Raw genomic sequence first — 56,631 nt, 5'->3', positions numbered from 1 at the left:
AATCACAAGGCCGGTGCCCGGCATGCCACCCGAACCCCCACGCGGACGGCATGCCGGGCACCTTTGTGCTCAATGACCCGAGCAGGGCGCCCTCACCGGAAGTACAAGGGTGCAGTAAGTAGTTGCCACATACGGTGGCGCTGCGCAGTGCTTCGTCGGTGCAGGGAAATTTGCATCCCTTTGCTCCTGCGCCCCTCCCGCAAGGCACCAGGTCGGCAGGAGTAATTCCACGCAGAAAGCATTCACGAAGGTCTCAGGTCAGCAACCCATCCGTCCCGGCGGCTCAGGGGTGACACTAACGCTCCCAGGGGTCAGGGCAGCCCGACTTCCGCCACAAGGACAAAGGAGCTTTGATCAACAGGGCGCCTCCTATGGTTGTACTGACCAGCTACCGTCACCGCGCGAAGACGGGCAGCCCGACTACTTCGGCAGCACTGTGGCCTCTCTCGGGTAACGGCCGTTCTGCCTGCGCCCACTGAAACAAGCTTGTCCTCAGCCTCGGTGGTCGGGCGCTCACCACACGGTGCGGCCAGGTTCGCGGCGGCGGGAATGCGCGCACAACCGGTTATGCCTGTCGTGGCCCTCACTGTGCAGTCTCTTGTTTAGGGTTCGTGTCCGCGGTCCGGTAGTCATCTTGTTGCTGAACGACAAAAGGAAGGCCCCGGCGTGAGCCAGAGCCTTCCCTTTTGTGGTGTGACGGTTAGCCGCGGCCGCCCCCGAGTACCCCGAGCTCGACTGCCTTGGCTGCACCATCGGCTTCCGCCTGGGTGAGGGATCCGTCTGCCACTGCCGCATCGAGCTTCTCCTGCACAGCAGCGGTCCGTTCAGTCTGCTCCTCGGCTTCGAGCTCATCGACAGCGGTCTGTACGGCCGCTTCCTCCACACCCAGGGTTGCGGCTAATGAGGCGACGACGGCGTTCTGCAACGCCTCCCGGTCGGGCCGCTCTCCCTCGGCGGTCTCGAGGCTGGCCTTGGCTGTGTCCCTGGCCGTTTCCAGTGCATCGGTCACCGTTGCCTCGTCGAGGCCGAGCTTTGTCGCGAGATCCGCGGAACTGATGCCCCCGCGGTTTCCGTGTCCGCCCTTGCCCGTGCTGGTCGCATCCCCGCTTTCGACTTCGGCGGTGGCCGAGGACGTGGCGGTCGGGGCGGGCGTGGTGGTGGCTGCGGAAGCCATTCCGGTGGCACCGAGGCTCAGGCCGAGAGCGACGGCCGCTGCGCTGGCGCCGAGTGCGATCTTCTTTGAGTTGAACATGATGTGTGGTCCTCGCTCTGCCGCTGGGCGGCGGTAGTTGTCATTCTTGGGTGGTTGTGTTTGGTGGTTGTTGTCCTGGTTGGTGGACTGCTCTAACTCTGGGGCTGCAATGTAAGTGGGTGCTGTCGGGCACCTGTCACGAAGCTGTGAGGCGTCACCTCGATGGACCGTCGATGTAAGCGCCAAAAGACAGAGGGCGGCAAGGAAGACTAGAGGGTCACCAGAGGAGAGTTTCTACGGATCCTCATGCGGCCTTGTTAGGAGCTTCGCCAGACGCGTGCCTATGCGCATCGCTACAGGCTTCTCCTCAACAAAGGACGGTGTCAGGGGGGGGTGAGCTGCTCCGGTGCGGGTGGCCCTGAGGCTGGGCGCTCACAGTGCCCGGACTCGTATGGTTTGTTCCATGGCCGGGAGGTTCACAGGTTGGTGCTAAGAGCGGCGAAGACCATTCATAGGGTCGGTTCGTAGAACTGATGTATGGCTACCCAAGAGTCCCCCACCCAACCCCTCACCATTCATGGTTCGCGCCAAAACGACACCTCGACACAGACTGCGTCGCCTCTACAGGGTCTGCCTGCCGGCGTGTACCGGAATAGATCACGTAAGCGTCTTTGGGCAGCCGACGCGCTGACGATGCTTCTGATCACCTCAGTCGCACTTGCCGTCGCCCTGTTCCTCAGCGACGGCGGCGCCGCCGGGTTCGGTACGTTCGCGGGAATCTTGACGTCACTGGGGGTAATCGCCGGCTTGGCCGCCATGGACCTGGTGCTCGTGATGTTCCTGCTCTCAGCCCGGGTGCCGGTGATCGACAAGACGATCGGGCAGGACAAAGCTCTTCTGGTCCATGGGTCCTTGGGTGAGTCCATCCTGTACCTGCTCCTCGCGCATGGCGCGCTACTGCTGCTGGGGTACGCGGCCACTGAAGGAATCACCCCCATCGCTGAAGCCCTGTCCCTGTGGGCCAGCGGCCTGGACCTGAGGTGGGCGGTCCTGTCCCTGGTGCTCTTCATCGTGGTCGCAGGAACGTCCGTGATCGCCGTCAAACGCCGGCTGCCACAGGAAATCTGGCATGGCATCCACCTGCTCACCTACGCGGCGGTGGCCCTGTCCATCCCGCACCAGTTCAGCCTCAGCGGCCTCTTCGCCCCGGGCACCATCCAACGCTGGTACTGGATCGCCCTGATGGTCCTCACCGGTGCAGCGGTCCTCACCTACCGGGTGATAGTGCCGGTCAGCCGCTCCCTGCACCATCAAGTCCGCATCAGCCGAGTGACCGAGGTAGCTCCGGGCGTCGCGACAATCGAAATGACGGGCAGGAACCTGGAACACCTGAACACCCGGGCCGGCCAGTACTTCATTTGGCGCTTCCTGACTCCTAACCTGTGGTGGCAACCGCACCCGTTTTCCATCTCGGCCAAGCCCACACCTACCTCTCTACGCATCACCATCCGAAACCTTGGTGGAGGAACAGCGAAGCTGATGAAGATCCGTCCTGGAACGAAGGTCGCCATCGAAGGCCCCTACGGCATCTTCACCGAAGCAGCCCGAGCCTCGGCACAGGTACTACTGATCGGCTCAGGCATCGGAAACTCGCCCATCCGCGGCCTCCTCGAGGACCTGACCTTTCCTTACGGAGGCGCCACCGTGATCCTGCGGGCATCACGCCCGGACGAGGTCTATCTCCTCGACGAGATCAGCGACCTGTGCCAGCGCCGAGGAGCACGCCTGTTCGTCCTGACCGGCCCCCGAGCAACCGGCCAACCGTCCTGGCTACCTCAATCAGCTGTCGCCTCCGGCTACACCATGACCTCTTACCTGCCACCCGGGCAGGTCCCGGACGTATACGTGTGCGGCCCCCTGCCATGGACGGACCTCGTCCTGCAGGACGCCCACAACGCCAGCTTCCCCGCCGAAAACCTCCACTCGGAAAGGTTCGCACTATGAAACCCAGAGCCATCTTCGGATCAGCCGTCGCCTCACTGTCCATCCTCGTCGTCGGCTGGCAGCTCGGCGTACAACCTTCAACCGTGACCGCCAGCGACACCACCGCGACCACGAGCACCAGCACCACCAGCAATGGCAGCAGCAGCACTACCACCGATGCGGCGACCGACCCGACGACGACCGGGACAGAAACAACGAGCAGCTCAGCTGTGGCCTACACGGGCTCCACCGTCAGCCACGAATACGGGACGGTGACCGTCACCATCACAGTCGCTGACGGCACTCTCACGGAAGCAACAGCCGACATAAGCACCACCCACGACCGTTCCGAAAACATCAACGCACGCGCCCTCCCTCTCCTATCTGATGAGGTGCTGGCCAGCCAGTCGGCAAATGTAAGCATGGTCAGCGGAGCCACCTACACCTCCGAGGCCTACCTCACCTCCCTCCAGTCCGCCCTAGACCAAGCGGGCCTGTGATGAACGCACAGCACACCCGACACAACGTGCAGGGAAGGTTGGTCAAACCCTCTTCCACCACGTCGCGCCGCCTCCAATGAGGCAACACCAGCGCCGCCACTCCCCCACCAAATGCCAAACCTCGTGTCCTGTTTCATCGCATACCGACCACTGGTGCTTCCCGGAAGGATGACCCATGAGAACACGAACCGCCGTATCGGCCGCAGCTGCTACCGCATGCATACTGATGATCGGCTGGCAGGTCGGCGTTCAGAGCAGTGGTGCTGCCGCAACGACCACCAGCGTCACTGGTGACGATGATAGTGACGATCGTGGTGACCGCATGTCGGCTGCGTTTGTCGATTTCTCGGACGGACCGGGTCGTGGCCGGGGCGGACCAGGGCGGGACGGACCAGAGGCGGCAGCTACCCTTACGCCGGCCCAAACCCCGCTCACTGCTGCGGCCGCCACGGATGGAACTTACGCTGGCCCACCCGTCCCATATCCCAGGGGATCTGTCAGTGTGGCGATCACGGTCGCAGACGGTGTCATCACCGACGTCAATACTGTCATCACCGCCGCGAATCCCGTCTCGCAGAACATCAACGAGCGAGTCGAATCCCTGCTCGACAACGCTGTCCTCACGGAACAAAGCAGCGACATCACGATGATCAGCGGATCCACCTACACCTCGCAGGCCTACGCTGCGTCCCTTCAAGCCGCTCTAAATGAGGCGACACCATGACTGCAACAACACCACCCACACCACCCAGCACGCCCAGGACGCTCAGCACGGCTACCGGGTTACTTCCCACGCCTACACCTCGAGATTCCGTCCAGGGCATTCGAACAGCTGATGAGAGCCTGACCGGGGGTCCCGCCACGGTCTTTCACACCATGGGTACCGCCGTCAGCTTCCGGGCTCCATCTGATGTGAGGGACGCTCTTACGCCTCGTCTCCAGGAAATTTTTTGGGATCACGACAAGCGGTTCAGCCTCTACAGGCCCGACTCCGAGCTCAGCCAGGTAGCTTCCGGCACCTTGAAGTTGTCACGCAGCTCGAAACAGCTTCGGGAGATGTACGCCCTGGCCGTCCACTGGCGCAACGCCACCGATGGGCTGTTCAACCCCTACGATCTCGACGGCCGGCTGGATCTTAACGGGGTGGTCAAAGCCCATGCGATCGGTGAGGCGGGGCGATACCTGCGCGAGCAAGGTGCCAACGACTGGTCGCTGAACTGCGGAGGAGACATCCTGTGCAGCGGCACCCAGGCACCTAACACCCCGTGGATTATCGGCATCGGCGATCCTGTCGACAGGACCGCGATGATCACTAGCGTCACGACATCGCCTGGACGGATGGCGATCGCGACGTCGGGGTTCAGCGAGAGAGGACGACATATCTGGGCACCTCCCCGCCCAGGCTCACCCCGCCCCCTGATTCAGGTAAGCGTCCTTGCACCCGATATCGTCACCGCCGACGTCCTCGCCACAGCTGTCTGCGCCGGCGGATACTCCAGCATTGAAGACTTAGGGCATCGTTTCGGGGTGGAGATCTTCACGATCGACGGCGACGGGAAGCCTGCATGGACGTCCGCGAAACACGCAGTCGCCCTCACCAATACGGGTGTTGACCCAGCATCAGTCTGAATCTCATGCGCTTCGACAACACAGTTGAGGTTGAGTCGTCGACTGTGGGCCAAAACCCCCACCGGCGGCCTTGCGTCACTCCACCGCGGGAGCGTACATCTCGCGCAACTTTGCGCAGTCTCTCGTGAGAGCAGGAGCCGGCCGGCGACGATGTGACGAAGCTTGGAGCTCGGCGTCGGGCCTGTAGAGGCCGAATCGGTCGTTATGGGCCCGGAAAATGTCCGGCAGCTGCGTTGTGAGAGCGGTTCGTACTGGAAATGGTGCAGGACATGACTCAGCGCTTCACGGTCGACGTCCTGGCTGTCGAACAGAACGGAGCAACGGATTGGGTTTCTGGACGAGATCCGGTCAGCCTCACCGCTACCGAGGCCAGTAATGCTCTTCCGGCCTTCTGATCTACCTTCATCTCGACTCGCCCGACAAGTGCAGAATAAGCAAAAGGACCGCCCGGGTCTGTGGTCCGTCGGTCCTTCTGCTTGAGTAGCATCACTGTCTGGGCCAGTGGCTGCCGTGTTCTTCCATCCGATCCGATCTCCTTCCATCGACCGTGCTGATACTTCAAGCATCGGATCCATACCTGTGTCAGGGCTGTCCCTGGGCCCTGCAAAAACTGAGCGTTCCCTGCACAGAGACCGCACAGGTTCCGAAAAGCCGATCACTAAGTCAGAGCGGGAAAGTAGAGGAACAACGACGCTTCCACAGGAGGACACCATGATCACCTACCGACCCATCCCCGAGCTCACTGCCGGACGCAAAGGCTTCCGCGCCGCTATCGGTGCCATGGCACTGGCCGCGGTACTTGGCACCACTGCCTTCGCCCCGATCGGTGCACAATTGGCCACCCCAGTCGCTGACGCCCACGCAACCGTCCTCGTCGGAACCGCCGTCCCCGCCGAGCAGTCCCTCGTCCGCCGTCAAGACACCAGCGGTTCACTGGACCAGGGCGCTGCGGCTGGGCCCCTGACCGTCTAGGACCACGGCGCCCGCCCAGGTTCCCCGATGCGGCGAACTCGTGCGGAATACTGGACCGAATCACCGAATCACCGAATCACCGAATCACCGAATCACCGAATCACCGAATCACCGAAGCACCGAACAGCACCGAACAGCACCGCACAGCACCGCACAGCACAGCACAGCACAGCACAGCACCATGGGCGACCCGCCGCCCCAACACATCCAAGTAAGACCCCGAATAGCATCCTCAGTAGCACCCGGGGTAAGACCCCTAGGAAGACATGATGGCTGATGGCTCGCACCATTCAATGACCGACAATCTGCCGCGCCTCGCGCACCCGGACGGCAGCCCCATTCGGGCGCTGGTGGTCGACGATGAGACGAGCCTCGCAGAGCTCGTAAGCATGGGACTCAGGATGGCGGGCTGGAGCGTGACGACGGCGAACGATGGTCTTAGCGCGGTCGCTGCCGCCCGCGACTTCCGCCCCGACGTGCTGATTCTTGACGTCATGATGCCCGGGGTCGATGGCATCGACGCCCTGAAGAAGATCCGCACATTCGCCCCTACCGTTCCAGCTTTGTTCCTCACAGCCAAAGACGCTGTCCAGGACCGTATCTCCGGCCTCTCAGCCGGTGGGGACGACTACGTCACCAAACCCTTCAGCATGGAGGAGCTCATGCTCCGCCTGCACCGGCTCGTGCAGCGCTCCGGCGTCGCAGCATCGGACTCCGCCGAACTCGTCGTCGGGGACCTCGTCATGAACATCGACACTCGTGAAGTCACCCGAGGCGGCGACGACATTGCCCTGACCTCCACCCAGTGGGAGCTGCTGCGCTACCTCATGGAGAACCCGCGCCGCGTGCTCAGCAAATCCCAGATCCTCGACAACGTCTGGAAGTACGACTTCGGCGGCCAAGCCAACATCGTCGAGCTCTACATCTCCTACCTGCGTAAAAAGATCGACGTCGGACGCCCCGCGATGATTCACACCATCCGCGGCGCCGGTTACGTCATCAAACCCGCAGCCCCGTGAGCCGAGTCGCACTCACGGCGCCGGTTTCTGGGCGCCCCTTGCACCTGCGTACCCGGCTGATCCTCGCGACGCTCGCGCTGCTGACGGCGATCTGCGTTTCGATCGGTGTGTTCAGCCACGTCGCCATGAGCAACTACCTCACCGGTCAGCTCGATAAGGCCCTCACACCCGCCGCCGGCCGTGCCGGCGGTGGTGCTGGCGGATTTGGTGATGCCGGCCCTGACGAAGACGCCGATGATGACGACGGTCGACCGTTCCGAGACCTCGACCCCGGAAACGCTGCAGGGCAACGCCCCGGCACACTGAATGTGGTCTATGGAAGCGACGGTCAGGCATTAACTTCCGCCCTGGTGCAGGACGATGGCACGACCGAATCTCTCACCGCAGCCGACCTCAGCCTGCTGGCCGCCATCGATCCCTCCGATCAACCGAAAGAACTCATACTCTCAAGCGGACGTTACCGGGTCGACGCCGCGGCTTTGCCTGAGCAGCTCACATCCGAGGGCTCCGTTCTCGTTACAGGCCTGCCTACAAATGAACGCGACAGCACACTCCTGTCCCTGGACCTGACGGTTGCCGGGCTGTCTATGGCAGGCTTAATACTGACAGGTGTCGCCGGCACCGTCATCATCCGCCGGTCCCTTCGTCCCCTGGAGGAACTGTCCGCCGTGGCGACCTCCGTCTCGCAACTACCGTTGTCCTCAGGGGAAGTAACCATCCCTGTCCGCGTTCCCCCCAGTGCAGCGCAGCCCGGCACGGAGGTCGGCACCGTCGGGTTAGCTTTGAACGACATGATCGACCACGTCACCAGCGCTTTGCGCGACCGGCAAGCGAGCGAGATGAAAGTGCGCCAGTTCGTCGCTGACGCCAGTCATGAGCTCCGGACTCCCCTGACCTCAATCCGCGGGTACACAGAACTGATCCTCATGAGCGAGAACGTCAGCCCGTCGGGACGCTCTGCCCTCGAACGCGTCGACAGCGAGTCCAAACGCATGTCCTCCCTCGTGGAAGACCTCCTGCTGCTTGCCCGCCTCGACGAGGGCCAACGCGGGGAGGTGTCCGACGTCGACCTCACCGAACTGGTCATCGAGACCACCAGTGACGCCCGAGTGTCCGCGCCGCACCACTTGTGGAGCCTGGACCTGCCTGACGAACCCGTCGAGGTGCGCGCTGTCGAGGCAGAAGTCAGACAAGTACTGATCAACCTGCTCTCCAACGCCCACAAACACACCCCACCAGGAACCGCCATCGCCACGGCCCTGACACTTCACGAGGGGCATGCTTACATCACCATCACCGACAGTGGGCCCGGCATCGACCCCTCGTTCCTCGGCACCATCTTCACGCGCTTCAGTCGAGGCGACAGCGCACGATCAGCGAACACCGGCAGTACGGGCCTCGGCCTCGCAATCGTCCAAGCCCTCGTTGAAGCCAACGACGGCATGATCAACGTGACCAGCGAACCCGGCAGAACACAATTCCACGTGCAGCTGCCACTCGCTATGGCTGCCACATAGGAACAACACCTACCCGACCAACAGCTCCCATAGGATCGGGCACTACAACAGAGGTATGACCCAAATAGCCGCCCGACCGACATCCCTCCGTCACGCAGACCAGCAGCTCGTGATCGTGCTGGTAGGCATCGACGGCGCAGGTAAAACCACCGCGGCACACGCACTCAAGGAACGCCTCGAGTCATTCATGCCCACGCGCGTCATGGCCAATTACTCGGGACGACGCACCATGACGCGCTGGACGAATTCACTCGGGATCGCCGTGCCACCGCGGCTCCTGGACCTCGCCGAGTCAGCCGTCCGCTCCGTCAACGTCGGAATGAACCTCGTCCGTACACGCAACTTTGACGGCGTTGTCATCATGGACAGACACCTCCACTGCCAGCAGGCGCTGCGCCGCACACGAGGCTTGCGCCGCGGGCGGCTCCTCGCCGCCTTGATAACACTGCTTCCTGCGCTGGATGCCGTCGTATTCCTAGACGTCACCCCGGAAGAAGCACACAGCCGCATCGCGCTGCGCGGCACCGACACCGAAAAACTCGAAGACCTTCACGCATATGGGGCGGGTTATCTGGGACTGTCTGAACTGGACAGCTTCCACCAAATCGCTGCGGGCAGGCTGTTGGCGAACATTCTCGATGACCTCGAGAACCTGATTAGGCAGCTCCAGCAAGGGAAACCAACCGACATCGATGTTCCGCTTCGGACACCATCGGCGCTACCGCCTACCCGCTTTCGATACCACCCGGCCAGACAGTACCGAGCAGGCAACAGGCCCGTAGACCTTTCGGGCTCTAGCCACCGCATTCCGGTTGTCTCGGAAACCTAGGTTGATGAGGCACTCGAGCGGTGCCCTACGGGCGTTGGAAATTCCGCGGAACCGGCGGGTGCGCACTGTCTCGGTATGTCGTCTCACCAGAAGCTGTATCAGGGATCGTGTTGTGAGGACTTACGAGACAGACGTTGAGCAAGTTCTGATTGGGTGTCGAAGCGTCCTGGTCCCAGCATTGAACCACGTCTGCGCGATAGGCTTCAGCGGGGCATTCAATTGTGGGTGAACCGCCTGCCGGACAGCCATCCCGCCACCCTTGGACATAACGCGAACTTATCGGCGATTAGGGCTCAAACATGAACCACGAACGGTGGCCTCGTCAGTCCTCTGATCTCTCGATGAGGTCACCACTCCCAACCGGGAGGTGGCTGCTCTGTAACTAGGATGCGACGGGCGGTCTTGCCTACATGGGTCGTCCCGCACTCTCCAAAGGGACCCCGCTTGGCGAAGAGGGTGGTTGAGTGGCGGTCGAAGTGGTCGATCCACCACGACGACATTCCCCCATTCGCTTGCGCTTCCAACCACTGCTCATACAGCCCCCTGAACCGGTCGACGGCTTCGGGGTGGTTCCACCACTGCGAGCACCAGTACTGGCTTTGTGACCGGTCCACTGATTCGAGCAACGCGGCCAGGCCCTCTACCCAGTCGACGAGATCCTCGGGCGTGAACGTGAAGTCCTCCGCCTCGTCGCCGTAACCGTTAGGTTCCGTAGTTCTTACGGCGTCTTTCTGGGACTCAGTCATGAGACCTGCCCTGCTTTGGATGACTTGATGCGTTTGACCGTGGGACCGATGCGGGCGTGGATTGCCTTATCGCGGAACCAGGGCACGGTGCGGACGATGGTCCCGCCGCCGTTGGAGGTCTTCACCCATGCACGGTTGGCCGGAAGTTCGGAGAGCTGGGAGACGGACATGATGTCGCGGCGCTGGGTCTGCACGGACCGCGAGGACCCGTTCCTCGACGTCGAGCTGCTGCGGACTTTCGCGTCATACTGGCCGATCGTCTTGGCTAAGGATTCGAGGAACTGGGTGTCATCGGATCCACCGCCATAGACCTTGATCGCGGCCGCCGACCACAGGGTGTCCCAGCCGGTCCGCTCGAGCATGGCCATCCCCTGGCCGCGTGTCTGGAAGTACGCGCTGACGACGATACCCATGGACCCGAAGAACGAATACCACTCGGGGAGTTGCCTGAGCTTGACGACATTCCCGACCTCGTCCAGGTCAGCGACCAGTGGTACCGGCAGGCGACCACCGGTGCGACGGGCGGCCTGCTGCGCGGCGGTGAACACTGCGTAGACCAGCGTGGACACGAACGCGGCACCGGACCCGGCGGCGTCCTGCGAGAGCAAGATCAGGGTGTCCCTGCTCGTCACGAAGCGGGCCGGGTCGAACACCGGGACGCCCGAGGTGGGCGTCGACCATGCCATGAGCTCGTCATGCACGAGGGCGGAGGCCATGCGCTGGGCACTTGCTGCTACGGATCCGCGGGTGTCGTCCGGCTGGGCGCTCATCCCTTTCAACGCGGACGCCGGGCCCGTATGGCCTGCCCGTTCCAGCAACTCGGCCGGTTCCATGAAGTCGGCCGAGGACACCCACCGCAGAACCTCCCGCATCGTTCCGTCGTTCTTGGCGGCGGCGAGGAGGCACCAGGCGAGGAAGTCGCGTCCCTGCGAGTCGAACTGCGCGTCCCCCTTGCCCTGACCCGCGCTCGGGGCGGACGAGGTTTCGAAGATCGACGCAACCTCGCCGGCGCTCACCGTATCCGTGACCACGGAGAGCGGGTTGAAGATCATGGCCGGACGATGACTGTCGCGCCAGATCCGCTGCGGGTCGAACAGCCACACCGTTCCGGTCTCTGACCGTGCGGCCAGGACCTCAGCCACTCCGTCGACCTTGTTGCTGGTCATCATGTACGCGCCGGGTGCTTCGGTAGAGTGCCGGACGACCTGCGTTGTCGTCTTACCCCGCCCTGTCCCCCATACATGGGTCGAGCACTCACGCCAGCCCTGAATAACTGCCTTGGTGCCGGTGTCACCGGCATACCCGATCGTCAGGCCCGGGCCGATACCTTCGGCGGTCGGGTGGAGGCGGGCGGCTTCGGTGAGGCGGGCATCGAGCATCGCCGGGCGCATCTTCCCGCCAGGGCTCATCTGACGGGACGCCTCGGCGGTCCTGGATACAGGGCGGGTGCTCCACCACGCAAAGGCAGCAATGACCACGACCGCTTCCGCGCCGAGCAACCAGCTCGCGGCCGCCGGCCACGGATCCCCGGTGGCAAGACCGATCGCCAATGTAATCGGGTTCCACGACAGGTCGGTGGGGACCGGCGTGAACGCGTCGGCAAGGTGGATCAGGGCGACGGCGGCGAACGCAGCGAGGGCCACGAACGAAAAGGCGATGACCGGGCCGTTCTCCTCGGTCTTCATCGGTTCACCTTTGCCTGCGCAGCAGCCCACGCCTGGTTGGTGTTGTGGGCCCTGAGTTCGCCGGCGGTGAGGTTCACCCGGAACGGCACACCAGGTTCGGACCCGGTTTTCAGCATGAACCGCCCCCGCCCGGGGGGCGGTGACACCTGATTGGTGTTGGGGTTCATGGACCCTTCGGCCGACCAGCCGATCAGCATCGCTTTCTCTCGCTCGGAGACGGGGAACACTGTTTCCAGCAGGTCCATCTCGTTCTGCGCGAGTCCGCCGAGGATTTTCACGGAAGAGCGTTCCACGAAGCCGGTGGCGATTTTCGTCAGCTCGTCCGTGGACAGCTGCAGGTCCTTCATGGAGTGCGTGATCATCAGCTGGCCCAGGCCCTTGGTCCGGTTCAGGCGGGTGATGGAGTCGATCTGGTGCACCAGCAGCTCACTGGCGCGCAGGGACTGCCACAGCTCGTCCATGATCATCAGGTGATGGCGTTCCTCCATCAGCCCGGCGTCGGCGAGGGTCTTCGCGGCCGAGATGCCGGCCTGGCCGTAGGACCAGCACACGGTCTGCACCGCGGCGCGGAGCGTCAGCTGGGATTCGTCGATGAGGGAAATGTCGAAGTCGACGGAGGTGTCGATCTTCATTTCCTTGGTGGTCTGCTGGCAGAACACGTCCCCGAACGGTCCGTGCTCGCCGAGGGCGTTCAGGCCCGCCAGGAGGTTCTTGACCTGCGGCAGGTACTCCTTCTTGTCCTCGATGAGCAGAGCCGACTGGATCTGCGGTGGCGCGGACTTGATGGCGGCGACGACGTCGCCGACCAGCGGTTGCCGGGCCTCGGCTTCTGCTTTCTCGGCCGCCATGGCGATCGCCATGGACAGCACCGTCTGTTCCTGCTTCTTCGCGTCCAGCGGTTCCTTGAAGACCAGTTCGATGAGCCCGGTGAGGGTCATCAGGCGCCGGGCGTGGATCTCGGCGCGCATCTGGCGCTGCATCGGGGCCGGGAGCCGTTCGAGTTCCCGCCAGAGCGGGCCGGCGTCGAGAGGGTTGATCGCCCCGACGCCCGGGGCGACCTGCACGACCTGCCCGTTGGTTTCCAGGACCACGCCGGCGAAGTCGGGTTTGAGGTCCCCTGCCACGAGGATCAGGAACCCCTGGTCGATCAGCGCCAGCGCCATGCGGACGGCGACCGAGGACTTCCCCCGACCGTTCAGGCCCAGGATGAACCCGGACGGCGAGGAGATGATGCCGTGCAGGAACAGGCTGATCGGATCCCCGCACACCACCGAACTGTTCAGCAGGTTCCGGCCCAGGACCGCACCGACCAGCGGCGAGGACGTACCGACGCAGAACGGCCACAGGCCAGCGGTCTGGTTCGAGGTGGCGGTGAACTCCGGCGGCGGTTCCACCCACGTCACCATGCCGCCCTCACGGACCCGCATGCCCTTGTCCGTGAGCTGCGGGAACGATGCAGCACTGACGGCGGCCGCCGCTTCGGAGCGGCCCAGGAACCGGTCCATGACCTTGTCGACGAGCTGGTCAAAGGCGGACATTAGAGGGCCTTCCTGACGTCGGAGGAGATGGTGGCCAGGTGCTCTGGCACGAGCCCGAGCCCGAGGTTGAAGGAGAACGCGGCGTCGTCGTTGTAATCGCACGACCGCATGCGGATTTGAATACCGGTGGCGGCGTTCCGCATGATCTTTGCCTCGACAGCCTGCAGCTGCTCAGGGCTCTCGACGGTCGCGGTGACGCCGATGGCGAAGCGCACCAGCGCGGCCCCTTCTGCTTGCTCCCGCTCGGCCTTACGTGCCTTCTCTAGGGCGATGATCTGCGAGCTGGTCGGACGGCGACCCTTCTGGTTCGTGGCGAACTGCGCATTGGTGAGCGCCTGCGCGACCTGCTGCGCCGACTTCTCCGGCGGCTGCGGGCGGTAGAACACGGTGACGCGCTTCTGCAGCATGCTCGCATCAGGGCCCAGCAGGGCCACCAGGGCGTTCTCGCGGAACGTCCCGGCCGGCGGCCGGAACATCTGCCACGACTTGCTCGTCACCCCGGCATGGTCGTACCGGCCCGGGTATCCGATCGTCCGGGCGGCCGAAGGACCGACTTCGTGCCAGGTAAGGCCCGTCCCGTCGCCGGAGAGGCGGGCGCGTTCGACCGCGGCCGCGGCGCGCGGGTTGAACGCGACGTAGGTCTGGTCGGTGAGGTCAGCGGCTCGCATGAGTGACACGCTGCCCGCGCCGACGTCCTCGAGTTCTTCCTTGAATCCCTGCAGGAGCGACTTCACATCGGCCACCAGCTCCCCGGCTGAGCGTTCCGGTGCCCTGTCCCCGTCATTGGCCTTGCCGCTGAACGTCAGCGCCACCCACTGCTCGAGCTTGGGCACGTCGAGGTTGAGGTTGTTCACCACGTCATCCATCACCTGACGGGCAAACGCAGGCACCTCGTGGGATCCGGCCTGCTGCCGGGCCACCGCGATAGCGTCCGGCAGGCGTTCGCCCGGATCGGTCGTCGACTGCGTCGTCACCGAAATCTGCTCGACCCGTGCGTTGGAACCGGCGTCGCGCTGGAACGCGGCCCAAGACCCGACGAGCCGATTCACGCGGTCCTGATCTAGCAGGCCCAGGCCCGAGGAGTCGGTGGAGAAGAAGACGGTTCCTGTCCTCAGTTTCGGGTGCCACAGCATGACACCCTCGTTGCCGAAAAGGTCCTGAAAGTCGATCAGCTCGGTTGCGGCGAGTAGGCCAGGAGCACGGAACGAACCGTCCGGGATCTGCGAGACGGGCCCAGACTTGTAGACGGTCTTCCCAGCCTTTTTGGCTTTGGAGTGCATGCTGCGGGCCAACCACCGCTCAGGCTTGGACCGACCATGACGGTCCTTCGAGCCAAGGATCGTGGCGGCGATGAACGCGACCAGGGCGATGCCGACGGCCACCCAAATCTGCGAGGCCATGATCGCGATGAACACCCCGACTGCTCCCGCGCCCAGCACGACGGTCGAAGCCATTGAGAAGCCCATCAGACCCGCCGTCCGGTCCTCTGCGATGTTGCCGTACTGCCTGACGATTGTCTGTTCCGTACTCAACTGTCATCCCCACTTTCCACTGCGCGTTCCATGTCCCTGACTGCGTTCTGCACCGCGTACTCGATGCGTTGCTGGTTCTGGGCCGATTTGTCCGCCCCGGACGGCGCACCGGCCCGGAACCCCTCAGCCGTCGGGGACTTCGCGGGTGCTGCCCCAGGAGCTTCCGTCGGAGGCCTGTCACCTGCTGCTGCGGGCTCGGCCCCGTTCGGTCCTCCAGCTGACGAGCCGCCATCACCGGCGCCGGACGGTCCCCCCGTCGGTGATTCCGTAGGTGCGCCGGTGCGCTCCGCCTGAGGCTGTGCACCCGTTGGGCTGTTCGAACCACCGGGCGCGCTGTTTCCGCCTGCACCGCTGCCGGCACTGCCTGCACCAGTACCGGCATCACCGGCCGGTGACGTCTCTGCCCCGGATCGTTCCGGGCGTTGCTCTGCGCCCGAAGGACCACCGGAACCTCCACCGGGACCACCAGCACTTCCTCCAGATGCTCCGGCACCTGAGTCCGACGCGGATGCGACGGGCTGTTCTGGCCTCTGCTCTGCCCCGGAAGGGCCGGTACCACTGGTGTTACCTGCACCACCAGGCGTCGCGGCACCGGTGGCGCCGCTTCCGTCTCCACTTGCTGGGATGGCACTGCTGCTGGATCCTCCTACTGCCCCAGTGCCGGCGGTCGCAGACGTTTCCGCGGCAGTGGCAGCGCCAGTCGCTGCAGCGCCTCCACCCATTGCGGCCGCTTTCCCGGCCGTTGCTGCGGCTCCGCCACCGGTGATTGCTGCGGTGCTTCCGCCGCCGCCGGCAGCTGCGGCCCCGGCTGCAGCGCCGAGGCCGCCGGTCACTGCTCCAAGCGCTACCGCACCGCCAACCATCGCCAGGCCGGAGGCTCCCATGCCCTGTGGGCCTGCGCTAACGGCAGGTACGAGGACCTTCGCCAGCGCCGGCATCGCAATGCAGGCGCTGCTGATAATGACGAGGCCGGTAATGAGGCCAATCGCTGTGTTCCCGAGCTCGTTGTCTGCGCTGCCGTTGATGCCTTTCAGGAGCGCGAGTCCTGCCCCGTACAGGATCGCGGCAGCTGGCTTGAAGAGGACGACGGCCGCCAACCAGCCCACGGCCTTGTCGAAGGACTTCCGGCCACGCTCAGTCTGTGAAGCGGCAGCGAAGATCGGCAGAACCCCGCACAGTGCGATCGCCGCACCATAGGAGAAGATCACGATGACCGCGTTGATGATCGCGCCCAGCAGGGCCAGCGGTACGACGAACAGGATGATGCCAGCGAGCTGCATGGTCATCGTGGTTCCCGCAATGGCATCCAAGCCCATCGCAGATCCAAGCCCGTCTTCCTGCGCAGATCCGGAAATGGTGGTCACCAGCCACGGCGCGAGAACGTCGGTTACACCGAACAGAAGGCCCACCATCGGGACGGCCAGCGCCGTGGTGAGGATGGTCCGCACCATGCCCATGATCAGGTTCTCGGTCGAGGCCCGGTCCTGGTCCCGAGCGAGCTTGATGAGCGCGAACGCTGTCCCAATGACACCGGCCATGCCGACGAAAACCAGCGTCGACTGCTGGATACGATCGGTCGCGGACCCTGCACCCATATCCGGCGCGCCGATCTTCAACCACCAAGTACCGACGAAGTTGATCATCTCCGTCAGGACCTGCACCAGCCAGCTCGCAAGGAACTGGATCAGTTTCTGGATCGCACTGCCTGCAACGCCTTCGAGGAGGTGCCCTGCCAAATCTCCGATCACGACTTAGGTCCCCACTGCACGTATGGCTGTCCCTGGTAGCGCGCCCATGTGTTGAAGTCGTTGCCCGACGCCGGGTCAAGCTTCCAGTCCCCGTCCTGCCACACCAGATCAACCTGAGCGACGAGTGTCTGTTCCAGACCGGATGCATCGGGTGCTGAGTAGATCAGTCGGTAGGAGGCTGCGTCGTCGGTATAGCTGTTCTGGATGTAGCCCAGCAGGGTCAACCGGGCGATAACGGAGGTGTCTTCGCTCTGCTCCAGTCCGTCGCGGATGCGCTGTGCCCGCTCTCCCAGCAGCACTCGATTGGGTCCTTCCGCTACCGCCACTTCAAGGTCAGATGCCGCTTCCTCGCTGGCTGACGGGTCCAGAGCGACCGCGTACGTGGCCGCTGCCACCAGTGAACCTGCTTCACTCGGTGCGTAACCAACGCGCAAGGTGGAGGGCAGTTTCTCGCACCCGCCGAACTCCGAGAAGGGGATCACGTTGTAACCCCCGACTACCCACTCCTCAACCGCCGGAGCACTGTCAGCGACAGATACGTCATCGTTGTCGAGGTCCGCCTGGCAATCCCACGCGGCACTTGCGTCCGCGACAGGTCCTGCCGTCGCGGACGCGGACGCTGAGGCTGAGGCTGACGATGGTGCTGTCTGCGAGGCTACGGTGGTGGGCTCTGCCGCCGATTCCTCATTGCTGGGGAAGAGGAATACCCGCAAACCCCACGCGAGGAGGCCGACCAGCACCAGGGCCAGCAGCATCACGGCGGCGCCAAACCACTTCGGGCGGGTCTTCGGTCCCTGTGTAGTGTCCTGTGTGCTCATCCGCTGTCCTTCTCTCGATCAAATGCGTGGGCGTTCTCGCTCAGGTGATTGCAGTCCACACGGCCCCCGAAGCGCCCAGCAGGCAGGCAGCGACCATAGGCCAGATGGGAGCCTCGATCTCATTGCCCTGCCGGCGGTTCCTGCCCGCCGCGACAAGGCCGAAGATGAAGAACACGAACAGGACCAGGCCCGCGCCCCACAGGATCCAGCCGATGACGGTGGTCATGCCCTCCATGCCGGGGGGCTGCGTCGGGGTGAAGGTCTGTGCCGAGAGTGATCCTTCACGGACCGGAGTGAGCGCGTTGATGGTGGTCAGGGTGTGTGCTGCCAGAGTGTTTCCGAACATGGAAGTTTGCCTTTCTCAGTGCCCAGAACGGGCGATCTTTTCGATTTTCCGGAGCACGCTTTTCAGCCGTGTCCCGAAAGCTTGTGGGGTGACGCCAACCTCGCGCCACGAGGGTTCATACGGTGCCGTCATGGCCACCGGGAACATCCGCGCAACCCCGCGCGCGAAGTCCAGGGTCGGCTTCGTCAGCCGGTTCTTGGGCCGGTCATGGACGATCACCAGGCCGACCAGTTCATAAGGCAGCTGCCCGGACGCGGACCTACGCGCCAGCTGCTGCGCGGCCTCGAGCGAGGACGCACTACTCGAGCAGACCAACAGGGCCCGGCCCGCCCAAACAGGCCGCCGCTCAGATTCATCGACGACGTTCTCCGAGCACAGTCCCGCCAGGGTGCTGGTGCCGACGCCACCGGAGGCACCGACCAGCCACAGGGTCGCGCTGGTCACGGCAACGGGGGCTGCTGGTTCCTCCTCCTCGACAGGCTCGGCGGCGAGGGTCTGCTGAATGTTCCGCGGGCCTCTCAGTGATTCGCGTTGCCCGAGGATCGGGTCATCATCGATCGGGTCGTCCTGCGGCTCGACCTCCGGCTCGTTGACGAACGGATTGCGCTGCGGGGTCACGGTCACAGTCCCTCCGCGATCTGCGCGGCGGCCCGGAGCCAGGCGCGGCGGGTCTGCGGGAGCATCGAGGAGAACCGGATCCTGCCCTCGATCAGCGACGGATCGTAGGGTACCGTCACGACCGACTTCACGAACGGGCGGAAGGACTCAGCGAGCTCGTTCAACTTCGCCGGCCCGTGGGACGGGGTGCAGCCCAGGACGATCACCACGGCGCGCTCTGCCAGCGACTGCGCGTGCTCGTTGCCCGCCCGCAGGGCGCTGAGGACCCGGGACGCGCCTTCGGCTGCGTCGTCGACGGACTTGACCGGGATGACGACCTGGTCGGAGTGCCCGATCATTGCCTCCCAGTTGTCCCCGCGCTCGGTGTTACCCGAGTCCATGAGGATCAACCGGTAATACTTCGCGGCCACCGAGTAGAGGCGGTGGACCTCGTCGCCGGTGACCTCGTGCCGCTTCTTCGCGCCCGATCGGTCATCGCTTCTCAGTACGTCGTACTGGTCCGAGGGCTGGTGATGGACGTAGGAAGCCAGATCCCCGGCCCGGGCACCGGCGGTCATGAAGTAGTCCGTCTGCTCGAGCAGGTCGACCACTGTCGCCTCGTGGCCGGCGTCGAAGGTCCGCCAGCCCAGCGACCCGAGGGAGTTGTTGTTGTCCCACGCCAGGACACCGGAGCCGCCGAGGCGGGCGAATACGGCGGACAGGCAGATCACAGTTGGCGTCTTGCCCGCCCCACCCTTGGGGTTCAGGACCGTGATCGTGCGGGGACCTGCCCAGTGCTGAGAGACAGTTTTCTCGTCCCGGCGCCGTTCAAGCTCCGCGGGGGACGCTGCGAGCTTCAACCCGAACTGGTTCAGCACACCGCGAAAACCCACCTGTGCTGGTGCATCGGCGTCCGGCCCGTCGACGAACGACGGCATCGCCGTTCTACGGGTCGGCAGCGGCTCCACCGTTACTACCGGGACCACTGCCGGTACTACGGCTGATGGAGCGACGGTTTCCGGTGCCGTTGCTTCCGTTGTCACGGAAGCCGTCACGGAAGCCTCAACGGGAACAGGAGCAGGAGCAGGAGCAGGAGTGGCAACAGGTGCTGCTGCTTCCACCGTGGCCTCCGGCCGGGTCGGCTCTTTTGGCGTGAGCGGGGACGCCGCAGGTTTGGCTGCTTCGGCGGGCTGTACTGCCGCGTTTTCCGTCGGGTCACCGTCGGTGTCCTGCTCGATGATGGCCCCGTCGGTCTGGACGAGGATCGTGCGGGAGCCGGACGGGTCCTCGATGTGCAGTTCGGTGGCGGTGCTCGTCTCGGCCGCGAGGTCGGTTGCGGTGCTCATGACGGAGCGGCGGGCTTCCATAACCGAGAGGTAGGGGACGGTGGTTTGCTCGCCTCCCAGGTCGAGTTCGAGGGTGCCGGCCGGGTCGATGACAGCGGTCATTCTCATCAGGGGTTCTCCTTCGGGGAAACAGTCGAGGTGGGGCTCGGAGTAGAAGTTGGAGTAGAAGACGGGTCAGCGGTCGTGCTGGTTGTTGCTGTGGGTATTGCTGTGGGTCGGGGTGCGACCTGCGTCAGCGCATACAGCAGGCCGGTGGAGGATCCTTCAGCCCGGGTGATTGCCTTGCCGTCGTCGGTGATGACGTCGGGGATGGCCGCGCGGGCGGCGTCGGTTGTGGTCTCGGTGACGCCCTGCGCGTTGATCCGCAGCTGCTCGGTGTTGGTGGTGACCCAGGCGTAGCCGGCGGCGAGTTTCCCGGCCCCGGGCAGGCGGTGGGCCTGCTTTGCGTCGACGTCGACCAGGACGGTACCGGCCAAAAGCAGGCCGTTCTCCCGGTCCACCTGAATACCCGAGGTGGCGACGTCGGTTCCTTCGACGTCGATGATGCCGACCTGCGTCGCCTCCGTCGCATCGGTCGCATCCCCGAGGGCGTAGAAGCCGATGGTGGTGGTGTCGGCGGTCTTCCAGGCCGCGACGACTGTTCCGTTCACGGATCCGAGGACCGTGACCAGTTCCGCTCCGGCCACTGGTGCGGGCAGCTTCGCCGGTGCAGGCAGGGCCGCGGAGTCCTGCGTGACGCGCCAGATCCGCCCCGAACGGTTGTCGGCCGCTACAAGGTGATCGCCGAGGGCTTCGATGGGTTCCGCGGCCGCCGGGACCACCCGCGCCGCTGTACTGCCGTCGGCTGCGACGATCAGGGTCCGCTTGTTCGGCAGGTCCACCCGAGGAGCCGTACCGCCGTCCAGGACGATCGTTCCGTCCTTCGGGACGTCGACGCGGATGGGCTCTGCTCCATCGCCGAATAGCACCAGCTCGCGGGCGGCCGCGGCCGCGACCCTGGATTGTCCATCGAGGGTGAACAGGGCGAGCTGCGCGACCGTGAACGGCGCGGTGCGCGTCCACCGCTCCACGCCTGTCCGAGGGGCATGGCCGATCAGCGTGGAGCCGTCCACGCTCACCGGCTGCCCCGAGGGATCCAGGATCGCCCGAACACTCGAGCCGGTCATCGGTGTTGTCCAGTCACCGTAGGTGTCCCACCCGGCAGGAGCAGGGACCGGCAGTTGCGCGGGCGGCGGTGTGTAGACCGTCGCCACCGGCTCAGCCATGTTGTCCTGCACCGTGGAGAAGGCACTGAACCCGACCGTGGCCGCCAGGACGCCTGCGCTCCCCCACAGCACAGCCTTCCGGCGCGCAGGAGTACGACGGCGTGCAGACTTCGACCCAGTACGGGCAACACCAGCACCTGTGCCGCCGGCAGTGCCGGTGGCGGTGGTGTCTTCCCGTTCCTCGAGCGTGCCCAGCTCGGCGTCGACGACCATCTCGTAGACCTCGCCGTCCTCGGTGAGTCCCTGCACCCGGCACGCAGCCAGACCCAGACGGCGGCACGCTTCCGCTGCTGCGTCGGCGGCCACGTCGGCTGCGGACGCATCATCGAGCACCAGGTAGGTCAGGACGTCACCGTTCGCGTCCGCGACGATTTCGCCCTCCCCAATGGTGAGGCGGATGACGGGCCAGGAATGCACAGCCGGAGTCACTTCCCCTCCCCCGTGATCGAGCCGGGCATCGAGGCGGTCATGTCGCGGGTCTGATGTCCGACGACGTCCCATTGGTCCTCTGTCTTCTCGAGGTAGACGGTTACCTGCCGGTGACCGCCGCTCGTCAGCGGCGTCCCGTCACGGGCTACCCAGCGCCACGTCACGTCGAGGACCCGGATCGCCTTGTCCGGGGCGACGTCCTGCGCGGCGTCACCGATCGCTGGAACCGCCCGGGGCACGCTGTAGGCGCCGTGTTCGGCTGGTTCCAACCACTCGCCGTTACTCGCGTTGCGCTCAGGCTCGACCTGGTTCGCCGCCCACTCCGCACTCATCAGGGGTATGGCGCGCACCGCGGCCGCCGTCTCCGTGCGATCCACCGTCGTATCCCACGAGTGCAGCATCAGCGCCGCCACGCGGGCGGTCGAGTCGACGTCGGAACGGTCGGCATCCTCCGGGGAGGCGAACGTGTTGCCGCCCAGGATCTCCTCGGCAGGGAGCGATGTGTAGAAACCCTCGTAAACGGTGGTCGGCGCGGAAATCGGGGTCTCCGATCCCGGCGCGTCGGCCGCGCAGCTGGTCAGGGCGACCAGTGCCATCATTGAGACCGCCAGAGCGGTGAGCCGGTACAGGTGTGTGTGTGAGCGGCGGGTCATCGCACCCACGCTCCTTTCTCTTTCAGAATCGGCTCCGGGTCGAGGTTCCAGCCCTGGTACGGGTGGACGACCTCCGGTGCTTCCGGCTTGTAAATCTCGAAGTGCAGGTGCGTGGCGACCAGCCCGAGGCCGGCCTTGTTGCCCTCGGTTCCGACGACGTCGCCGCGCTTCAACCGGTCCCCCACAACCACGCTGTAGGCGTTGAGGTGGCAGAACGCGAACCCGAAATCGGGGTCGTCGCCGTCCTCCTTGGCGATCACGCACCCGTCCCTATCGTTGAACCCGGTAATCCGAATGCTGGTCGGTGCGATGACAGGTCCGCCGTTACCGGTGCCAGCACCCGGAGAGGACAGGTCCACCCCAACGTGGTCCTGCGCCCAAGCGGGCAGCGTCGGTATGTCCCGGTGGCCGTAGCCGGAGGTGAAGACGCCGCCCGGGAGCGGGTTGGTCCACTCGCCGTCGCCGAGGTCGCCGTCCCACGCGCCGATGCCCGCCGGTGCCGTGCAGTCGGCGGAAAACTCGCCCTGCCCGGAGGAAAGGATCTTCTCGACGTACTGCTGGGTCTCCGTGAAAGCCGGGATGCCCTTGGCTGCCTGCACAGCGCCGGGGCCGGCGTTGTAAGCGGCGAGGGTCAGGCGCACGAGCAGGTCGGCGTCATCACCGGCCAGCGGCTGCACCTGCTCTTTCAGGGCCGCCATGTAGCGGCCGTAGGCAGGGATGGCGTCCTCGGCCGAGAACGGGTCCCCGCCCTCCCCGTACAGGGCCCAGGTGCCGGGCATGAACTGAGCGACACCCTGAGCCCCTGCAGGGCTCCATGCGCCTTCGTTCCAGCCCGATTCCTGCTTGAGCTGCGCCGCCACCACACTCACCGGCAGGCCCGCTGTCTTCGCGGCGGCGTCGACCAGGTCGCCCCAGCCGTTCGGGATTGCCGGCGTCGAGGTGAGGTCACCGACGGTTTCGCCGACTGCCGAGACGACGCACGCAGCGGGCTTCTCCTCGGTCTGCGTGAGGATCGCAGCTCCCGCGATGCCCACGACGGGCAGGACCGCCAGCAGAGGTACAAGGATCGCCAGGGCCAGTAGCGGTGACGCTCCATGCTTGTCGTCTTCGTCCACTGCTACCTCCCAGCGGCGTGAAGGCACAGACTGGTTAGGGTCTGCCCGGTAAAATTTGAGACGTGAAGAAAGGGGGATGAAACCAATTCCTTAGTTCTTACGATAGCTTAAATTTTGACATCCTCGCTACATGGGCGTGCCGTGCCCATCTAGTGCTCTCTTGAAGGAGGTGCCGTGGCTGTTTCTGGTTCTGACTTCAAGCGTTGGCTCGAAGATCGCGGCATCACCACCTCGGCGAGTGAGCTGGGCCGCCTGACCGGATTGCATCGCGTCACGGTGGGCAACCAGATCCGGCGCGGTAACGTCCCCGAATCGACCGTGGTCGGCGTGGCCCGAGGCATCGGTATCGACCCAGTCACGGCATTGGCGGATTTCAAGGACTACGAAGACCTCGACAGCCGGCCCCGCACACCAACGGCCGCGGAAGTCCTCAGCCAGGTCCACCACGCCGACCTCATGGTCGAGCTGCAGCACCGCTTCCACGAAGACCTGTTCCCCCGGAACGACAAGGTCAAAATCGACTTCCCCCACGACGGTTCCCATCGAGCGTGGATCGACGCCATCGACACCGGCGACGTCCGGCACGACGTGGCCGAGAAGACAGGAACGGCGATCACCTACCTGTTCAACCAGCTCTCGGAAAACAAGCTCACCCCCATCCAGGCGGTCACTGCTGCCCGGGTCAGCGGGACGTCGATGGTCGCGGGGCTTGTCGTCGTCGGACTCATCACCATGGAAGAGGGCGACTGGCCCGAGGACATCCGGGAAACGGCCCTGATGGTGATGAAGAACGAGGACCTGGTCGAACTCATCCAACAACGACTGAACCTCCTCCAGCGCCGCCTCCGGCAGCGCAAGGAAGCTCTCGAATACGCGGAGAAACTCACGGACCTGATCGGATGAACGACAGCATCTACGTCATTTCAGTCAGCTTCATGCTGATCTTCCTCGGTGGACTGACGTTCCACCGCATGACCTCCAGGCGCACACCCGAAGGGGCGCGGGCACTGCTGCGACCCAGTGGCCGGCTGGCTCTCATGGGAGTGCTGCTGACCGCCGCCTACGTCTTCTCCCTGCCGGGCGTCTATCAGGTGCTGGAGGCCATCGTGCCTATCTCCAACGGCACCGACTTCATCGCCAAATGCTGCGCTATGACCGCTGTAGGGGTCCTCGGCGTGCACCTCGCCGTCGCCCACGGCTCAGAGACGGCTACCACCTGGATCGTTGGAAAGCGCGGCCTCCTGGTGGGCGTAATCGCGGCCTCAGGGGTGCTTTTCACGCTCCTCGTGGCGGATACCCCCGAGGCGTCACCCCGCTTGGAGATGTACCAAGAGCAGCGCGCGGTGGAACTGAACGAGTGGATTGTCCTCGCCTACACCGCCTACGTACTGGTGCCCCTCCTGCTGCCGGTCTTCCGCGACAGCCGCAGGAACCCTCTGCGCTTCGGCCGACTGGCCTCGAGGTTGATCTTCGTTGGCTTCATCCTCTCGATCGGACGCGCCCTGGCCTACCCGCTGGAACTACGGGCGGGGGCTGAAGCGTTCTACATCTTCGAGCTGGTCACGCACCTATCGACAGCCTGCGTCGTCCTCGGACTGTGGGCTTTCGCCTTCGCCAGGGCACGCCAGCTGGCACGCAAGACCTTCGACACCGGTCTGTCGATCAAGTGAGGAGTGGAACGTGAGTCAGACACCACCAGAGGCCAAGATCGCGGTAGAGCGGATCCTGACCAAGGCGAACCCGGAGAACGAGGCCGCCTACGCTGTCATCTTCCGTGCCGTGAAAATCTGCATCGAGGCCGGGATGAACCGCCGGCAGACTGCCCGGTACCTCGGCGTCTCCGCCCGCAGGATCGACAAGCACGGCCAATACTTCCGCACCGCGAAGTCGGTCAGGACCATGTTTGGAGAAGCCTTCCGATCCACCTCGATCGACGTCCCAGCAGAAGACGCTAAGGCGAAGCTGATCCAGTGGGCGTGGAAGAGCTAGCCGCGCACTAATTGCTATGGATTGAAGGACTGTGCCATATTGGTACAGTCCTTCAATCGTTAGGAGGCCAGATGCAGCCCACCGGCAGAGAGGGGAGCGTGTCCCAAGACACGGCCACTTACGACTCGCGCCCGCAGGGCGACCGCAAAACGACACAAAAACAGTTTTGCCGTAATGCTTCGTGGTCACTGACCGTGGTGTTAGGTTCGGAGTGTCCGGAAAGAAAACAGTTTTCGCTCACGCGAGAATTGAGACCGCAAGGTCGCTGGACATCTGGAACTGATCACGAAGCGAAGGCCCCTGGGGCCAGCAGATTCAAAGGACAGTGGTAATCATGGCTGTGACAGCAGACGGTCGAGTTGGACCTGGCCGCAGGCACAAGGGTGACCGCAAGCTCATTGGCTTTCGCTTGGCGACGGAGAAGGCCAACACGGTGCGGGAGATCGCATCCGCTGAGGGCTTTGAGCACGTCAGCGACTGGGTAGCCTCCGTTGTCGAAGATCGCATCCAGCACACCGACCTCACCAAGACCAACCAGCAGGGGGCTCTGCCTATCGGCCGCCTCGCCTCTTAACGAAGAGAAGGCCCGCCGTAGGCGGGCCTTCGAAGACTTCGACTCACAACCTGTGTTTGCTTGCCGGCTGATCAGGAAGTAAGTCCAACAAACGCCTTTTCCCTTGGGAGGAGCGGACCTCTGTCATTCCTTCAGGAGGAATACCATCACTTTACCCCAGCATGGCTGGGCCTTGCCAGACTTACAGAGTTCGGGCGTGTCGCTTGTCAAAGACGAGCCCTCGGTCGTATGGGCTGCACTAGCACCCCTCCTGGCAGGTCAGCCCCGTGTGAGGCTGTCGCGAGACGCCGGTAGAAGCTACCCGCAGAAGTTCGAGCGGGATCTGACCGATGCCCTGCCGACCGTGCCTGCAGCTGTCCGCGTCTTCGGCAAGGACGGCTCCTGCCGCGCGCTCTTCTTCGACTTCGACGCCTCCAAGGGAGGCCTGGCCCAGGTCACAGCTGACGTCCGGGCCCTGCAGGAATGGCTGCACCGCCTCGGCGCCCGCTGGATCGAGGACTTCTCCCCGAACGGCGGACGTCACGTCTACGTGCCGCTGGCCGACCCGGCGACCTTCGCCGATGCCCGGGAGCTCGTTGAGGCGCTGGGCAACAGGCTTCCGAGCCTCGACAGGACGCCCCACCAGAACCTCCTCCACGGGTGTATGCGCGTGCCCGGGAGTCGGCACAAGTCAGGCGGCCACCAGCAGCTCGCCATGAGCCTGTCGATGGCCTACGACGTCGCACGCCGGCCCAACGCCTCGACCGTCTGGGCGGCGATGCGCCGTGACCTCCGGGACGAGATCCAGGCTGCCCGGGCCCTCCGCCTCGAAGCGGTGGCCCCCGTACTCGAAACGTCCACAGCGGACACGATGGACGTCTCTTCGGCTCCCCGGATGTCCCAGGCCATGCAGAGCATCGCGCGCACAGGGCTGTACGACGCCAACCGCTACGGCAGCAACTCCGAGGCCCGCCAGGCAGTCATCACGGGAGCTGCTGCTGCCGGACTGGACGCCACCGACATCTACCGCCGCATGACCCAGGGGATCTGGCCCGGCCTCGCGTCCTTCTACGCCCGCTACAGCTCGGGCAACAGAGTCCAGGCACTTCAGCGCGACCTCGCTGCTTCACATCGGCACCTCAAATCAAAGGCCACAAACACCGCAAGGCAAAGCAGTGCCCATAAAAACCCCACTAGCCAGCCACATACACAGCCGCCCGTACTACACCGCGGTAATTCCACGCTCGCCGATTCTGCCGCCGAGCATCGATTCATCAGGACCTGGCGAAACGCCGCTTCGCTGGTTGAGCAGATAATGGGTTCCTCAAGGGCTGATCTCGCACGAAGGATGGTGCTCAGGGCACTGGGAGCCGCGGCACATATGACCGGGGGATCGGTCGTTGAGTTCGGGGTCCGATCATTGGCTGTCGCGACAGGGCTCGATCACACCACTGTGGCCGGTCATCTGCGCGCGCTTCGATCGGCGGCCAACCCCCTCATCGCCCTGCTCGAGAAGGCAAAGGGGACGCGCGGAGATCAGTATGAGCTCACCGTCCCGGATTCGCTCAAAGACAGTGCCGGAGATTTGGCTTGGAAGAAGGGCAAGCTGCACGCCCTCCGGCCTGCCTTCAGGGAGCTTGGCTTCCCTGCCGCGTTCGTGTACGAGGCGCTGGAGACATCGGTCACTTCCCTATCGACGACTGAGCTCGTCCGCATCACGAGGCTCTCCCGCACCACGGTCAGCGAGTCCCTCGAGATCCTCGCTGCGTGGAACCTTGCGACTCGCGGCCGTGCAGGATGGACCATGGAGGCTTCCACCAGCCTGTCCACGGTTGCCGAGTGCCTGGGCGTCCTGGAGGACGTCGCAGCACAGGTGAAGCTCTACAGGGCGCAGCGCGCAGTCTGGCGGGAATGGCTTGCTGGGCGTGCTCCGGATGTGCTGTTCCCCTCCCCCGATGACGACTACCCGTGGGAGACGTACGAGGGACCGCCCGACGACCTATCCCTCGCGGATTTGGCGTTCAGGCCGGCGGGCTGATACCCGAATTACAGAGTTCGGGAGATACGCGGTGCCAAGCGCGGGAGTGGTGTCCAAACTTCGGAAGTTCGGTACTCCGTAGTCCTGTAGGTCAATAGCGCGGGTCGAGGCCACAGGAAGCGCGGATCTCGTTCTCCGTCACTCCCCCGAGCTCGTCCTGGTGCTGCAACAGCAGGTCGATGGCGGTACGAATCAGGGTGTTGTCCGTGATGCGTTCCGGGCCCTTCTTCCCCTTGTTGATCTTCATGCGGAGCGTCGTCAGAGCCAGCACCTGATCTCCGTAGACACGGACCTCCTTGCGGTCCATTTCCTCCCACGACGGCTTCTTCGCGGCTTTGGGCTCCGCCGCTGTGGCGCGCTCCCCCGCGGGCTTCTCAGGCTGCGGAGCCGCTTGCTTGGGCGCCGCTGGAACAGGCTCCTGTTGAGTGCGAGGAGCTGGCTCCGGGGCGGGCTCAACAGGCTCGGGAACCGCCTGGGCCGCCGGCCGGGTTGCTGATGGCTCCTGGACCGCCGTAGCGACCGCTGACGATGGCCCGGCCGGCGCGGCTACGGGCAGAGTGGCTCCCACTCCCCTACCCGTGCTGCGATCTGCCTCGTCCTGCTGGTCGCGCTGCATGGCGGCAAGCATTTCCTGGCTGCCCTGGTTCAGCAGCCCCTTCAACCCCTTCTTGACCGCCATGATCTACCTCGTCTCCTGGTTGGCCCAGATGCTCAAGAGCTCCCGGGCAACGTCCTTGTAGTCCGCGCCGGCCTTTTCGGCCGCCCGCGTCTTGTCATAAGTGGTCACGACCTGACCGGTAAGCGGTGCACGCTCGTGCACCTTGTAGGACCGCACATACGACTTGCAGACCTTCAGGCCAGCGTCGCGTAGTTCGTCCTGGGCGTCCGTGGCATCGACTAGGGACCTCGAGTCGACCTTCGTGATGACGACCCGGTAGTCCACTCCCCCGGGCTCGACAATGCTCTTGAACGTGTTGACCAGAGGCAGCATGGCCAGTGCCGTTGGCTCGGTTGGCAGGATCACGAAGTCCGAATTGGCCACGACGGCCTTCAGGACCGCCATGTTCTCCAGGTTTCCGGGAGTATCGACGAAGATCGTGTCGTAATCCGCACCGCGTAGCTGAGCGAGGACCTGCACGTCCGTCTCCGCGACGACGTCGAAAGGCAGCCGGCGGTCATCAGGAAGCTCTTCCGCCGTCGTCGCCCACAAGGTGACGGACAGCTGCGGATCAACGTCCACGACTAGCACGCGTGAGTGCTCGGCGACCACCGACGCCAGGTTCATGACGGTCGTGGACTTACCGGCGCCGCCCTTTTGGTTGATGACAGAGACAACTCTCATGTCGCACGGATCCTTCGCTGCAATGACAATTGGTCCGGCTGCAGTAGGAATCTACGTGCATTAGATGGAGCGGCCACAGGGGCCACCCAAGGTACGGAACTTACAGAGTTCCAGCTGTCAGCCGGCAAGCTAACGGACCCAACCTACCAGTGGATCCCTCCCCCACCTCGGAGGAACCGCCGGTGAGTTCCGACGTACCGAAGTCTGTAGGTACGTACTTACGAAGTTCCGAGGTGCCGAACTCCGGAACTACGATAGTTTCGAGGGTTCCAGCTCGCCGCGAGATCCTACGCGCGCGCGAGGCTCAACCGTCAGCCCGAACTTCCAAAGTTTGGCAGATTGGAAGAACGGTACTCCGGAGCTGGACCAGGCGCTGACCACCAGACTCCCGAGGTTCGTAGGCTGGCGGCCAAGTGTTGCTGAGGGGGCGGGAGCACTGCCGAAACTCCGGAGTTGCTGAGTCCGTAACTTTGGAAGGACGGGGCCTAGTCAACTCGTCGGTGGCTGACTGGCGAGGTGCGGGGGATTGGACCGCTGAGCTGTGGGCGACCTCACCACTGCCAAACTTCCGAAGTCCGGAAGGACCAAACTCGGACGGGACGGGCCCCCATGGTCCCCTACTTCCGAGGTCTGGGGCTTTTCGCCAACGCGTGCTCGAGTGTCGCACTGCCGGACTCCGGAAGTTCGAAAGGTCCGAAGACCGGTCATGCCTGGCCTCGGTGGCTAGGATCTGCTGAGCGCTAGTGTTCCGCTCGATCGGGTCTTTTGCTACCCGTACTACCGAACTCCGAAAGTTCGGAAAACCAAAATCTGGAACTTCCCGATTCAGGTGTTCACTGACTGGCAAGTCGAGGTCTGGGGCGGTTGCAGGTGCACATAGCCGAACTTCCGAAGTCCGGAAGACACGGACCCCGGATATTTCTGGGTCTGGTGACTCCGAACTGCCGAGCTGCGGAAGGCTGCACGGACACAAGAGGGGGACGTCGGTACTGCCGAACTTCCGGAGTTCGGTAGGACCAAGCCCCGGTGCTGCTTGAGCCTGGCTGAGCCTAAATGCGGGGGCCTAGAAGCTCGCCTGCGTGCAGACACTCGCGCCCATACTGCCGAACTTCCGGAGTTTAGAAGACGATGATGTCGGAGGCTACGAACTGCGGAAGTTCGGGAGTGCATTTTAGTATCCGGGCCGCCGGTGGCCGCCGCCAGTATCGAACTTCCGAGGTTCGGAGGTGCGATGCTTCGGCTGCCTCTGAATAGATGGACCGGCCGCGTGGGGAGCGTTTGCTCGAAACGGTGGGGGAGGGGCTGGAATGACTCGTTGTGGGGCGGCCTGCGGGCGCTGCAACTTCGCAGCGGAGCGTCGGCGGTGGCTATGCCGTGAGGGCGTGAGCGGGCGAAGTAGGGCAAGCCCGGGTACGGAAAAGCCCCGGCGGTGACGGCCGGGGCTTCGACATGCTGGCGCGCGACAGGGCCGGCGAAGGCTCTGCCTTGAGCTGCTCGTCGATCATCGTGCGGATCTGGCGCAGGGTCTCTGGGGAGAGGTCCGCGAGCTGACGTGCTGCGAACCGGCGCACGTTGTTCTCACGCATCGTCCTGAGCAGGTCGAGCTGGGACTCGATGCGGGCCGGTGCGTCCGGACGCCGTCTGCCATGTAGTCCGCGTTAGAATCCTGGATCCAGTCGGCCAAACGGACGGTACCGACCGTGTAAACGTACAGACGACCGGAGCCTTCACCGATGGTTGTACTGGCTGAGGGCGCTTCTGAGTCAGTTCCGACATGGAGAGGTGAGGTAGTGATGACTCCGGCCCTTACGCAGTGTTGCATTTGCCACAGCACAAGCTTCAGGTGAGGGATGGCTCTTGCCCGAGCGCTGGTTATACCGGACGATTACCACCGAAGTCGGCCGCTACTGCTGCCCCAAGCATGCCAACAAAGCCTGATCAATCCCCGACCTGACAAGCTCACCGATTTGATAGCCTGCGTGTCAGGATGCTGCGGTGAACAGGAGTTCTCCGATCACCCAGTTAGGGTTTCAGGTGCTTGCGGCGACCTCGTCCCTCTAGGGCTGATGCTCACACGCAGCTGAGAGGGAACCTGACGTGGGGGAGTACACCGTCAGGGCCATGATTAAAGCCGCCAGGGTAGTGACAATCGACAGACCAATTCGTAGACCTTCAGGTTGGGCGGTGCGTCGGCGCCACCGAACCTTCAGTTCCAGAATACCCAGGCGCTGATGGCATTTCTTGTCTCGAGGGAAAACCGGAGACGGGACTGTGTGGTGCGGTTCCGTTTTCACCCCTTGAAGGCATTAATCAAGGCGTCGGTCCGGGTTGCCGCGTTTGGTGGCTGGGATGCTGGGTGCATGACAGACCAACCCCAGAACGACGGGCAGTCCAGGCCGCTGCGGTTCCTGACCCTGCAGCAGGTAGCCGATGAGCTGAACACGAAGCACAGCACGGTCCGGGCGCTGATCGCCTCGGGGGAGTTGCCGGCGATTCAGATCGGCGGCCGGGGCCAGTGGCGTATCGAACGCGCCATGATCGAGGACTACGTCACCGCGGCTTATGCCAGAGCCCGCACCGACATCGCCCGCGGCGGTGTTGACGGTGGCCTTGACGCTGATTCAGCGTCTGACGCGCCAGAGTGAGTGCTTTCGACGTCTAGTGCCTGCTGTGTCTGGGCGGTGGAGTGGGTCGCGTTGTTCGTCGACGGTGTCGTCTGCCGTGTCGTCACTGGGGCGGCGTCGGCGGCATAAGTCTGAGGCCTCGGATAACTATCCGCAGGGCGTGCTGGCCCTGCTGTTCGCGGCGACCCTGTTCTTTCCTCCCAATTTGGAGTCAGGTAATTCTCTGAGGTGCTGTGGCAGCGAGGAACCGCCCTGTCTGCCGGAATTCGCGAGCGAAGAGGATGGTGGTGACCAGGAAGACGGCTGTGATGCCCATCCATAGGAAGGAGAGGTCTCCGAAGAGCCCTCCGAGACAGTAGGAGTTGAGGGGGACTGTCAGGAGGTTGGTTGCTTGGGTTTTCCTGCTTTGCACAGCGACCGAGCGCGCTACAGCAAGGCGAACGGGATCCTGTGGTGGTGGCTCTTTGCCAGTAATGACCCGCCTCACGTACTTCTGCTCGTCGACCTCGAGCCCGATCGTGATGGAGAGATTCTTACCGAGCTCGGCGCGTGGCTTGACTCGCCTGGCGTTATAGATCAGACCGGCGATCGCCGCAAGGAGACCGAAGAGAGCGGCACCACCCTGCAGCACAAGTGACAAGTTCGGAGGCCCGTCGTATAGGAGCGAGCCGACCAGGGCGAGGGCACCGACGTAGAGGACGACACCGGCGGGGAAGTAGCGGGTGTAATAAACCCGCAGTGCTTCGCCCATGCCGTTATCGGCGAACCCTTGGGCATACCGTTCGGCTTTAGCCCACCGCTCATTGGCCTCCGCCCTCAGGTCATCGAGTCCCGCCACTGTTCCCCCTGCACCTGGTCGACCGCGAATGGGGTCCTAGTGGGCTTCGTTGTAGGCGTCGACGATGGTCTGGGTGAGGCGTCCGCGGGGGCTGGGGTTGTGCCCGTTGTCCTTCGCCCACTGACGGATCTTCTGCGTCTCTTCACGCTTGGACTTACTCGCCGACGCCGAGGACGTGTTCTGACCGCCCTGACCGCCTTGACCGCGTCGGCCCGTCTTTGCCTTCCGAGCCTTGTCCACGTACTCGGACAGGGTCGAGCGCAGCTTCTCAGCATTGTCTGTCGTGAGGTCGATTTCGTAGTCGGTGCCATCGACACCGAACCGCACCGTTTCATCCGCTACTTCACCATTGAGATCGTCGACCAGTTCCACCTGAACGCGTTGCGCCATTGTTCTACTCCTGAAAATTGTTGGTCTGATGACTGATTCCCCTTTTGTGGATTCTATCCCAAATGAAACTAAGCACGCTTCGCATCATCGCTGTCATCGTTGTCGTGAGTAGGTATGGGGGTGACGGCGCTGAGCCATACCCAGCCCTCACGGTGGATCTTGATGAGCGGTTCCAGGAACCGGATCTTCACCGCGGTGCGGGTGTAGGCGATTGCGTGTGCCTGGATGCGGATGGCTTTGGAGGGGTACCGGATCCACGCGTACACGCGCCTTGGTTCCGGGAAATCGGTGGGCGGATAGTTTTCGACGTCGAGCTCGGCCGCGGTGAGCATGATCAGCTCTTCGCGCATGATGAACTCCTCGATCCGGTCGTCCATCAGCCTCGCGTAGTGCTTGGCGTAGCGTTTGTTGTGACCCACCGTCCTGCAACCCGCCCCACCATTTGTTGCCCGTACCAGCCGCTCATACCGGTCGAGGACGTGTGATTGGTCCTCAGTGGTCCTCAGTGGTTCTGAGCGGTCCTCAGTAGTCGTTGACGGTGGCGACGCGGCGCAGCCGCCAGTTAGGCCATCGCTGATCCGCGCTCATGTCGAACTCCAGCACCGGGGACGCCGGCCCGGTCTGGGCCCGGAACCGCCAGAACCGGGTCGTGACGACACTGCCCTGCCCACGCAGACGGACATCCCCGGCAGCACCGACCACAGCACCGACCACAGCACCGACCGCGGCATCGACTGCAGTGTCGAGGGGAGCGGTAAGGGGAGTGGTGGGGGGATCGTCGAAAGAATCAGTGAGAGGTGCGGTGAGGGGTGTGGTGAGGGGAGGGGTGGCTGGTTCCCACCAGCTGCTCGAGCTCGACCACTTCACAGGAGTGCCGATGACCTGCCAGATACCACCTCGCCAGCGCAGCGCCAACGGTGTCCCGGAGGGCAGGAAGCGCACGGTGGCGGGTTCGTCCAGCACCTGCCAGGAGGAGCGCTCTGCAGCCTTTTGTGCAACTCCCTGGGAATCTTCCTGGGCAGTGTGTTGGGCAGTGTGGTGTGGTGCGTGGTGTGGTGCGTTCTGGGCTGGTTCTGTCGGTGGTGTGGTGTCCACTGGTTGCGCTGTCATCGGCTGCTTCTCCCTCGCCCTGGCGTTCGTTGTGCAGGGTTTAAAATAGAACACAGGTTCGATTATTTGGGAAGTCGACTGCCCGGAGGTGAGTGGGTGTTGCGGGTCATCCATCTGTGGGCGGGTGGAGCCCGGAGGAATGAGCTCAAAGCCGTCCACCTGTGGATGAACCGCCCGCGACGACATGGCGGGCCTTCGATACCCTTCACACCATGAATCCCACGCGCCATCTAAGCCTGGTGGAGGAGAACGCCAGGTTTGTCGTGATTCCTCGAGGCAGGCAGGCAGGCAGGCGGGCGCGGTGGGGTGGCGCGCAGGCTCAGCACGGCGGGGGAGTAGCAGTGGGCGATAAGGACAGGCGTGAGACGTCATGCGTTTCGATGACCTGATCCTCGCCATGGACGACTATCCGCAGACTCCTGCCGAGAACAGGCAGGAATGGCTGCTGATGTACTCCCGCGGGGTTCCGCCGGCAGTGATTGCCGAATGGTGCAGGGTCGATGTCCGGCGCGTCCACCGGGCTGTCGATCGGCAGATTGGCAGGCATCCTAGATGGTTCGACCGGTGCTGGGTGATCCACGACCAGCCGGCACCCAGCAGCGCCAAGCGCCGTTTCCGGCGGAATCGGGAACAGGTGTGGTGGGAGCACTACGCCGACATGGCGTCCTACGTGTACCGGGTGGGTGGGCTGCCGGCGCAGAACGACAGCATGGAGGCGAAGGTGCTGTACCGGTGGGTGGAGAACCAACGCCGGAGTCACGATGCGGGCCGGCTCGCTCAGGACAAGATCGAAGCCTTGGACAGAGTGGGGGAGTGGATTGGTACAAGGAAGGGCAACCCGGAGGAGTTGTGGGCGCGGCGCCTCGAGCAAGTACAGCGCTTCCGGGACGAGACCGGACGGTTTCCCGTATATGACCCGCAGCGCCATCCGGACGAGAAAGTCCTCGCGGTCTGGCTGGGCCGGCAACGCACCTGGCACCGGAGGGGTCGGATTCGTGGCGACCGGCAGGAGCAGTTGAGTCAGGTGCTGCCCGGTTGGAACAGCTTTAGGAGTGAACTCGAGGCTCAGCACAGGATCGCCGGCGGTCTGTAGGGAAGTTTCGAGCGTGTCCAGCCCGACCGAGCCCTGAGCTGGCACTGTTACCGTGACATCCTCGTCAGCATCACTGATCTCGACGTCGATATCCTGGCCCCCGTTGTTCTCGAAGGTACCCAGAAGCCGGCCCCGGGCACCTTCCTCATCAGTGCCCAGAAGGACACTGCGCAGCTTGAGCCCGCCTACGCTCTTGTCGTCACCGACCGCTGTGGAGTTCCAGTTGTCCGCGGGTTACTTCGTGTTTTGGATGATTTCTTCGATCAAGCGCAAGATGGCGACGCTTCCAGGGTCTCGTTGGCCGATGCTGCGGTCTCCCTGCCAGGCAGCTCTTCCACGTTTTGACTTCAGTCGAGTTGTTTCCTCCACAGCGGTGTGCGCGGTCTGCAGGATCGTGTCGGATGTTGTTTTGTCCGCTTGAAGTGCGGCTGCTACTGGGTAGATGACGTCGAGGAGGGTTTTGTCGCCGGGCTGGGCTCCGCCTCGTTCAGCGATACGGGCTGCTACTGCTTCTAAGAACCGGCCGAGTTGATGCCTTCCAAGGTCATCTGCGTCATCGACTGTTTCAAGTGCCCCTAGGAGTCCAGCACCAATAAGCGCAGCGAAAGTTGAGGGATTGGCGCTGGCGAAGGCGCTGGCTGTAGCGCGGATGACACTGGCTACATCGGTATCTTCGGGCAGCGTTCTAAGGGCTGCAACCACAGCGTCGCTTCCAACAGAGATTGTGATGCCAAGATCACCGTCACCAAGGACTCCGTCGAGCTCCCGGAGTTCATCAGCGTGCGCAGGCATTGCTGGTAGTGCGGCGAGTAGCATCGCGCGCAGCTGGCTGGGAGACCCGGTGTGCCGTACGGGGTTGACTGGGCCGGCAGTATCGAGGGCGATCGCCGCTGGTGCCTCCGCCGCTTGGCCCGTCGGTTCGAGTGTCCCTTGTCGGAAAAAGGGCGAGGATGCTGGTGCAGCCATGAGCCGTTCGAGTTCATCATCGAGTTGCATAATCGAAACGGAGGCGCCGGCCATCTCCAGGCTTGTGACGTATTCCCCGATGTAACGATGCGCGATGGTTACTCCTCGGTCCCGTAACACGTGGGCCAGGCGTCGGTAGATCAGGTAGAGCTCTTCGAGCGGAGTGGCTCCCAGCCCGTTTACGAGGACTGCAACACGTGTGCCCGACGAGAGGTCAAGCTCCCGCTCAAATTCGACAACGAAACGGTCGGTGATTTCATCGGCGCTTTCGAGGGGTCCGCGATGCGTGCCTTGCTCACCGTGAATTCCGATGCCGATTTCCATCTCCCCTTCATCGAGGGCGAAGGTTGCTTCCCCGGCCGCGGGCAGAATTGTCGGTGATAATCCGACTCCCATGGTGCGGGTGGCATTGACGGCTTTTTGGGCCACGCGTGCCACCTCAGGCAGTGGTGCCAGTTCATCGGCTATGGCGCCTGCGACCTTATAGACAAGTACGAGACCGGCGACACCACGCCGTGTTGTTGCCTCTGCTGGTGGTGCCGACAGGATGTCGTCGGCACCGAGCACTGTTTCGACCTTAATTCCCTCTGCCCGGCAGAGGTCAGCGGCGAGGTCGAAGTTGTACACATCACCGCCGTAGTTGCCGTACAGGTAGAGCAGTCCGGCGCCTCCTGCTACCGCGCGGGACGCCGCATGTATGTGGGCAGAGGAGGGAGAGGAGAAGACGTTGCCGATGGCGACGGCTGAGCACAAACCTCTGCCGACATACCCGAGGAAGAATGGCAGGTGACCGGAACCGCCACCGGTGACTATCCCTACACGACCAGGCATTGGTGAGTCTGCACGGACCAGGGTGCGGTTGTCGGTTGTTGCAGGGCGAACCTCGTCGGGGTGTGCTGTAAAAATTCCCTCCATTACCTCATCCACGAATGCCTGGGGATTGTTGATGATCTTGCGCATAACTAGACGGCTCCAAGAGACAATGTAGTGGCGAGCTCTCCGGCGGGAGCGTCCGAGATGACTGCAGCGAGTTGGGTAATGCGAGCAGCGTCCTGGGCATCCACCGGTGCAACAGCGGAGCGTACCGGGCTTGCACCAAACCCGCGGGCCGCGATACCTGCTTTGAGGTGAGTGAGGCTTCCCGCGCGCACCGCGGCGACGGCAGCGACCACATCGGCCTGACGCAGGGCAATCTCATTGCTGTCACCTGTGCTCAGTGCATCGCGCAGCGCCACAAAGGGTTCTGGGTACGCCGAAGACACGCCCGACACGATGCCGTGTCCACCCGCTTGGATCAATTGGCCGAAGGAGACGTCATTACCGGAGAAAAGCGTGAACCCGTCAGGTCGTGCAGCGAGGAATGAGGCAACGCTTTCGTCGGTTTCACCACTAATCTTCACCCCAGCAACACCAAGGTCGGCGAGATCACTCAGAATCGAAGGCGTGGACACGGTGCTCGTTCGCGCTTTGAAAAGGTAGGCGAAAACATCCGCTTCCCGGGCGTCACTGACCAACTGCTCGTAGTAGCCAAGTACCTGAGCTTCCGGGGCGGGCTGGAAGAAGGGCGTAATTGCAGCCATCTTCGTCGCCCCGTGGTCAACGGCCCGTCGTACCAGGCCGACTGCCTGTCGCGTGCCAGCGGCGCCTACGTGGATATAGACACGATCGGCGGGGAAGACCTGCAGGGCAATGTCGAGGATGCGGATCCTCTCATCATCGGTGAGGGTTGGGAACTCCCCGGAGGTTCCCGCCGGGAACAGCGCATCAACACCTTTCTCCCGGAGCCATTCGATGTGTCGGTGGATTTCCTCTTCTGCCAGGTCGCCTTCAGCGGTGAAGAGGGTCGGGGTGGCGGTGATGACCAGGGGTCCGGCTGGGGGCGTCATGAGTGGATGTCTTTCTGTTCGAGGATGGTTTCGGTTGTGTCACTAGCGTTGCGGCGCTTTGCACGAGCTCCCCGGAAGCGCGTAATAACCGGCGGGAGGACGACAGCCGCGGCGCTGATGATGAGGATGGTCATCGCGATGGGGCTACCGAGGATGTTCTGCGGGCCTCCGATTTCGAGGGCCCGTCGTAGGTTGCCTTCGGCGAGCTTGCCAAGGATGAGGCCCAGGACCACGGGTCCTGCGGGGAAGCCGTTACGGCGCATGAAGAGGCCGATGACGCCGAAGAGGAGCATGACGGCGACGTCGATGACGCTGTTGTTCACGGCGAACGTTCCGACCATGCAGAAGACGATGACGAGGGTCCAGAGGTAGTGCGGTTTAAGGTCGAGTAGTTTCGTCACACCCCGCAGACGCAACAGGCTTAGAACAAGGGTGAGGATCGTCGCGATTGCGAGGATGCCGGCGATGCTCCAGACAAGGTCGGGGCGGGAGGTGAACAGAGCTGGGCCTGGCTGGATTCCCCAGACGATCATTGAGCCTAGAACGACCGCCATCACAGAGTCGCCCGGGATGCCGAGCGCAAGGGTTGTCGTGACCGATGGACCGATCCCTGCGTTGGAAGCGGTGTCGCTGGCGGTCAGACCTTCGATCGAGCCCTTCCCGAATTCCTCTGGGTGTTTGGATGCTTTCTTCGCGGCCGCCCAGCTCATGATGCCCGCGATGTCGCCGCCTGCTGCGGGTAGCGCCCCGACTACTGCCCCGATTCCTGTGCCGATGCCCAACGGCTTGACCATTTGCCTGACCTCGCCCCGGTTGGGCCACCACCGGCCGAAGTTCGATATCGCAACGTGCTTCTCGGCCTTGTAGGACAGCATCTGGTCGAAGATGTCTGCGATGCCGAACAGTCCAATGATGGCTGCGATGAATGGGATTCCGTCACTGAGTTCGAGCACCCCGAACGTGAATCGTTCAGTGCCTGTGATGGGGTCCCGTCCGACGGTGGCCAGTGCCAGCCCTGCTGCGCCCGCGATAAGTCCCTTGCCGATCTTGCCTCCGGAGACGCCGACCATCATGGTCAGACCGAACACGACGAGGGCGAAGGTCTCTGCCGGCCCGAATTGCAGTGCCAGACGTGAGATTGGGATGGCCGCGACGATCAGCAGGATCAGACCAAGAAACGTTCCAATCGCCGATGCAAATGCAGATACCGTCAGGGCCACTCCAGCGAGTCCCTTTTTCGCCATGGGGTAACCATCGAATGTCGTGGCAATTGAGGCGGGTGTCCCGGGAGTGTTGATGAGGATCGAAGGAACCCGGTCGCCGAAGTTCGCAGCGACGTAGATAGTCAGCAGGACGGCAAGGCCTGGCACGGGGTCCAGAGTGAGCGTGAATGCGCTTGCCAGTGCGACGGCCATGGTGGCTGTTAGGCCGGGAAAGGTACCCACGAGCATCCCGGCGATTGCACCGATCAGGATGCAGAGCAGGACGGTCGGGTCGGCGATCTGCCCAAGTCCTTCGGTGATGGCGTTCATAGTGGAACCTTCAGCAGGAGGACAAACAGGACATAGAGCACAGCCGTAACGAGCACGGGGAAGAGCAGTAATGCTCTCCACCCGCGGCCGCCGATGATGAACGCCAGCGCTGCAACGAGCACGAGGGTCGCGATGCGGAAGTCAAGGAAGTACCACAGCACCCCGTAGGCGAAGGTTGTGGCAACGACCGTGACGACCCGAACAACACCGAGCCGGGTGGAGGGAAGTACGTCCTCCTCCGTGTGGTCCCCGACCACGAGGCTCTTGACTGCCACTCCGATCGATAGGGCGCAGATGACGACCCCCAGGATCTGCGGCCACCACCTGGGACTCAAACCCGTAGCGATGTCGGGCTCCGTAATGCCTTGTGACAGGACCAAGACAAGTATTCCGACCGCTAGAGCGGCAACGGATCCGACGAGTCCCCGCCCTCGTGCTCTGCGGTGAGGCGTTTCAGGCGACTCATTTACAGCGATGCTGGACATGACGAGTTCCTACAGTTCTAGTTGTCCTACCTATTTGGCGAAGAGAGTTGCAAAGCGCTCGGACTCGGCGTCGTAGAAGGTCTTGAAGTCCTCCGGGGCCTCATAAACCGGGATGTTGCCGGACTTGTTAATGACGGCCTTGAATTCTTCCGACTCGGCTGCAGTTTTCACTGCATCTGCGAGAGAGGTGCGCACATCATCAGGCAGCCCGGCGGGTGCACCAACGGCACCCCAACCTCCGATCGTCACATCAGCGCCGGCTTCTGTGGCCGTCGGAACTCCCGGTAGCGCCTCCGATGTCTCCTCGTCGAAGACAGCAAGGACCCGCAGCCTGCCGTCTGCGGCGGCAACGGAGGTCTCTGAGATGCCGGCCGCTACCGCGTCGACTTGGCCCGCTATCGCGGCTGTGACAGCCGGGGCCCCTCCATCGAAGGGAACCGGCTTCAACTCAACACCGGCTGTGTCATTCAGTGCGGTAGTCGCTGCCTGCCAGATCGAACCGGCTCCCGAGTTGGCGACAGTGATCGTTCCCGGGCTGGCCTTGGCTGCATCAAGGAGATCTTGGAACGTCTGGTAAGGGCTGTTCGCCGCGACGGCGATCGTTGCGGGGACAGAGACAATCTGACCGAGCAGATCGAATGCTGCCGGGTCCAAGTCGTAGCCCTGATGTTCGAGCATGACCGTCTCGACGGGCAGGTAACCGATCGTGTATCCGTCGGCCGGACGTGCTGAAAGGTAGGTCAGACCGACCGATCCGGCACCGCCAACACGGTTCTCGACGACGATCGGCTGGCCGAGCTCGCCTTCCATTTCGGCGGCAAGCGTCCGAGCGGACAAATCAGATGCTCCACCGGCGGCATAGGGGACGATCATCGTGATTGATTTCGACGGGAACTCCCCACTCTCGGCGGCCGCGCCGTCCCGGTTGGCGCAACCTGTCATGGCAAGCGCGGCAACGGCGGTAACTGAAACGACGGAGAGCACGCGATTGTGGTGGCGGCTGGAGATTTTACGCATGATACAGAGCTCACTTCCTTGTGAATGGGTAAAGCAGCATGAACTAGCTGTAGGGGTTAGCTTCCGGAGTAGCCCTGTCGAAGCCTGATCCGGGAGTTGTCGAGATGAGTGGCGAGTTCGTCCAGCGCTTCGTCGTCTTTCCCGGCACGGACGAGATCCGCGAGGTCCTCATGAGCCTCGAGGGAGAAGGCGAGCCGGTCGTGATCGAGATTCACCAGGAGGAGCAGGTTCTCGATGGTGGGCTGATATTGCGACCAGACATCTGCGAGACGGCGGTGCTGGGACGCGATACCGAATGAGCTATGGAACTGCATGTCGGCCAGCGTGAACTCCGCCGGGTCCTTCGCGTCGACCGCCAGCTTCATGCGCTCGATCGCCGCCCGGAGGAGGGCATCCAAATCATCACGGTGAGCCACCAGTGCCGTCTGAAGTCCGAGACGCTCCAGCGATGCGCGAAGGCTGAAGAGCTCGTCAATATCGACCGCTGTCAGTTCGACCACTGCTACGGACCGGCCACGAGACTCCACCAAGCCCTCGTTCAACAAAATCCGTATCGCATCTCGGATTGGACCGCGGCTGACCTGAAACGCATCGGCCAGCTTCGACTCCACCAGCAGGGAACCGGCAGGCAGGTCCTGCGTGATGATCTGCCGCCGTAGGACGTCAACTACCTGGTCGCCCAGGAAGCTCGCTCGCTGCAGAAGGAGAGGGTGCGTCATTGAAGTCCATCTCTGTAATCCGTTTACGGTAAACGGTTAACCAAAGATATCGCGAAAGTAGCGAAGTGCAACCCCTTGACGGAAGATTTTTGCTCAACCCTTCAGGGCTTTTGGCATGGCGCAGGTTCTCGCTACTTGCGCGGAGGCAACGAGCCCATGAACACTCGGCACATGAACTCCTCCTCGATCGTCGTTGTCGGATCCATCAACGCTGACATCGTCGTCGACCTTGACCGTCACCCACAGCCAGGCGAGACAGTCCTGGGGCGATCTCTGAAGATCCTGCCGGGAGGCAAGGGGGCCAATCAGGCAGTAGCGGCGGCCAAGTTGGGAGCCCCTGTGAGCATGATTGGTGCGGTCGGCGCTGACCATCACGCCGAAGTAGCGCTGGCTGGTCTTCGGGCAGCTGGCGTAAATCTCAGCGCAGTGCAGCAAGTCAGCGGCAGTACCGGAGTTGCCATCGTGCAGGTCGCCACCAGTGGGGAAAATTCGATTGTTGTCCTGGCAGGAGTAAATGCCGACATCACCGTTGACACCGTCACAGCTGCCGAGGATGTCCTCGATGCGGCCAGTATCGTCATTGTGCAGGGCGAGATTCCCGAAGCTTCGGTCGCCGCAGCGATCCTAGCGGCGCGAGGGCGAGTGATCGTGAACCTCGCTCCAGTGATCACGATCGATCGCAGCGCGCTCCTCAAAGCAAATCCCCTCGTCGTCAATGAGCACGAGGCTCTTTTGGTCCTTCAACAATTTGCAGAAGCGACCATCCCGATGGACACGCAGAATCACGAGGCAGTCCTCGAGGAGTTACTACACTGCGGATTTTTGAGCGTCGTCCTCACTCTTGGAGCGGCAGGAGCGCTCCTGTCTGAAAACGGGAGCGTAGTCCGCATACCGGCCCCCCGAGTATCTGCACTCGACACCACGGGAGCGGGCGACGCCTTCGTCGGAGCACTCGCCGCGCAACTGCTGATCGACGACAATCTCGTGTCTGCAGCGGAGTTCGCGGTACGGGTCGGTTCCTTTGCCGTGCAGCGACAAGGTGCCCAGCCCTCCTATCCCACCACTGCAGACACCCTTCCCGCGTTGCTGTGAGTCAGTGTGCTTGAACAGATGTGGGCGTGCTGTTGCGCCTGGGTACACCCCAACGCAACAGCGCAGGTTGTCTCAAGTCCTGTTGCTCTAGGGCCCCGGAAAGGTTTTGCAACAGAAGCGAGCGAGGGTCTAGGCCTCGTGCAACGTTCGCAAGCTGCCTAGTGATTCGATAGGCCGACCGTCTCACTTCTGCTTGAACCGTTCATCGTGCTGTCACCTGTCGCTGATAGCTTCACCGGATGGACGCCACCCTGCCCACGCCTCAGTCCGCGCCTCAGTCTGCGCACACCGTAACGGCCGCCAGTCTCGCCGGCCGTGAGGGCTTCGACGAGCGGTTCATCGGCGTCCCGGTTCCCGTGCCTGTACTCGCGCTGGCCGGGGTTGAGACGGTCCTGCTCCCGTACACGCACTTCTCCGTGCTGATGCGCCCCGACAAGCGCCTGGCCGCGGTCACGGCCCTGGGGATCGACGGGGCGAAGCTCATGAACCTGGATCGGTCGGAGATTCAGTGGCGGTTGGATCCACGGCTGCCGGAGGATCAGCAGACGGGGGAGCGAGTCTACGCGCGCAACGACATCGACCGCGGACACCTCGTCCGCCGTGCATCCGCGGTGTGGGGCGACACCCGGGCCGAGGCACAGCAAGCCAATGAGGACACCTTCCACTACACGAACGCTGCCCCGCAGGCAGCGAAGTTCAACCAAGGCCTCGAGCTCTGGCTGGGCCTGGAGTCGTACCTCCTCGAAAACGCCGCCGACAACGGTCGGCGCATGATCGTGTTCACGGGCCCGATGTTCAGCGACGCAGACCCCGTGTACCGGGGCGTGGAGATCCCGCTGCGGTACTTCAAGGTCGCCGTCTTCCTGCACGACGGCGCGTTGGCGGCAACGGGGTACGTCGTTGACCAAACTCCGCAGGTGGCTGACCTCGACGACGTACCGAAGCCCGGTGCTGTCGGGGATGATGCACCACCGTTGGGGCCGTTCCGGACCTTTCAGGTGCCGATCCGCGACATCGCCGTGCTCACCGGGCTCGACCTCGAACAGCTGGTCGGGGTAGATCGAATGCCGATCGCCGCGGCCCTACCCAGCGCGCGCGTGACCTCCGCCTGGCGGGAGCTTTCCAGCCCGGAGTGCCTGGATCTTGACTTCGATTCGAAGGACTGACTCCGATCTGCGGCTGCCGTCCGTGTTCTGCTCATGAATCCGGTTCCGGTAACGCAGGGGAGGTGGTCGTTGCGGGTTCGGCCCGCTCGAGACGGAATAGCGTCGATGGCCACTCACCAAAGCTGCCGCTGCTGCTAACAGGGTGTCGCGCCAGCGAACCGATAACCGCGCATATGACACTTCTTGGCGGTACAGCAAACTCTTCAGTGAGAGGGTGTGTCAGCGCCCTGTCTATCGCGGATAGCAGGGGTGGAGGGTGCAGTTAACGAGGATGATCAACGCCCGCAGCGAGACAGTCACGGAGAAGCCGTCGTTTCGCTCGGCGGCCGCCAAGCGGCGTGCCCTGATTCCCGGAAACGGGTACTACGAGTGGCAGAAGAACGCGGACGGCACCAAGGCCCCGTACTACCTCCACGGGGAGGACGAGGACCAGCTGCTGGGCTTCGCGGGCCTGTACGAGTTCTGGCCCGACCCGACGAAGGCTGAGAACGCCGAGGACAAGTGGCTGGTGACCGCGACGATCCTCACCCGGGCCGCGCATGATGCGCTCGGGCACATCCATGATCGGACGCCGGTGATCGTGCCGAAGGACCTGCAGGATCAGTGGCTGGACACGACCATGACGGAGCGGGACCAGGTGCAGCACTTCATCGACACCATCCCCGAACCCACCCTCGTTCCGCGGGTCGTCGGCAAGGACATCGGATCTGTCCGCAACAACGGACCACAATTAGTTAGTCCGGTAGCATCCTAGTGTTTTGAGGCTTATCGAACATCCTTTTTGCCGTACTTTCCATTTATACCCATCCCAAGAACCACACTAGAAACGACAGCGCTCAAGGCGGAGATTACGGAAAAAAAATCGATGGGAATCTCTCCAGGGGCCATAGCAATAGCTATGCATGTGCTAACAGAGGCGCCCCACACTGTACCCCCCACGGCTAGATATAGGTCGGGACGAGGGTCTGGTTTCTCCTGGATGCGAAGTCTCCGACTTGCCTCTTTTACGTGGTCAGCAGTGACGACCGGGGATCGCGTGCGCCCAGCTTCCACTTGGGCTCCCGTGATAATCAACGAGACGTAGGCTGCGTGTTCTTGGGTATATGCAGTGACCGCGTCAGAGTGCCAAGTTGGGGGAGGGGGAGCAGCAGCAAGTCCTTGAGCCACAAATTCAATGGTCTCGGGAGGTGTTGCTTCGGGAGCGGGCAGTGGTGCTGCTACGAAGGATTGTGGAGTTACTAGTCCTGTGTTGCCAGGTTGCTCAGTCAAGTTTCGATCCCTCTACTTCATCCCCAACGGCAGCTCCTGCAGTTGGCCTGAAGATGCCCACCGCTGATCTTCTTGATTCTTCTGCTGCGGCCAGAACAGCTGCGTCGGTAACAACAGCACGATTTTGCTTCTCAGCTTCCAATTTTGAGCGCCTGTACGTTCGAAAGAAGTCGACAATGACAAGTGCGGTCGGGACCCCAACAGCTAGAAAGAGCCAAGGGGATGAGGAGTCTTCTCCTATAACGAGGAAAGTCGCGAACAAAACAGTTTGCACTAGTAGAAATAGTGCAATCGTAGAAGACATGATTCGCCGTCGTCGGACAGCCAAGCGCTGTCTTTCTATTTCTTGCTTGCGAAAGTATGCAGAGATTGGATCGCGAAGAGTCTCATCTAGAATTGCGTTTGAAAGCTGTATCGTTTCGAGGTTTTTCAGAGCGTCATCATGCATCTGTTCCAGTTCGTTCAGTCTTAAGCTGTTCGCCCTCTCTTTCGCTGCAGAATCCTCTTCGAGACGGCTTCGAATGTGTGTCGTTGTCTCAGTTTCAGCCCTAGTCGAAGTGGACTTCCTTGCTTGGTCAGCTACTTCTGGCTTTGACTCACTTGCCTTGCTCAAGCGGAGAGATTTTTCTTTCGTGCCCCCGGATTTCGCTCGCACATAGTACCGAGTTGAACCTGATTTCGTGCGGCGGACGATGTCTTTAGAGCGGGTTGCGTCGTCTCGGCTCTGAATGATGATTTCGCCGCCGCCTGAGTTGCTCACGACTTCCTTAGCGCTGGCGACGGCGTCGGCTTGGGTTTCATGGTGGGATGAAGCTCGGCTTGCGTTGGGCTTCTTGACGTCCCAGCCACCCTTGTCCGAGGGAACGATATGGCGACTACTACCGCCTCGCGTGTCGCTGATCTTGTTAGTGGTTGCACCAGCAGTTTTAGGAAGCTCAGGGCGTGGACGACCGGAGAGAACGTCCTCAACTAGCGGAGGAGTTGGCATACCGTTACTGAGAGAAGGAGCACCTTCTGAAAATTCGTCTTCTTCTTCCTCTGACACGACGTCTCCGGTGTAGTGGCTCGGTGTTCGTTTCGAGCGCGTTGTCCTCAAAGCGTACCCACTTATGGCATTCGTCTACCTAAGTGGAGTTGAGCTGCATGTGTTGCGAGCCGGTGCAGCATCGGGTTCGTAGCAACGTTGCGATGAGGTACACACGGTACATCAAGGAGCGTCAGTAGGGGATCGTCCCTTGAGGTCACCAGGTAGAAGTTGCTGCGAGGCTGTTTAGGGGGCGGATGGGGTTAGGTTCTTGCCTTATGCCTGAGTTGCGCGGCGGCTCGTTTCATCGCGCGTTCGTTTCTGCGGCGGGTCAGTTTGTATAGCCAGTTTGGGACCTGAGGGGTGGTGCGCCGTAGGTCGAATAGGCGTTCCTGCCAGACGAGGAGGTCTTGTGGCTCTATGGATTGATCGTCGCGTGTGAACCGTTTGGTGATGGTTGTTGCTAGATCTGCTCTGTCGCGTGCTGCTTTCCAAGTGTTCATGACATATTCGGTGACGTCGAGGAATGCTGGAAGCACGGGGAAGAGTGCACCCAATAAGAAGCTGGCTAGGGTGATGCCGCTGAAGCTCGCCCAGGTGATGAGGGCGATGAGCCATAGGACTGCGGTCACCGCCCAGACCGTGACCGTGGTGCGAATGAGTCGATCGGTGTATGCGGCGTTACTCCGTTGCGCAATAGCTATGGTCGTGACTCCCGTGCTGGACGCATCAACGGTGTACCAGTCGAGCAGCTTTTCGGCCTTCGCAATGTTCCACAACGACTTGTTGTCGTCGGCTATGAGAGCGATGTCTTCGGGTGAGGGTCGTTCTGCGCGGTCGATGGTTTCGGGCATGTCGAAGAGGTATTGATCAAGCTCTTCTTGAACGCAGGCCGCTTTGACCATGGTGCGGGCCTCGAGCCAGGAGAGAAGGGTTCGGCCGGCGAACAACCAGACTCCGGTGATCGCAGCGATTGTGACAGCTGCCGTCGGAGCGAGCAAAGAGATGAAAGGTCCTCCCACCCCAATGATGAGAACGCCGATCCACCGCAAGCCTTGCCAGCGTTTGGCGTGGTTGTAGAGACGGCGCTGGGCGATGAGCAGTCGAAGGGATCGGTCATCATTCTGTCGTTGACTTATCGTTTCGCTACTTGGCGGATGGTAGTCGTGGCTTGTCATGGGGTGGTCAGAGTTTGAACAGCAGTTTCAGTTGCTCGATAGCTTTTTCGTGGTTGCCGTCTCTTTCGTAGTCTCGGGCTTTACCAGCCCGGGACACCGCGGTATCGAGCTTTGACAGAGCATCCGCCTTACTCGTCGCTGAAGACGTGGCAGTGAAGCGGGAACCCAGGCCCGTGGGATCATTCATGGCTGCGAGATTCGCATCAAGAATTTTCTTCAACGCAAGATGCAGGTCCATGACGGGAAGGTAGGCACCCTCACCGTCGAGGTGCTTCGCGGCGCGCATCTCGAGGTAGCAGGAGGATACAGGTACGCTGCGTCGGTACTTCCAAATCTTCATCTGTCGAGCAAGTTTCTTCGCGGCCCCGTCGTGCTTCTTGTTGACGTCGTTGACGTACTTATTGTGATTCTCGGGGAAGGTCTTCATCCATCCGCCTGTCGGATCGGGGATCCAGTAGCCGTTATCTGAGTAAAACCCCGGTACAACCTCGACATCACCGTTGGTGAAGCGGCAAACAACGGCAGGCTGACGAACAACGATTGTTGTGGTGGGGTACCGGACCTGCAGTGCAGCCTTCACCTTGTTGAGTGTGGTCCATTGCGACTCAGGGCGGCTGCCTTTGAGAGACACTAGGTAGTCGGCGTCGCTATGGGTCCAGATACCTGTTCCGTGGCGGAGAGACCCGATTTCGAACATGCCGAAGATACCAAGGGAAGCGTCCAATTTGGCTTCGATTGCCGTCCGGTGGCTGCGAGCTCCGGAGAACTGCGTCGCGGACGGTGCCCAGGAGGCGGTCGTCGTGTTCAGCCAGGCAGTGGCGGTTTGAGTCATGAAGAAGCCCTTCTCTTTGTTCAAAGTAGTACGCAATGCTGGATGCTCGCTTAGCAGAAATCCTATGTGTAATGACCGACACTATCGGCGCGGTAGTTTGTGAGAACAAGACCAGAGCCTGAATAGCGGCTTGGGAAGCGATGCCCCGAGGTCTTAACTGAAGAGACGTTTATTGAGGCCCGCGCTTGATCGAGCAGTGCTTTCAGGCATCCAGGGGCCGCTCCAGTTCAGTGCTTCGCATCCGACCGGCGCCGATCCGCGACATCGCTGCGCTGACCGGACTGAACCTCGAGAGATTGGTAGCCGTTGATCGGATGCCAATCGCTGCAGCCCTATCCAGTGCACGCCTCACTTCCACATGGCGTGAGCTCTCCAGCCCCGAGTACCTTGACCTGAACTTCGACCTAGAAGCCTGACCTTGAGACCCCGAGCTCCTGCGCGCTGTCGCACCAAAGGATCCTTTGACCGGACGGATCGATGAGGTTTCGACCGGTCCGGTCGTTCTCAGCATCGGCGCGAGATCTTGAGCTGCCGCTTTGTCTCAACAATGTGTCTCACATCAGGTATTCTCATCAAAGCGGATATATGCCTTTGATGAGCGCAAGGAGCGCGGGTATGGGAAGTATCGGGTATGCCCGGGTCAGCACTTTGGAGCAGAACGCAGATCTGCAGCATGCGGCGCTGACGGCAGCTGGCTGTGATCGGATTTTCACTGATCATGGGGTGAGCGGGACGATGGCTAGCCGGCCTGAGCTCGATAAGCTCCTCGATCACCTCCGGAAGGGGGACGAGGTGGTGGTGTGGAAGCTGGATCGACTCGGGCGCAACACCCGCAATCTACTCGCCTTGATTGATGACCTGGAACGCAGGGGCGTGCACTTCCGCAGCGTTACTGAGGGGATCAGTACGACCGGGCCGATGGGTCGGGCCATGCTGACAGTCATGTCCGCGTTCGCTCAGCTTGAACGTGACCAGCTCGCCGAACGGACCAGGGCAGGCATGGCCGCGGCCGCCGAACACGGACGCAAAGCCGGCCGGCGGGAAGTGACTACCGACCATGCGAAGGTCAGGCGAGTCAGGGACCTCAAAGCTCAAGGTCTTGCCCCAGCCGACATCGGGAAGATCATCGGGGCCAGCCGGGCGACGGTGTACCGCTATCTCAGTATCGGAGCAAACGAGTCGAGCTGATCGAAGTGGAATCGGCTAGGGAGTGTGTTATCGGGCCTGGTACGTCACGTTGTGAGCATCTCCACTTGTCGCTGCACCCGGTGGCGGTGGTAGGTCGCGTTGTCCCGGGTTCTAGATTGCTGTGGTGTGTGGATGTGCTCGGATGGGTTCAGACTGTGGGCGCACGGGCGCCGTCAACGCCAGGGTAGGTGTTGCCCGGTATTTCGTGGGCTGCTTCCTACCGGTTCCTGCGGCATAAGCACATCTGATCTTGATGGGAAGCACAGGGCGGTGCCACGCACGGGCGGCACATACTGGGTCCACCCCTAAAGATGTCCCAGCGGATTCGTTCGCGGGACTCAGCCGGAATACACCGACGAGCCTCGTGCACGAACGTGGGAGTCCCTCCGGTCGTCAAGCAGCCGGCTCCCGGAGGGAAACCGGCAAGGTCCTGGCTAATGCTCACCGACCTGCCTCATGCCCACGGGCACCTTCGACTGCGGAGGATTGTTGGAGCAACTTACGGTTTAGTGGATGTTGTTAGGCTGCAGTTCGAGGTTCGGGTTAAGAAGCTAGCCCGGATCAGAGTTCGTCGAATGGTTTTGTCATGTCCTCCACCGTTGAACCCACTGAATCCTTGGTGCCCCTGTCCGGAGCCGTGTCCAGTGTCGAGTATTTCATCGATTGTCCGACCGGCACTGTGGAGCACTACTTCGCCGACGACTCCTACAACTGGTCGGATGAGTTGTATCGGATTCATGGCTACGAACGCGGTGAGGTCGTCCCTACCGTGGAGCTCGGGATGTCTCACATTGTCCCCGCGGACCGGGATGCTGTCCGGGCGTTCTGGAATCAGGTCACCACGGTGGGCGGGCCGTCCTCGGTGTACGCCTCCTTGCGTGACCTTCATGGGCGCACCCGCAAGCTCCTCATCTCCGCGGATTTGATTCTCGATGACGAACAGGAGCCGGTCGGGGTGTGGGGTCTGGTGGTGGACCTCACGCGGTCGATCCACGCCGATACGCACAGGATCGCCAATGAGGCCGTGGCCGCGTCCGCGGTGAGTCGTGCCGTGATCGAGCAGGCCAAGGGCATCCTCATGGGACGCGCCGGTCTCAACGCTGCCGAAGCGTTCGAACGCATCAGTTCCTACAGTCAGCGGAACAACCGCAAGGTCGTGATCATCGCGCAGGAAATCATCGACCGGGCCCTGAAGCTCACCTCCCACCACCAGCACCAGAGCAGCGACACGGCCCTGTCGGACCTCTTCCGGGGTCTCTGACTCGTCGTGATACCGGGACCTTGAGTACCGGTGAGCAGTAAGGAAAGGGCAGCTATGGCGGGGCAGTGCCCTGCCCTGTCATGCCGGGTATCGGTATGACCTCCGAGGCGTTCCAGTACCTCGAAAACGTCTAGGTTTTCGAGACGCGGCAGAGCGGAGTCTTTCGTCCGTTCCTGCGTCTTGTACAAGAGACTTCTCATTGTGTCGGTTGGAGCAACACCGATCAGGGAGGGTCTTTGGTGTGCTGGCAGTCTGGTTGGCCGACGGGGGTCAGGCCCCTCCTGATGGGGCGGGGTGTTGCACTCGCTGTGCCCCGCCTCGTCTTTGCCTCAGCTGGTTGGTAGGCACCGGCGGCAGGTTCAAGGGCTGGTGTCGAGTGGGACACTGGCACGGTGAGGCCATCGCTGCGGGAAGTGCGGTGAGCCTAGGCTTGGTTGGTGGTGCGGAGTTCGATCGGATTGTCTGCGAGGGATACACGGATACATGGGTGAAGGATTTAACGTGCTGGATGAGTATGTGCAGCAGTGGACCGCGATCCAGACCGTCCGGGCAGCCGGTCTGGATCTCGAGGACGTCGTCACGGCCTACGTCGGTCTCGCCGGGGAAGCCGAGGAGCTCGATGTTCGCGCCTACCTGACCGGACTGGTGATGCTTCCAGTACTTGAGCGAAACCTCATTGCCCAGGCCATCAACGAACTACTCGACAGCATCGGCTCGATGGTCGATGGTGCGCACTACAGCACTGAGGACACGGCCTCCTTTTCCGGCTACGGCGACTACCTGCGCCGACTGAGCCTTTCTCCTGATGGTTATGATTTCACCGCCCCACCCGTCGGGGACCACAGCGCCAGCGCCACTACCAGTACGAACGATTCAGCAGCGAGCCGCGCTGAAAATCCCGCTGGGTTCACTGACGAACCTGATACCGCAATTGATTCCATGGACGATTCCGGGTTGGACGATGCAGGGTGGGATGAAACTGAGTTCCGGCGCCTCCATGCTTTGTATGAGTCGGGGTTGCTCGAGACCGGCGCGGAGGAACGCTTTGACAGGATCACCCGGCAGGCCCGGGACCACTTCGGTGTGAGCTCGGCTTCCATTGCCCTGATTACCGAGGATGCTCAGGTCATCAAGTCCGTGGTTGGACCCATTGGGCAGGACCTCCCACGGGGTGTGGCGTTGTGCGCGAAGACCATCGAACGCGACCGCACCCTGGTGATCCCTGATGCGAGCATCGATCCCCAGTGGCGGGACCACCCCCTTGTCGCCGATGGTCCACGAGTGCGCTTCTACGCCGGTCACCCCATTTGCACGGCCGACGGGTGGCGTATCGGCACCCTGTGCCTGATCGATGACCGTCCGAGGACGTTCACCGACGAGGATGCACAGGTCCTGCGACGTCTGGCCGCGCACGTACAAAGGGAAATATGGGTCTAGGCCGGCTCCTCGACTCGGCCGCCCAGCAGGTTTGTAAGGTGGCTTAGTTTGTTATCGGGTGTCTTCCCGATAGTCTCATCAGGACACCGGGGTCTAGCCAAAGGCCATGGTTGGGACAAACGACAGGAACGGTTATGACAGATCTCTTGCACCCCGTCCAGACCAGCTTCGCTTCCACGACTGCTCCCGCTGAGCCAGGCGTTGACCTTCCGCTCACGGGATTCGCCCTCAGCCGCGAGGCTTCCGAGGTGCGCCCCGCTCGTCCTGAGCATGACAGCGCACTGCTTGATGACGATCTGTCTTTCGAGGGCCTCTCGGAACTGTCGACCAGGCAGCTGCGCGTGATGGTGAATCAGGCCTACAAGGTGATGGACACCGACTTCCCCCCGGCCGGCGCGATCGAGCGTTACGAGATGATCGTCGACGAGCTCGAGCGCCGGGCACGGCAGGCCATGGAACGCGGTTCCGTGGAACCGGGTCATCAGGTCAAGGAATCCTTCCGCGATAACCCCCTGTACTGCCGGTTCGAGCTGTTCGTCGATGGCACCCTCGCTGCGTTCGTGAAGTACACGATGAACGGCGGGCAGGTCATCCTCCTCGACGGTGTGGAACAGCCCGCATTCCGTGATCAGGGCCTGGACTCGACCCTGATGCGCCACGTCGTGCTCAACGCTCACAAGCGACGCCTGAGCCTGATCCCGCAGTGCCCCATGGCGTTCTCGTTCCTCGCCGACAACCCCCAGTACCAAACACTCACCGCCCAGCCCGGACACTAGGAAACTGAGCAGCCACACCTGCGCTTGCTGTCACCTGATCATCAGTTAGTTGGCAGGCACCTCAACCTCCGGTTATCCCGTACTGCTCATGTGCCCGGGTGTTCCTCGGCGCGAACCTCCAGTTCACCCCGCCGATCTACGCCGTAGAGCCGGCGGTTTCGAGCGACCGCAGTAGCGCAGGCGTATGCCAACGCTTGAGTCTCGGCTCTCATGCCAACCCTGAGTGCGTTGAGCTATGCACTGGGGTGACGTTTGGCCCTACGGGTACCACCCGCGGCAAGCCTGCTCATCGAAGGTATCCAGGAGCCATCGCATAAGAAGTTCATCGGGTGCACGGGGCGGAGGTTCGTGTCTACTTCGAACCCGTCGGCGGTTCTGTTGGTTCGGTACGAGGTTCGCGATAGCCTCGATTGATAAGGGTGCTGATCATTGTCTGTGACGGAGCGGTGGTCGGGGTGCCCGATCGGTCGTCGGTGATGGCGTGGAGGCTTGGGTGGACGGGCAGGTGCAGGTGAAGGTGACGATGCTCGCCCTGGCAGAGGCGCACCTCAGCATCGAGGATTTGTGGGTGCGGTATTACGGGCTTGGCGGTGTCATCTCAGCGTTCGAGGTTCAGGCCTACCTGTCGGGCTTGCTGGAGTTGCCTTCCTGTGAGCGGAATCTGCTTGCGCAGGCGACCAATGAATTGCTCGAGGCAACGCAGGTGCGGGTGCGGGTACCGGTCACTGGTGAGGACGAAGCGGATCAGGCGGCGGGGGATTCACGGCGCGCCCTGGGGGCTATGGGCGCGTTCCTCTTCACGGAGGACGAGCAGGAGGCGGAACGGTTGGCCGCCCTGGATCGCACGCATCTATTGGATTCGATACCTGAGGAGCGATTCGACCGGTACACGCAGCAGGCCAGGGACCACTTCGGTGTCAGCTCGTCGATCGTCGCGCTGCTTGATGACCGGCGCATGTTCCTGAAGTCCGTTATCGGGCCGATCGAGCAGAACCTGCCCCGGGAGATCACGTTCTGCCATGCGACGATCCGTAGCGCCGGGCCTCTGATCGTTACGGATGCGCTCGAGGATGAGCGTTTCAGCACCAATCCGCTGGTGCTGGGAGAGCCTTTCATCCGTTTTTATGCCGGGTATCCGCTTCGGGGGCCCGGCGGGTGGATCGTGGGAACCTTGTGCGTCATCGACCAGAAGCCACGGGACTTCTCCCTCCAGGACGAACAGTTCCTCAGGCATCTTGCCGGTCTCGTCGAGGAAGAGATCAATACCTGACCGCAAGGCCACGGTGGTGCCGCTACGTCGGCGCTGTGGTGGGAATTGTGGGCGCCGATGAGCTGCGGATGGCTGGAGGGTGGCTCAGGTGTAGTGAGTTCGGACGGGACCGGTGTGACCCAGGGAGGAGAGCATCGCTTCGGCGAGGTCTTTGAGTTTCATGTTCCGTCCGTTTGATGCCCGCCGCAGGATGGCGATGGCTTCGTCCTGGCTGCACCGGTTCTGTGCCATGATCGCGCCGACGGCCATGTCGATGGCGGTGCGGGATTCCATGGCTGTCTGCCGGTTCCGTGCATCGTCGCTGAGCTGGGCTATCCGAACAGCAAGGCGAAGGGAGCGGGACGCGTCCCGGGCGAAGCCTTCAGCGACGGCGATGCCCTTGTCGTCGAAGGTATGGGGTTCGGTGGAGTAGAAGTCCAGGCCGGCGCTGGCACCTGCATCGAGTCGAATCGGGATGCCCAGGGCGGATCGCAGCCCATGGGATGCGATCGCTTCCCTGTACTCGGGGAAACGGGTCTCTGTCAGGAAATCGGGGATGTGAACGGTGACGCCCTCGCGTGCCGCGCGCAGGCACGGCCCGTCGTCGAACCCGTACTGGATCTCATCCATCTGCTGTGCTTCAGCGCTGCTCGCAGCGACCGTCACCATCGACCTCGGCCGCAGCAGCGTCACCCCGCAGTACACCTCACCGTAGGCACCGGTGAAGGCCTGGGACGCGACCTGCACGAGACCGGTGAGGAACTCCTGGACGTCGTCACTTTCCATCACCATGTCCTGCAGCATCGCGGTCACGGTGTCCTGCTCTACCTCGCGGGTTAACTCCTGCTCATCAGGCATGGGGTTGCGTATCCTGCCCGCTTACGCCCTGCACCGAGGTGACTGCCGTGGGCTCTGGCTGAACAGGAGTGTCGTTCGAGGTGAGGTCCCGGAAGTCGAGTTCCTCGGTGATCTCTTCGAGCCGGCTCTCGGTTTCGGGGGACGGACCATCCTCGTGCACGTACTCGTGGTCGAGTTGCCGGTGCAGCTTACTGTTGAGCACCTCAACCTCTGGTTGATCCAACACGCCGACGTCCTCCGGAAAAGGCTCGTCGGGAGTGATCCTGGTGCTCATCAGATGCTCGATTCATACGCTGGAAGGGGTGGACCGCTTTGCGCGCAACACACTGCAAAGCGGTCCCGGTTCTGACCAATAATCCTACTCAGCGCTGCCTGCCGTTTCGGCACGGATGGCGCAGAGGAACATCAGACCAGAAGGCTCACCGGGATACAGGCGGTATCCAGGGTGTGACCGGTGCGGGCGTAACTGTCGCGGTGGTCGAGTTCTTCCAGAACTTCCGCCAAGCGGAACTCGGTCTCCGGGGAGGCTTCGAACCCAGGATCCGAGCTGGGTCACCGTCAAGACCGGCCTGTTCGGCACCTCGGAGTCCTTCGCACCCCTGCAGGGAGCGAATGTGAACGGCAACGACGTGACCATCGGCTACACCAAGGACCAGGTCAAGGACGCGCCCCGCATCGAATCCGACGGTGACCTCAGCCCTGAAGAGGAAGACCGGCTCTACCGCCACTACGGGCTCTCAGGACACGCCGGGACGACCGGTAACCTCGGTACCACGACCAACGCGGGAACGAGCGGGTACGAGTCTGGCTTCCAGGCCGGCGACGAGCGTATCGATCGCCGGGACAAGCCCGGAACGGTCGGCCACGACACCTCCGGTCCCACCACTGATGACGCGATGACCCGCTCCGAGGAGCAGCTCCACGTCGGCACCGAACGCCGCGAGGTCGGCAAGGCCCGTCTGCGGAAGTACGTCGTCACGGAGAACGTCACCAAGACCGTCCCCGTGATGCACGAGGAGGTCCGTATCGAGCGTGAGCCCATCACCAACGCCAACCGCGGTGACGCCCTCGACGGCCCGGCGATCAGCGAAGAGGAACACGAAGTGATCCTGCACGCCGAACGCCCCGTCGTGGAGAAGGAAGCGGTTCCCGTCGAGCGTGTCCGTCTCGACAAGGAAACCATCACCGAGCAGGAAACCGTCACCAGCGACGTGCGCAAGGAAAAGATCGAACTCCTCGACGACACCACCACCGACGGCA

General features: G+C 62.7%; 55 protein-coding genes and 1 pseudogene. 25 read left to right on the top strand and 31 right to left on the bottom strand.

The features are described from left to right. Positions 1 to 700: 700 nt before the first annotated feature. Complete coding sequence (locus ACX80N_RS17300) at positions 701 to 1,252, bottom strand: hypothetical protein (RefSeq protein WP_459340391.1); 552 nt, start codon at positions 1,250 to 1,252, stop codon at positions 701 to 703. A 633-nt stretch (positions 1,253 to 1,885) separates the two neighbouring features. On the opposite strand from ACX80N_RS17300, the gene ACX80N_RS17295 reads away from it, so the two are divergent. From ACX80N_RS17295 to ACX80N_RS17255, 9 genes are all read left to right on the top strand, one after another. Next, on the top strand, positions 1,886 to 3,196 hold the full coding sequence (locus ACX80N_RS17295; RefSeq protein ID WP_459340390.1) for a ferredoxin reductase family protein: 1,311 nt from the start codon (positions 1,886 to 1,888) through the stop codon (positions 3,194 to 3,196). Next, the gene (locus tag ACX80N_RS17290) at positions 3,193 to 3,675 is read left to right on the top strand and encodes an FMN-binding protein (RefSeq protein WP_459340389.1); all 483 of its coding nucleotides are present in this window, start codon (positions 3,193 to 3,195) and stop codon (positions 3,673 to 3,675) included. Before ACX80N_RS17295 ends, ACX80N_RS17290 begins: the two co-directional genes overlap by 4 nt. Before the next feature lie 502 nt (positions 3,676 to 4,177). Continuing rightward, complete coding sequence (locus ACX80N_RS17285) at positions 4,178 to 4,399, top strand: FMN-binding protein (protein ID WP_459340388.1); 222 nt, start codon at positions 4,178 to 4,180, stop codon at positions 4,397 to 4,399. A gap of 152 nt (positions 4,400 to 4,551) precedes the next feature. After that, complete coding sequence (locus tag ACX80N_RS17280; protein WP_459340387.1) at positions 4,552 to 5,304, top strand: FAD:protein FMN transferase; 753 nt, start codon at positions 4,552 to 4,554, stop codon at positions 5,302 to 5,304. A 269-nt stretch (positions 5,305 to 5,573) separates the two neighbouring features. Next, positions 5,574 to 5,699, top strand: a complete 126-nt coding sequence (locus ACX80N_RS17275; protein WP_459340386.1) for a hypothetical protein — start codon at positions 5,574 to 5,576, stop codon at positions 5,697 to 5,699. A gap of 316 nt (positions 5,700 to 6,015) precedes the next feature. Beyond that, positions 6,016 to 6,276, top strand: coding sequence for a hypothetical protein (locus ACX80N_RS17270; protein WP_459340385.1), 261 nt, complete (start codon positions 6,016 to 6,018; stop codon positions 6,274 to 6,276). 293 nt (positions 6,277 to 6,569) lie between these two features. Continuing rightward, positions 6,570 to 7,295, top strand: coding sequence for a response regulator transcription factor (locus ACX80N_RS17265; RefSeq protein ID WP_459340384.1), 726 nt, complete (start codon positions 6,570 to 6,572; stop codon positions 7,293 to 7,295). A gap of 38 nt (positions 7,296 to 7,333) precedes the next feature. Then, positions 7,334 to 8,812, top strand: a complete 1,479-nt coding sequence (locus tag ACX80N_RS17260) for a sensor histidine kinase (protein WP_459340383.1) — start codon at positions 7,334 to 7,336, stop codon at positions 8,810 to 8,812. A 55-nt stretch (positions 8,813 to 8,867) separates the two neighbouring features. After that, the gene (locus ACX80N_RS17255; protein WP_459340382.1) at positions 8,868 to 9,641 is read left to right on the top strand and encodes a nucleoside/nucleotide kinase family protein; all 774 of its coding nucleotides are present in this window, start codon (positions 8,868 to 8,870) and stop codon (positions 9,639 to 9,641) included. 347 nt (positions 9,642 to 9,988) lie between these two features. Here the strand turns inward: ACX80N_RS17255 and ACX80N_RS17250 are convergent, their stop codons facing one another. The 12 genes from ACX80N_RS17250 to ACX80N_RS17195 form a co-directional block, all read right to left on the bottom strand. Beyond that, positions 9,989 to 10,387 carry a DUF4913 domain-containing protein gene (locus tag ACX80N_RS17250; protein ID WP_459340381.1) on the bottom strand — a complete coding sequence of 133 codons (399 nt, stop codon included), beginning with the start codon at positions 10,385 to 10,387 and terminating at the stop codon, positions 9,989 to 9,991. Continuing rightward, positions 10,384 to 12,072, bottom strand: a complete 1,689-nt coding sequence (locus ACX80N_RS17245; RefSeq protein ID WP_459340380.1) for a type IV secretory system conjugative DNA transfer family protein — start codon at positions 12,070 to 12,072, stop codon at positions 10,384 to 10,386. The genes ACX80N_RS17250 and ACX80N_RS17245 overlap by 4 nt, the downstream gene beginning before the upstream one ends. Beyond that, the gene (locus tag ACX80N_RS17240) at positions 12,069 to 13,610 is read right to left on the bottom strand and encodes a hypothetical protein (protein ID WP_459340379.1); all 1,542 of its coding nucleotides are present in this window, start codon (positions 13,608 to 13,610) and stop codon (positions 12,069 to 12,071) included. The genes ACX80N_RS17245 and ACX80N_RS17240 overlap by 4 nt, the downstream gene beginning before the upstream one ends. Then, entirely contained in the window at positions 13,610 to 15,142 is a 1,533-nt protein-coding gene (locus tag ACX80N_RS17235) for an SCO6880 family protein (protein WP_459340378.1), read from the bottom strand. The genes ACX80N_RS17240 and ACX80N_RS17235 overlap by 1 nt, the downstream gene beginning before the upstream one ends. Continuing rightward, positions 15,139 to 16,785 carry a hypothetical protein gene (locus tag ACX80N_RS17230; protein WP_459340377.1) on the bottom strand — a complete coding sequence of 549 codons (1,647 nt, stop codon included), beginning with the start codon at positions 16,783 to 16,785 and terminating at the stop codon, positions 15,139 to 15,141. The genes ACX80N_RS17235 and ACX80N_RS17230 overlap by 4 nt, the downstream gene beginning before the upstream one ends. A 101-nt stretch (positions 16,786 to 16,886) precedes the next feature. Then, positions 16,887 to 17,708: a hypothetical protein gene (locus tag ACX80N_RS17225; RefSeq protein ID WP_459340376.1), complete on the bottom strand. Its 822-nt coding sequence runs from the start codon at positions 17,706 to 17,708 to the stop codon at positions 16,887 to 16,889. A gap of 40 nt (positions 17,709 to 17,748) precedes the next feature. Next, entirely contained in the window at positions 17,749 to 18,054 is a 306-nt protein-coding gene (locus ACX80N_RS17220) for a hypothetical protein (protein ID WP_459290712.1), read from the bottom strand. A gap of 15 nt (positions 18,055 to 18,069) precedes the next feature. Then, positions 18,070 to 18,672 carry a DUF6668 family protein gene (locus ACX80N_RS17215; protein WP_459340375.1) on the bottom strand — a complete coding sequence of 201 codons (603 nt, stop codon included), beginning with the start codon at positions 18,670 to 18,672 and terminating at the stop codon, positions 18,070 to 18,072. Positions 18,673 to 18,674: 2 nt separating this feature from the next. Further along, entirely contained in the window at positions 18,675 to 20,105 is a 1,431-nt protein-coding gene (locus tag ACX80N_RS17210) for a MinD/ParA family ATP-binding protein (protein WP_459340374.1), read from the bottom strand. Then, a complete protein-coding gene (locus ACX80N_RS17205; RefSeq protein WP_459340373.1) occupies positions 20,105 to 21,679 on the bottom strand; it encodes a hypothetical protein in 1,575 nt (524 codons plus the stop codon). The genes ACX80N_RS17210 and ACX80N_RS17205 overlap by 1 nt, the downstream gene beginning before the upstream one ends. Before the next feature lie 8 nt (positions 21,680 to 21,687). Next, positions 21,688 to 22,344, bottom strand: a complete 657-nt coding sequence (locus ACX80N_RS17200) for a hypothetical protein (RefSeq protein WP_459340372.1) — start codon at positions 22,342 to 22,344, stop codon at positions 21,688 to 21,690. Next, complete coding sequence (locus ACX80N_RS17195; protein ID WP_459340371.1) at positions 22,341 to 23,459, bottom strand: transglycosylase SLT domain-containing protein; 1,119 nt, start codon at positions 23,457 to 23,459, stop codon at positions 22,341 to 22,343. The genes ACX80N_RS17200 and ACX80N_RS17195 overlap by 4 nt, the downstream gene beginning before the upstream one ends. Positions 23,460 to 23,633: 174 nt before the next feature. On the opposite strand from ACX80N_RS17195, the gene ACX80N_RS17190 reads away from it, so the two are divergent. The 5 genes from ACX80N_RS17190 (at position 23,634) to ACX80N_RS17170 (ending at position 28,039) form a co-directional block, all read left to right on the top strand. Further along, positions 23,634 to 24,362, top strand: coding sequence for a hypothetical protein (locus ACX80N_RS17190; protein WP_459340370.1), 729 nt, complete (start codon positions 23,634 to 23,636; stop codon positions 24,360 to 24,362). Then, positions 24,359 to 25,129: a hypothetical protein gene (locus ACX80N_RS17185; RefSeq protein WP_459340369.1), complete on the top strand. Its 771-nt coding sequence runs from the start codon at positions 24,359 to 24,361 to the stop codon at positions 25,127 to 25,129. Before ACX80N_RS17190 ends, ACX80N_RS17185 begins: the two co-directional genes overlap by 4 nt. Before the next feature lie 10 nt (positions 25,130 to 25,139). Continuing rightward, complete coding sequence (locus ACX80N_RS17180) at positions 25,140 to 25,448, top strand: hypothetical protein (RefSeq protein WP_459340368.1); 309 nt, start codon at positions 25,140 to 25,142, stop codon at positions 25,446 to 25,448. Between the two features lie 334 nt (positions 25,449 to 25,782). Next, positions 25,783 to 26,022, top strand: coding sequence for a hypothetical protein (locus tag ACX80N_RS17175; RefSeq protein ID WP_459279115.1), 240 nt, complete (start codon positions 25,783 to 25,785; stop codon positions 26,020 to 26,022). Between the two features lie 103 nt (positions 26,023 to 26,125). Next, on the top strand, positions 26,126 to 28,039 hold the full coding sequence (locus tag ACX80N_RS17170; protein WP_459340367.1) for a MarR family transcriptional regulator: 1,914 nt from the start codon (positions 26,126 to 26,128) through the stop codon (positions 28,037 to 28,039). Positions 28,040 to 28,130: 91 nt separating this feature from the next. On the opposite strand, the gene ACX80N_RS17165 is transcribed toward ACX80N_RS17170, so the two are convergent. The 3 genes from ACX80N_RS17165 to ACX80N_RS17155 all read right to left on the bottom strand — a co-directional run bounded on the left by ACX80N_RS17165 (position 28,131) and on the right by ACX80N_RS17155 (position 30,967). Further along, complete coding sequence (locus tag ACX80N_RS17165) at positions 28,131 to 28,718, bottom strand: hypothetical protein (protein WP_459340366.1); 588 nt, start codon at positions 28,716 to 28,718, stop codon at positions 28,131 to 28,133. Positions 28,719 to 28,721: 3 nt separating this feature from the next. After that, entirely contained in the window at positions 28,722 to 29,381 is a 660-nt protein-coding gene (locus tag ACX80N_RS17160) for a ParA family protein (protein ID WP_459340365.1), read from the bottom strand. Between the two features lie 1,367 nt (positions 29,382 to 30,748). Continuing rightward, entirely contained in the window at positions 30,749 to 30,967 is a 219-nt protein-coding gene (locus tag ACX80N_RS17155; protein ID WP_459340364.1) for a hypothetical protein, read from the bottom strand. Positions 30,968 to 31,741: 774 nt separating this feature from the next. On the opposite strand from ACX80N_RS17155, the gene ACX80N_RS17150 reads away from it, so the two are divergent. Beyond that, positions 31,742 to 32,026, top strand: coding sequence for a helix-turn-helix domain-containing protein (locus tag ACX80N_RS17150; RefSeq protein WP_459340363.1), 285 nt, complete (start codon positions 31,742 to 31,744; stop codon positions 32,024 to 32,026). A 190-nt stretch (positions 32,027 to 32,216) separates the two neighbouring features. Here the strand turns inward: ACX80N_RS17150 and ACX80N_RS17145 are convergent, their stop codons facing one another. The 4 genes from ACX80N_RS17145 to ACX80N_RS17130 all read right to left on the bottom strand — a co-directional run bounded on the left by ACX80N_RS17145 (position 32,217) and on the right by ACX80N_RS17130 (position 34,196). Then, positions 32,217 to 32,843, bottom strand: a complete 627-nt coding sequence (locus tag ACX80N_RS17145) for a hypothetical protein (protein WP_459340362.1) — start codon at positions 32,841 to 32,843, stop codon at positions 32,217 to 32,219. A gap of 36 nt (positions 32,844 to 32,879) precedes the next feature. Then, on the bottom strand, positions 32,880 to 33,233 hold the full coding sequence (locus tag ACX80N_RS17140) for a histone-like nucleoid-structuring protein Lsr2 (RefSeq protein WP_459340361.1): 354 nt from the start codon (positions 33,231 to 33,233) through the stop codon (positions 32,880 to 32,882). 68 nt (positions 33,234 to 33,301) lie between these two features. Further along, complete coding sequence (locus ACX80N_RS17135) at positions 33,302 to 33,652, bottom strand: hypothetical protein (RefSeq protein ID WP_459340360.1); 351 nt, start codon at positions 33,650 to 33,652, stop codon at positions 33,302 to 33,304. Positions 33,653 to 33,755: 103 nt separating this feature from the next. Next, positions 33,756 to 34,196, bottom strand: coding sequence for a hypothetical protein (locus ACX80N_RS17130; protein ID WP_459340359.1), 441 nt, complete (start codon positions 34,194 to 34,196; stop codon positions 33,756 to 33,758). A gap of 517 nt (positions 34,197 to 34,713) precedes the next feature. Between ACX80N_RS17130 and ACX80N_RS17125 the strand changes: the two genes are divergently transcribed. Next, positions 34,714 to 35,436 carry a helicase associated domain-containing protein gene (locus tag ACX80N_RS17125; RefSeq protein ID WP_459340358.1) on the top strand — a complete coding sequence of 241 codons (723 nt, stop codon included), beginning with the start codon at positions 34,714 to 34,716 and terminating at the stop codon, positions 35,434 to 35,436. Positions 35,437 to 35,670: 234 nt separating this feature from the next. On the opposite strand, the gene ACX80N_RS17120 is transcribed toward ACX80N_RS17125, so the two are convergent. The 6 genes from ACX80N_RS17120 to ACX80N_RS17095 are packed head-to-tail and all read right to left on the bottom strand — an operon-like array spanning position 35,671 to position 42,041. Continuing rightward, entirely contained in the window at positions 35,671 to 37,362 is a 1,692-nt protein-coding gene (locus ACX80N_RS17120; protein WP_459340357.1) for a dihydroxyacetone kinase family protein, read from the bottom strand. A gap of 2 nt (positions 37,363 to 37,364) precedes the next feature. Beyond that, positions 37,365 to 38,288, bottom strand: coding sequence for a dihydrodipicolinate synthase family protein (locus ACX80N_RS17115; protein ID WP_459340356.1), 924 nt, complete (start codon positions 38,286 to 38,288; stop codon positions 37,365 to 37,367). Next, complete coding sequence (locus tag ACX80N_RS17110) at positions 38,285 to 39,820, bottom strand: tripartite tricarboxylate transporter permease (RefSeq protein WP_459340355.1); 1,536 nt, start codon at positions 39,818 to 39,820, stop codon at positions 38,285 to 38,287. Before ACX80N_RS17110 ends, ACX80N_RS17115 begins: the two co-directional genes overlap by 4 nt. Beyond that, a complete protein-coding gene (locus tag ACX80N_RS17105) occupies positions 39,817 to 40,305 on the bottom strand; it encodes a tripartite tricarboxylate transporter TctB family protein (RefSeq protein ID WP_459340354.1) in 489 nt (162 codons plus the stop codon). The genes ACX80N_RS17110 and ACX80N_RS17105 overlap by 4 nt, the downstream gene beginning before the upstream one ends. Before the next feature lie 30 nt (positions 40,306 to 40,335). Further along, positions 40,336 to 41,322, bottom strand: a complete 987-nt coding sequence (locus tag ACX80N_RS17100; protein WP_459340353.1) for a tripartite tricarboxylate transporter substrate binding protein — start codon at positions 41,320 to 41,322, stop codon at positions 40,336 to 40,338. A gap of 56 nt (positions 41,323 to 41,378) precedes the next feature. Next, positions 41,379 to 42,041, bottom strand: coding sequence for a GntR family transcriptional regulator (locus ACX80N_RS17095; protein ID WP_459340352.1), 663 nt, complete (start codon positions 42,039 to 42,041; stop codon positions 41,379 to 41,381). A 171-nt stretch (positions 42,042 to 42,212) separates the two neighbouring features. Here ACX80N_RS17095 and ACX80N_RS17090 point away from each other — a divergent pair, with 171 nt between their 5' ends. From ACX80N_RS17090 to ACX80N_RS17080, 3 genes are all read left to right on the top strand, one after another. Continuing rightward, complete coding sequence (locus ACX80N_RS17090; protein WP_459340351.1) at positions 42,213 to 43,133, top strand: ribokinase; 921 nt, start codon at positions 42,213 to 42,215, stop codon at positions 43,131 to 43,133. Positions 43,134 to 43,372: 239 nt separating this feature from the next. Beyond that, positions 43,373 to 44,299: a DNA/RNA non-specific endonuclease gene (locus ACX80N_RS17085; protein ID WP_459340350.1), complete on the top strand. Its 927-nt coding sequence runs from the start codon at positions 43,373 to 43,375 to the stop codon at positions 44,297 to 44,299. 271 nt (positions 44,300 to 44,570) lie between these two features. Beyond that, positions 44,571 to 45,053, top strand: a complete 483-nt coding sequence (locus ACX80N_RS17080; protein ID WP_459340349.1) for an SOS response-associated peptidase — start codon at positions 44,571 to 44,573, stop codon at positions 45,051 to 45,053. Positions 45,054 to 45,560: 507 nt separating this feature from the next. On the opposite strand, the gene ACX80N_RS17075 is transcribed toward ACX80N_RS17080, so the two are convergent. The 3 genes from ACX80N_RS17075 to ACX80N_RS17065 form a co-directional block, all read right to left on the bottom strand. Then, the gene (locus ACX80N_RS17075; RefSeq protein ID WP_459340348.1) at positions 45,561 to 46,613 is read right to left on the bottom strand and encodes a DUF2188 domain-containing protein; all 1,053 of its coding nucleotides are present in this window, start codon (positions 46,611 to 46,613) and stop codon (positions 45,561 to 45,563) included. A 242-nt stretch (positions 46,614 to 46,855) separates the two neighbouring features. Beyond that, positions 46,856 to 47,770, bottom strand: a complete 915-nt coding sequence (locus ACX80N_RS17070; RefSeq protein WP_459340347.1) for an S-4TM family putative pore-forming effector — start codon at positions 47,768 to 47,770, stop codon at positions 46,856 to 46,858. A gap of 7 nt (positions 47,771 to 47,777) precedes the next feature. Beyond that, a complete protein-coding gene (locus tag ACX80N_RS17065) occupies positions 47,778 to 48,626 on the bottom strand; it encodes an SMODS domain-containing nucleotidyltransferase (protein WP_459340346.1) in 849 nt (282 codons plus the stop codon). Between the two features lie 591 nt (positions 48,627 to 49,217). On the opposite strand from ACX80N_RS17065, the gene ACX80N_RS17060 reads away from it, so the two are divergent. From ACX80N_RS17060 to ACX80N_RS17040, 5 genes are all read left to right on the top strand, one after another. Beyond that, entirely contained in the window at positions 49,218 to 49,790 is a 573-nt protein-coding gene (locus ACX80N_RS17060; protein ID WP_459340345.1) for a recombinase family protein, read from the top strand. A gap of 586 nt (positions 49,791 to 50,376) precedes the next feature. Further along, positions 50,377 to 51,051, top strand: coding sequence for a PAS and ANTAR domain-containing protein (locus ACX80N_RS17055; protein WP_459340344.1), 675 nt, complete (start codon positions 50,377 to 50,379; stop codon positions 51,049 to 51,051). A 483-nt stretch (positions 51,052 to 51,534) separates the two neighbouring features. Then, positions 51,535 to 52,488: a GAF domain-containing protein gene (locus ACX80N_RS17050; protein WP_459340343.1), complete on the top strand. Its 954-nt coding sequence runs from the start codon at positions 51,535 to 51,537 to the stop codon at positions 52,486 to 52,488. Between the two features lie 134 nt (positions 52,489 to 52,622). Then, on the top strand, positions 52,623 to 53,264 hold the full coding sequence (locus tag ACX80N_RS17045) for a GNAT family N-acetyltransferase (protein ID WP_459340342.1): 642 nt from the start codon (positions 52,623 to 52,625) through the stop codon (positions 53,262 to 53,264). 493 nt (positions 53,265 to 53,757) lie between these two features. Next, positions 53,758 to 54,534 (top strand): GAF domain-containing protein, encoded by a 777-nt coding sequence (locus ACX80N_RS17040; RefSeq protein ID WP_459340341.1) that lies wholly within the window; start codon positions 53,758 to 53,760, stop codon positions 54,532 to 54,534. Positions 54,535 to 54,618: 84 nt separating this feature from the next. Here the strand turns inward: ACX80N_RS17040 and ACX80N_RS17035 are convergent, their stop codons facing one another. After that, entirely contained in the window at positions 54,619 to 55,371 is a 753-nt protein-coding gene (locus ACX80N_RS17035) for an ANTAR domain-containing protein (RefSeq protein ID WP_459340340.1), read from the bottom strand. After that, complete coding sequence (locus tag ACX80N_RS17030) at positions 55,364 to 55,645, bottom strand: hypothetical protein (protein ID WP_459340339.1); 282 nt, start codon at positions 55,643 to 55,645, stop codon at positions 55,364 to 55,366. The genes ACX80N_RS17035 and ACX80N_RS17030 overlap by 8 nt, the downstream gene beginning before the upstream one ends. A gap of 259 nt (positions 55,646 to 55,904) precedes the next feature. Here ACX80N_RS17030 and ACX80N_RS17025 point away from each other — a divergent pair. Next, positions 55,905 to 56,631: pseudogene (locus ACX80N_RS17025) on the top strand (YsnF/AvaK domain-containing protein); the annotation flags it as partial.

This window comes from Arthrobacter sp. MDT2-16 (assembly GCF_054510925.1).
This window is presented reverse-complemented; position numbering and strand designations above follow the sequence as displayed.

Excerpts from the sequence above, each read along its gene's own strand:
- ACX80N_RS17300 (WP_459340391.1), bottom strand. The coding sequence starts at position 1,252 with ATGTTCAACTCAAAGAAGATCGCACTCGGCGCCAGCGCAGCGGCCGTC.
- ACX80N_RS17295 (WP_459340390.1), top strand. The coding sequence starts at position 1,886 with ATGCTTCTGATCACCTCAGTCGCACTTGCCGTCGCCCTGTTCCTCAGC.
- ACX80N_RS17290 (WP_459340389.1), top strand. The coding sequence starts at position 3,193 with ATGAAACCCAGAGCCATCTTCGGATCAGCCGTCGCCTCACTGTCCATC.
- ACX80N_RS17280 (WP_459340387.1), top strand. The coding sequence starts at position 4,552 with ATGGGTACCGCCGTCAGCTTCCGGGCTCCATCTGATGTGAGGGACGCT.
- ACX80N_RS17275 (WP_459340386.1), top strand. The coding sequence starts at position 5,574 with ATGACTCAGCGCTTCACGGTCGACGTCCTGGCTGTCGAACAGAACGGA.
- ACX80N_RS17270 (WP_459340385.1), top strand. The coding sequence starts at position 6,016 with ATGATCACCTACCGACCCATCCCCGAGCTCACTGCCGGACGCAAAGGC.
- ACX80N_RS17265 (WP_459340384.1), top strand. The coding sequence starts at position 6,570 with ATGACCGACAATCTGCCGCGCCTCGCGCACCCGGACGGCAGCCCCATT.
- ACX80N_RS17255 (WP_459340382.1), top strand. The coding sequence starts at position 8,868 with ATGACCCAAATAGCCGCCCGACCGACATCCCTCCGTCACGCAGACCAG.
- ACX80N_RS17250 (WP_459340381.1), bottom strand. The coding sequence starts at position 10,387 with ATGACTGAGTCCCAGAAAGACGCCGTAAGAACTACGGAACCTAACGGT.
- ACX80N_RS17245 (WP_459340380.1), bottom strand. The coding sequence starts at position 12,072 with ATGAAGACCGAGGAGAACGGCCCGGTCATCGCCTTTTCGTTCGTGGCC.
- ACX80N_RS17240 (WP_459340379.1), bottom strand. The coding sequence starts at position 13,610 with ATGTCCGCCTTTGACCAGCTCGTCGACAAGGTCATGGACCGGTTCCTG.
- ACX80N_RS17230 (WP_459340377.1), bottom strand. The coding sequence starts at position 16,785 with ATGATCAACTTCGTCGGTACTTGGTGGTTGAAGATCGGCGCGCCGGAT.
- ACX80N_RS17225 (WP_459340376.1), bottom strand. The coding sequence starts at position 17,708 with ATGAGCACACAGGACACTACACAGGGACCGAAGACCCGCCCGAAGTGG.
- ACX80N_RS17220 (WP_459290712.1), bottom strand. The coding sequence starts at position 18,054 with ATGTTCGGAAACACTCTGGCAGCACACACCCTGACCACCATCAACGCG.
- ACX80N_RS17210 (WP_459340374.1), bottom strand. The coding sequence starts at position 20,105 with ATGAGAATGACCGCTGTCATCGACCCGGCCGGCACCCTCGAACTCGAC.
- ACX80N_RS17200 (WP_459340372.1), bottom strand. The coding sequence starts at position 22,344 with ATGACCCGCCGCTCACACACACACCTGTACCGGCTCACCGCTCTGGCG.
- ACX80N_RS17185 (WP_459340369.1), top strand. The coding sequence starts at position 24,359 with ATGAACGACAGCATCTACGTCATTTCAGTCAGCTTCATGCTGATCTTC.
- ACX80N_RS17175 (WP_459279115.1), top strand. The coding sequence starts at position 25,783 with ATGGCTGTGACAGCAGACGGTCGAGTTGGACCTGGCCGCAGGCACAAG.
- ACX80N_RS17165 (WP_459340366.1), bottom strand. The coding sequence starts at position 28,718 with ATGGCGGTCAAGAAGGGGTTGAAGGGGCTGCTGAACCAGGGCAGCCAG.
- ACX80N_RS17160 (WP_459340365.1), bottom strand. The coding sequence starts at position 29,381 with ATGAGAGTTGTCTCTGTCATCAACCAAAAGGGCGGCGCCGGTAAGTCC.
- ACX80N_RS17155 (WP_459340364.1), bottom strand. The coding sequence starts at position 30,967 with ATGCGTGAGAACAACGTGCGCCGGTTCGCAGCACGTCAGCTCGCGGAC.
- ACX80N_RS17150 (WP_459340363.1), top strand. The coding sequence starts at position 31,742 with ATGACAGACCAACCCCAGAACGACGGGCAGTCCAGGCCGCTGCGGTTC.
- ACX80N_RS17140 (WP_459340361.1), bottom strand. The coding sequence starts at position 33,233 with ATGGCGCAACGCGTTCAGGTGGAACTGGTCGACGATCTCAATGGTGAA.
- ACX80N_RS17125 (WP_459340358.1), top strand. The coding sequence starts at position 34,714 with ATGCGTTTCGATGACCTGATCCTCGCCATGGACGACTATCCGCAGACT.
- ACX80N_RS17120 (WP_459340357.1), bottom strand. The coding sequence starts at position 37,362 with ATGCGCAAGATCATCAACAATCCCCAGGCATTCGTGGATGAGGTAATG.
- ACX80N_RS17115 (WP_459340356.1), bottom strand. The coding sequence starts at position 38,288 with ATGACGCCCCCAGCCGGACCCCTGGTCATCACCGCCACCCCGACCCTC.
- ACX80N_RS17110 (WP_459340355.1), bottom strand. The coding sequence starts at position 39,820 with ATGAACGCCATCACCGAAGGACTTGGGCAGATCGCCGACCCGACCGTC.
- ACX80N_RS17105 (WP_459340354.1), bottom strand. The coding sequence starts at position 40,305 with ATGTCCAGCATCGCTGTAAATGAGTCGCCTGAAACGCCTCACCGCAGA.
- ACX80N_RS17100 (WP_459340353.1), bottom strand. The coding sequence starts at position 41,322 with ATGCGTAAAATCTCCAGCCGCCACCACAATCGCGTGCTCTCCGTCGTT.
- ACX80N_RS17095 (WP_459340352.1), bottom strand. The coding sequence starts at position 42,041 with ATGACGCACCCTCTCCTTCTGCAGCGAGCGAGCTTCCTGGGCGACCAG.
- ACX80N_RS17090 (WP_459340351.1), top strand. The coding sequence starts at position 42,213 with ATGAACTCCTCCTCGATCGTCGTTGTCGGATCCATCAACGCTGACATC.
- ACX80N_RS17085 (WP_459340350.1), top strand. The coding sequence starts at position 43,373 with ATGGACGCCACCCTGCCCACGCCTCAGTCCGCGCCTCAGTCTGCGCAC.
- ACX80N_RS17080 (WP_459340349.1), top strand. The coding sequence starts at position 44,571 with ATGATCAACGCCCGCAGCGAGACAGTCACGGAGAAGCCGTCGTTTCGC.
- ACX80N_RS17070 (WP_459340347.1), bottom strand. The coding sequence starts at position 47,770 with ATGACAAGCCACGACTACCATCCGCCAAGTAGCGAAACGATAAGTCAA.
- ACX80N_RS17060 (WP_459340345.1), top strand. The coding sequence starts at position 49,218 with ATGGGAAGTATCGGGTATGCCCGGGTCAGCACTTTGGAGCAGAACGCA.
- ACX80N_RS17055 (WP_459340344.1), top strand. The coding sequence starts at position 50,377 with ATGTCCTCCACCGTTGAACCCACTGAATCCTTGGTGCCCCTGTCCGGA.
- ACX80N_RS17050 (WP_459340343.1), top strand. The coding sequence starts at position 51,535 with ATGGGTGAAGGATTTAACGTGCTGGATGAGTATGTGCAGCAGTGGACC.
- ACX80N_RS17045 (WP_459340342.1), top strand. The coding sequence starts at position 52,623 with ATGACAGATCTCTTGCACCCCGTCCAGACCAGCTTCGCTTCCACGACT.
- ACX80N_RS17035 (WP_459340340.1), bottom strand. The coding sequence starts at position 55,371 with ATGCCTGATGAGCAGGAGTTAACCCGCGAGGTAGAGCAGGACACCGTG.
- ACX80N_RS17030 (WP_459340339.1), bottom strand. The coding sequence starts at position 55,645 with ATGAGCACCAGGATCACTCCCGACGAGCCTTTTCCGGAGGACGTCGGC.